This window comes from Leucobacter sp. G161 (assembly GCF_001482305.1).
Lineage (GTDB): Bacteria > Actinomycetota > Actinomycetes > Actinomycetales > Microbacteriaceae > Leucobacter.
Map to the genome: position 1 here is coordinate 1 of NZ_LOHP01000052.1, position 54,702 is coordinate 54,702.

Annotated in this window: 56 protein-coding genes and 1 pseudogene (1 of these 57 only partly in view); 41 read left to right on the forward strand and 16 right to left on the reverse strand. The window is 67.2% G+C overall.

All coding sequences use genetic code 11. The features are described 5' to 3' along the window. The first annotated feature begins 10 nt into the window (after positions 1-10). From AUL38_RS05460 to AUL38_RS05495, 8 genes are all read left to right on the forward strand, one after another. Positions 11-532, forward strand: a complete 522-nt coding sequence (locus AUL38_RS05460) for a flavin reductase family protein (RefSeq protein ID WP_059059989.1) — start codon at positions 11-13, stop codon at positions 530-532. 43 nt (positions 533-575) lie between these two features. After that, a complete protein-coding gene (locus AUL38_RS05465) occupies positions 576-1,175 on the forward strand; it encodes a superoxide dismutase (protein WP_059059874.1) in 600 nt (199 codons plus the stop codon). A 96-nt stretch (positions 1,176-1,271) separates the two neighbouring features. After that, a complete protein-coding gene (locus AUL38_RS05470) occupies positions 1,272-1,988 on the forward strand; it encodes an SDR family oxidoreductase (protein ID WP_059059876.1) in 717 nt (238 codons plus the stop codon). A gap of 164 nt (positions 1,989-2,152) precedes the next feature. Beyond that, the gene (locus AUL38_RS05475) at positions 2,153-2,821 is read left to right on the forward strand and encodes a M15 family metallopeptidase (protein WP_153006482.1); all 669 of its coding nucleotides are present in this window, start codon (positions 2,153-2,155) and stop codon (positions 2,819-2,821) included. Next, a complete protein-coding gene (alr, locus tag AUL38_RS05480) occupies positions 2,818-3,948 on the forward strand; it encodes an alanine racemase (protein ID WP_083506626.1) in 1,131 nt (376 codons plus the stop codon). The genes AUL38_RS05475 and alr overlap by 4 nt, the downstream gene beginning before the upstream one ends. Continuing rightward, positions 3,945-4,919 (forward strand): D-alanine--D-alanine ligase, encoded by a 975-nt coding sequence (locus tag AUL38_RS05485; protein WP_059059880.1) that lies wholly within the window; start codon positions 3,945-3,947, stop codon positions 4,917-4,919. The genes alr and AUL38_RS05485 overlap by 4 nt, the downstream gene beginning before the upstream one ends. Before the next feature lie 8 nt (positions 4,920-4,927). Further along, on the forward strand, positions 4,928-5,611 hold the full coding sequence (locus AUL38_RS05490) for a response regulator transcription factor (protein WP_059059882.1): 684 nt from the start codon (positions 4,928-4,930) through the stop codon (positions 5,609-5,611). Beyond that, on the forward strand, positions 5,608-6,990 hold the full coding sequence (locus AUL38_RS05495) for a sensor histidine kinase KdpD (RefSeq protein ID WP_059059899.1): 1,383 nt from the start codon (positions 5,608-5,610) through the stop codon (positions 6,988-6,990). Before AUL38_RS05490 ends, AUL38_RS05495 begins: the two co-directional genes overlap by 4 nt. A gap of 3 nt (positions 6,991-6,993) precedes the next feature. Here the strand turns inward: AUL38_RS05495 and AUL38_RS05500 are convergent, their stop codons facing one another. Continuing rightward, positions 6,994-7,731 (reverse strand): AraC family transcriptional regulator, encoded by a 738-nt coding sequence (locus tag AUL38_RS05500; protein ID WP_161937410.1) that lies wholly within the window; start codon positions 7,729-7,731, stop codon positions 6,994-6,996. 99 nt (positions 7,732-7,830) lie between these two features. On the opposite strand from AUL38_RS05500, the gene AUL38_RS05505 reads away from it, so the two are divergent. From AUL38_RS05505 to AUL38_RS05535, 7 genes are read left to right on the forward strand one after another with little or no spacing between them, the layout of a single operon-like run. Continuing rightward, positions 7,831-8,880: an iron ABC transporter permease gene (locus AUL38_RS05505; RefSeq protein ID WP_059059903.1), complete on the forward strand. Its 1,050-nt coding sequence runs from the start codon at positions 7,831-7,833 to the stop codon at positions 8,878-8,880. Further along, positions 8,877-9,950, forward strand: coding sequence for an iron chelate uptake ABC transporter family permease subunit (locus AUL38_RS05510; protein ID WP_201023689.1), 1,074 nt, complete (start codon positions 8,877-8,879; stop codon positions 9,948-9,950). Before AUL38_RS05505 ends, AUL38_RS05510 begins: the two co-directional genes overlap by 4 nt. Continuing rightward, positions 9,947-10,777 carry an ABC transporter ATP-binding protein gene (locus tag AUL38_RS05515; RefSeq protein WP_059059905.1) on the forward strand — a complete coding sequence of 277 codons (831 nt, stop codon included), beginning with the start codon at positions 9,947-9,949 and terminating at the stop codon, positions 10,775-10,777. Before AUL38_RS05510 ends, AUL38_RS05515 begins: the two co-directional genes overlap by 4 nt. A 13-nt stretch (positions 10,778-10,790) precedes the next feature. Then, a complete protein-coding gene (locus AUL38_RS05520) occupies positions 10,791-11,792 on the forward strand; it encodes an ABC transporter substrate-binding protein (protein ID WP_059059907.1) in 1,002 nt (333 codons plus the stop codon). Between the two features lie 18 nt (positions 11,793-11,810). Then, on the forward strand, positions 11,811-13,604 hold the full coding sequence (locus tag AUL38_RS05525) for an SIP domain-containing protein (protein ID WP_059059909.1): 1,794 nt from the start codon (positions 11,811-11,813) through the stop codon (positions 13,602-13,604). Then, positions 13,601-15,208 (forward strand): ABC transporter ATP-binding protein, encoded by a 1,608-nt coding sequence (locus tag AUL38_RS05530; RefSeq protein WP_059059911.1) that lies wholly within the window; start codon positions 13,601-13,603, stop codon positions 15,206-15,208. The genes AUL38_RS05525 and AUL38_RS05530 overlap by 4 nt, the downstream gene beginning before the upstream one ends. Next, positions 15,205-16,971, forward strand: a complete 1,767-nt coding sequence (locus tag AUL38_RS05535; RefSeq protein ID WP_059059913.1) for an ABC transporter ATP-binding protein — start codon at positions 15,205-15,207, stop codon at positions 16,969-16,971. Before AUL38_RS05530 ends, AUL38_RS05535 begins: the two co-directional genes overlap by 4 nt. Here AUL38_RS05535 and AUL38_RS05540 read toward each other — a convergent pair. Continuing rightward, a complete protein-coding gene (locus AUL38_RS05540) occupies positions 16,968-18,137 on the reverse strand; it encodes an acetyl-CoA C-acyltransferase (protein ID WP_059059995.1) in 1,170 nt (389 codons plus the stop codon). The genes AUL38_RS05535 and AUL38_RS05540 overlap by 4 nt on opposite strands. Before the next feature lie 36 nt (positions 18,138-18,173). After that, positions 18,174-19,028, reverse strand: coding sequence for an acyl-CoA thioesterase domain-containing protein (locus AUL38_RS05545; RefSeq protein WP_059059915.1), 855 nt, complete (start codon positions 19,026-19,028; stop codon positions 18,174-18,176). A gap of 56 nt (positions 19,029-19,084) precedes the next feature. Here AUL38_RS05545 and AUL38_RS05550 point away from each other — a divergent pair, with 56 nt between their 5' ends. Next, positions 19,085-19,585: a helix-turn-helix domain-containing protein gene (locus AUL38_RS05550; RefSeq protein WP_059059917.1), complete on the forward strand. Its 501-nt coding sequence runs from the start codon at positions 19,085-19,087 to the stop codon at positions 19,583-19,585. On the opposite strand, the gene AUL38_RS05555 is transcribed toward AUL38_RS05550, so the two are convergent. Then, positions 19,582-20,040, reverse strand: a complete 459-nt coding sequence (locus AUL38_RS05555; RefSeq protein WP_153006484.1) for a hypothetical protein — start codon at positions 20,038-20,040, stop codon at positions 19,582-19,584. The genes AUL38_RS05550 and AUL38_RS05555 overlap by 4 nt on opposite strands. A gap of 168 nt (positions 20,041-20,208) precedes the next feature. On the opposite strand from AUL38_RS05555, the gene AUL38_RS05560 reads away from it, so the two are divergent. After that, positions 20,209-20,628: a hypothetical protein gene (locus tag AUL38_RS05560; protein WP_059059922.1), complete on the forward strand. Its 420-nt coding sequence runs from the start codon at positions 20,209-20,211 to the stop codon at positions 20,626-20,628. Positions 20,629-20,714: 86 nt separating this feature from the next. Here the strand turns inward: AUL38_RS05560 and AUL38_RS05565 are convergent, their stop codons facing one another. Both AUL38_RS05565 and AUL38_RS05570 read right to left on the reverse strand, forming a co-directional pair. Further along, complete coding sequence (locus AUL38_RS05565; protein WP_059059924.1) at positions 20,715-21,116, reverse strand: SHOCT domain-containing protein; 402 nt, start codon at positions 21,114-21,116, stop codon at positions 20,715-20,717. 73 nt (positions 21,117-21,189) lie between these two features. Continuing rightward, a complete protein-coding gene (locus tag AUL38_RS05570; RefSeq protein WP_083506628.1) occupies positions 21,190-22,899 on the reverse strand; it encodes a SulP family inorganic anion transporter in 1,710 nt (569 codons plus the stop codon). A gap of 264 nt (positions 22,900-23,163) precedes the next feature. Between AUL38_RS05570 and AUL38_RS05575 the strand changes: the two are divergent. Both AUL38_RS05575 and AUL38_RS05580 read left to right on the forward strand, forming a co-directional pair. After that, positions 23,164-24,019: pseudogene (locus tag AUL38_RS05575) on the forward strand (SUMF1/EgtB/PvdO family nonheme iron enzyme). A gap of 53 nt (positions 24,020-24,072) precedes the next feature. Then, on the forward strand, positions 24,073-26,673 hold the full coding sequence (locus AUL38_RS05580) for a LuxR C-terminal-related transcriptional regulator (RefSeq protein WP_059059926.1): 2,601 nt from the start codon (positions 24,073-24,075) through the stop codon (positions 26,671-26,673). Here AUL38_RS05580 and AUL38_RS05585 read toward each other — a convergent pair. Then, the gene (locus AUL38_RS05585) at positions 26,657-27,826 is read right to left on the reverse strand and encodes an ATP-binding protein (protein ID WP_059059929.1); all 1,170 of its coding nucleotides are present in this window, start codon (positions 27,824-27,826) and stop codon (positions 26,657-26,659) included. The two genes, AUL38_RS05580 and AUL38_RS05585, sit on opposite strands and share 17 nt — an antisense overlap. Further along, on the reverse strand, positions 27,819-29,183 hold the full coding sequence (locus tag AUL38_RS05590; RefSeq protein ID WP_059059930.1) for a DUF1254 domain-containing protein: 1,365 nt from the start codon (positions 29,181-29,183) through the stop codon (positions 27,819-27,821). Before AUL38_RS05590 ends, AUL38_RS05585 begins: the two co-directional genes overlap by 8 nt. Positions 29,184-29,419: 236 nt before the next feature. On the opposite strand from AUL38_RS05590, the gene AUL38_RS05595 reads away from it, so the two are divergent. From AUL38_RS05595 to ribB, 8 genes are all read left to right on the forward strand, one after another. Then, entirely contained in the window at positions 29,420-30,373 is a 954-nt protein-coding gene (locus AUL38_RS05595) for a DUF1214 domain-containing protein (protein ID WP_059060000.1), read from the forward strand. Beyond that, entirely contained in the window at positions 30,370-30,837 is a 468-nt protein-coding gene (locus AUL38_RS05600; RefSeq protein ID WP_059059932.1) for a DUF6325 family protein, read from the forward strand. The genes AUL38_RS05595 and AUL38_RS05600 overlap by 4 nt, the downstream gene beginning before the upstream one ends. Positions 30,838-30,846: 9 nt before the next feature. Continuing rightward, positions 30,847-31,197, forward strand: coding sequence for an SHOCT domain-containing protein (locus tag AUL38_RS05605; RefSeq protein WP_059059935.1), 351 nt, complete (start codon positions 30,847-30,849; stop codon positions 31,195-31,197). 35 nt (positions 31,198-31,232) lie between these two features. After that, a complete protein-coding gene (locus tag AUL38_RS05610; protein WP_059059937.1) occupies positions 31,233-31,904 on the forward strand; it encodes a GAP family protein in 672 nt (223 codons plus the stop codon). A gap of 75 nt (positions 31,905-31,979) precedes the next feature. Next, on the forward strand, positions 31,980-32,408 hold the full coding sequence (locus AUL38_RS05615; RefSeq protein WP_059059939.1) for a hypothetical protein: 429 nt from the start codon (positions 31,980-31,982) through the stop codon (positions 32,406-32,408). Between the two features lie 154 nt (positions 32,409-32,562). Continuing rightward, positions 32,563-33,522: a cytochrome c oxidase assembly protein gene (locus tag AUL38_RS05620; RefSeq protein WP_235590622.1), complete on the forward strand. Its 960-nt coding sequence runs from the start codon at positions 32,563-32,565 to the stop codon at positions 33,520-33,522. Then, the gene (locus AUL38_RS05625; RefSeq protein ID WP_083506630.1) at positions 33,519-34,229 is read left to right on the forward strand and encodes a thioredoxin domain-containing protein; all 711 of its coding nucleotides are present in this window, start codon (positions 33,519-33,521) and stop codon (positions 34,227-34,229) included. Before AUL38_RS05620 ends, AUL38_RS05625 begins: the two co-directional genes overlap by 4 nt. A 137-nt stretch (positions 34,230-34,366) precedes the next feature. After that, on the forward strand, positions 34,367-34,987 hold the full coding sequence (gene ribB, locus AUL38_RS05630) for a 3,4-dihydroxy-2-butanone-4-phosphate synthase (protein ID WP_059059941.1): 621 nt from the start codon (positions 34,367-34,369) through the stop codon (positions 34,985-34,987). Here ribB and AUL38_RS05635 read toward each other — a convergent pair. Beyond that, the gene (locus AUL38_RS05635; RefSeq protein ID WP_059059943.1) at positions 34,975-35,709 is read right to left on the reverse strand and encodes a siderophore-interacting protein; all 735 of its coding nucleotides are present in this window, start codon (positions 35,707-35,709) and stop codon (positions 34,975-34,977) included. The two genes, ribB and AUL38_RS05635, sit on opposite strands and share 13 nt — an antisense overlap. 88 nt (positions 35,710-35,797) lie before the next feature. Here AUL38_RS05635 and AUL38_RS05640 point away from each other — a divergent pair, with 88 nt between their 5' ends. From AUL38_RS05640 to AUL38_RS05665, 6 genes are all read left to right on the forward strand, one after another. Then, on the forward strand, positions 35,798-36,376 hold the full coding sequence (locus tag AUL38_RS05640; protein ID WP_059059945.1) for a TetR/AcrR family transcriptional regulator: 579 nt from the start codon (positions 35,798-35,800) through the stop codon (positions 36,374-36,376). Between the two features lie 48 nt (positions 36,377-36,424). After that, positions 36,425-37,267 (forward strand): AraC family transcriptional regulator, encoded by an 843-nt coding sequence (locus AUL38_RS05645; RefSeq protein ID WP_059059947.1) that lies wholly within the window; start codon positions 36,425-36,427, stop codon positions 37,265-37,267. Between the two features lie 149 nt (positions 37,268-37,416). Next, positions 37,417-38,475 (forward strand): ABC transporter substrate-binding protein, encoded by a 1,059-nt coding sequence (locus tag AUL38_RS05650; protein ID WP_059059949.1) that lies wholly within the window; start codon positions 37,417-37,419, stop codon positions 38,473-38,475. Continuing rightward, positions 38,472-39,545 (forward strand): iron ABC transporter permease, encoded by a 1,074-nt coding sequence (locus AUL38_RS05655; RefSeq protein WP_059059951.1) that lies wholly within the window; start codon positions 38,472-38,474, stop codon positions 39,543-39,545. Before AUL38_RS05650 ends, AUL38_RS05655 begins: the two co-directional genes overlap by 4 nt. Then, the gene (locus AUL38_RS05660) at positions 39,542-40,600 is read left to right on the forward strand and encodes an iron chelate uptake ABC transporter family permease subunit (RefSeq protein WP_059059952.1); all 1,059 of its coding nucleotides are present in this window, start codon (positions 39,542-39,544) and stop codon (positions 40,598-40,600) included. Before AUL38_RS05655 ends, AUL38_RS05660 begins: the two co-directional genes overlap by 4 nt. Positions 40,601-40,611: 11 nt before the next feature. Beyond that, entirely contained in the window at positions 40,612-41,397 is a 786-nt protein-coding gene (locus AUL38_RS05665) for an ABC transporter ATP-binding protein (protein ID WP_083506631.1), read from the forward strand. A 54-nt stretch (positions 41,398-41,451) separates the two neighbouring features. Here the strand turns inward: AUL38_RS05665 and AUL38_RS05670 are convergent, their stop codons facing one another. Beyond that, a complete protein-coding gene (locus tag AUL38_RS05670) occupies positions 41,452-42,897 on the reverse strand; it encodes an MFS transporter (RefSeq protein ID WP_059059956.1) in 1,446 nt (481 codons plus the stop codon). 101 nt (positions 42,898-42,998) lie between these two features. Here AUL38_RS05670 and AUL38_RS05675 point away from each other — a divergent pair, with 101 nt between their 5' ends. Beyond that, positions 42,999-43,673, forward strand: coding sequence for a TetR/AcrR family transcriptional regulator (locus AUL38_RS05675; protein WP_059059957.1), 675 nt, complete (start codon positions 42,999-43,001; stop codon positions 43,671-43,673). Positions 43,674-43,691: 18 nt separating this feature from the next. On the opposite strand, the gene AUL38_RS05680 is transcribed toward AUL38_RS05675, so the two are convergent. Further along, the gene (locus AUL38_RS05680) at positions 43,692-44,966 is read right to left on the reverse strand and encodes an FAD-dependent oxidoreductase (RefSeq protein WP_059059959.1); all 1,275 of its coding nucleotides are present in this window, start codon (positions 44,964-44,966) and stop codon (positions 43,692-43,694) included. 111 nt (positions 44,967-45,077) lie between these two features. On the opposite strand from AUL38_RS05680, the gene AUL38_RS05685 reads away from it, so the two are divergent. Next, complete coding sequence (locus AUL38_RS05685) at positions 45,078-45,395, forward strand: metalloregulator ArsR/SmtB family transcription factor (RefSeq protein ID WP_083506632.1); 318 nt, start codon at positions 45,078-45,080, stop codon at positions 45,393-45,395. Continuing rightward, positions 45,392-45,802, forward strand: a complete 411-nt coding sequence (locus AUL38_RS05690; RefSeq protein ID WP_083506633.1) for a low molecular weight phosphatase family protein — start codon at positions 45,392-45,394, stop codon at positions 45,800-45,802. The genes AUL38_RS05685 and AUL38_RS05690 overlap by 4 nt, the downstream gene beginning before the upstream one ends. 190 nt (positions 45,803-45,992) lie before the next feature. Here the strand turns inward: AUL38_RS05690 and AUL38_RS05695 are convergent, their stop codons facing one another. After that, the gene (locus tag AUL38_RS05695) at positions 45,993-46,499 is read right to left on the reverse strand and encodes a flavin reductase family protein (RefSeq protein WP_059059961.1); all 507 of its coding nucleotides are present in this window, start codon (positions 46,497-46,499) and stop codon (positions 45,993-45,995) included. Between the two features lie 8 nt (positions 46,500-46,507). Further along, entirely contained in the window at positions 46,508-47,542 is a 1,035-nt protein-coding gene (locus AUL38_RS05700; RefSeq protein WP_059059963.1) for an LLM class oxidoreductase, read from the reverse strand. Between the two features lie 94 nt (positions 47,543-47,636). Here AUL38_RS05700 and AUL38_RS05705 point away from each other — a divergent pair, with 94 nt between their 5' ends. The 5 genes from AUL38_RS05705 (at position 47,637) to AUL38_RS05725 (ending at position 52,836) form a co-directional block, all read left to right on the forward strand. Next, positions 47,637-48,233 (forward strand): TetR/AcrR family transcriptional regulator, encoded by a 597-nt coding sequence (locus AUL38_RS05705; RefSeq protein ID WP_059059966.1) that lies wholly within the window; start codon positions 47,637-47,639, stop codon positions 48,231-48,233. Between the two features lie 244 nt (positions 48,234-48,477). Next, positions 48,478-49,641 carry a thiamine pyrophosphate-dependent enzyme gene (locus tag AUL38_RS05710; RefSeq protein WP_059059968.1) on the forward strand — a complete coding sequence of 388 codons (1,164 nt, stop codon included), beginning with the start codon at positions 48,478-48,480 and terminating at the stop codon, positions 49,639-49,641. Then, complete coding sequence (locus AUL38_RS05715) at positions 49,638-50,630, forward strand: alpha-ketoacid dehydrogenase subunit beta (protein WP_059059970.1); 993 nt, start codon at positions 49,638-49,640, stop codon at positions 50,628-50,630. Before AUL38_RS05710 ends, AUL38_RS05715 begins: the two co-directional genes overlap by 4 nt. Positions 50,631-50,657: 27 nt before the next feature. Continuing rightward, the gene (locus tag AUL38_RS05720) at positions 50,658-52,007 is read left to right on the forward strand and encodes a dihydrolipoamide acetyltransferase family protein (RefSeq protein ID WP_059059972.1); all 1,350 of its coding nucleotides are present in this window, start codon (positions 50,658-50,660) and stop codon (positions 52,005-52,007) included. A gap of 73 nt (positions 52,008-52,080) precedes the next feature. Next, positions 52,081-52,836 carry an enoyl-CoA hydratase/isomerase family protein gene (locus AUL38_RS05725; RefSeq protein WP_059059974.1) on the forward strand — a complete coding sequence of 252 codons (756 nt, stop codon included), beginning with the start codon at positions 52,081-52,083 and terminating at the stop codon, positions 52,834-52,836. Positions 52,837-52,923: 87 nt separating this feature from the next. Here AUL38_RS05725 and AUL38_RS05730 read toward each other — a convergent pair whose 3' ends face one another. The 3 genes in view from AUL38_RS05730 to AUL38_RS05740 are tightly spaced (at most 42 nt apart) and all read right to left on the reverse strand, a layout consistent with a single transcriptional unit that may run on beyond the window. Next, positions 52,924-53,463 carry a YaeQ family protein gene (locus tag AUL38_RS05730; RefSeq protein ID WP_059059975.1) on the reverse strand — a complete coding sequence of 180 codons (540 nt, stop codon included), beginning with the start codon at positions 53,461-53,463 and terminating at the stop codon, positions 52,924-52,926. A 36-nt stretch (positions 53,464-53,499) separates the two neighbouring features. After that, positions 53,500-54,171, reverse strand: coding sequence for an HAD family phosphatase (locus AUL38_RS05735; protein ID WP_059059977.1), 672 nt, complete (start codon positions 54,169-54,171; stop codon positions 53,500-53,502). Between the two features lie 42 nt (positions 54,172-54,213). Beyond that, positions 54,214-54,702 carry the 3' portion of a dihydrodipicolinate synthase family protein gene (locus tag AUL38_RS05740; RefSeq protein ID WP_059059979.1) on the reverse strand. The gene runs 420 nt beyond the window's last position, so the window shows 489 of its 909 coding nt (coding positions 421-909); its start codon lies off the right edge, out of view; its stop codon occupies positions 54,214-54,216.

Sequence of the window (54,702 nt, forward strand, 5' to 3'; positions counted from 1 at the left end):
GACCCAGGTGATGACCGACGCGGCGGCGAAGCACGCTGCCGAACTCGCGAACGACTTCAAAGCGGCGTTCCGCTTCCACCCGGCCGGGGTCGCGCTCATCACCGCAGCGACGCCGGAGGGCCCGGTCGGGCTGACCGCGTCGAGCGTCGCCTCGGTCGCGGTGGATCCGGCCGCCCTCGTATTCTCGGTCACCCGCACGACGGGCAGCGCCGGGCTCATCCTCGCGGCTGACTCCTTCCTTGTACACCTGCTCGATGCACGACACGCTGCCATCGCGCAGGAGTTCGCCGTTTCCGGCGGCGAACGCTTCACCCCGGAGCAGGGGTGGACGACGCTCCCCACCGGTGAGCCGCACCTCGTCGGCGTGAACTCCGCGCTTCGGGCACGGTCGATGCAGCAGATTTCGGTCGGCGGATCGATGCTCGTCGTCGCTGAGGTGCTCGAGATCCACGCGGCTCCAGGCGAACCGGATGCGGCAGCGGCAATGGCGTACCGCGACCGGGCCTTCACGAGACTCGGCGAACGCCTGTAGCGCAGCGACCACCACCCACAGTCCCAACGAAAGGAACACTCACATGTCCGTCTACACTCTTCCCGATCTGCCATACGACTACTCGGCGCTCGCGCCGCACATCTCGGGCCGCATCATGGAGCTGCACCACTCGAAGCACCACCAGGCCTACGTGACCGGCGCGAACACCGCGCTCGAGCAGCTCGCCGAGGCCCGCGACTCGGGGAACCTCGCGAACGTCAACAAGCTCGAGAAGGATCTTGCCTTCAACCTCGGCGGCCACATCAACCACTCGATCTTCTGGGAGAACCTCTCGCCGAACGGTGGCGGCGACCCCACGGGCGAACTGCTCGAATCGCTCGGGTCGAACTTTGGCTCGCTCGAGCAGTTCCGTGCACACTTCACCGCGACCGCGATGGGCGTGCAGGGCTCGGGCTGGTCGGTGCTCGCGTGGGACGAGCTGGGCAAGCGCCCCGTCATCTTCCAGCTGTTCGACCAGCAGGGCAACGCCCCGCTCGGCGTCACGCCGCTGCTGCAGCTCGACGTCTGGGAGCACGCCTACTACCTCGACTACGAGAACGTGCGCGCCGACTACGTGAAGGCGTTCTGGAACCTCGTGAACTGGGACGACGTCGCTCGCCGCTTCGCAGCGGTCCAGAAGTAAGCAGCGGGGTCCAGCGACCCCGCCTCGACCGAGCGCGGCTGCCCCAGCGGTGGCCGCGTTTGGCTGTTTCCCGGGCGGCGCCCTGAGAGGACTCCCATGACGATCTTGATTATCGGTGCGAGCCGAGGCCTCGGGCGTGCACTTGCTGACGGCCTGGCGACCGCGGGGCACGACGTCGTTGGGGTCGCGCGCACGATTCCGGACGGTAGGCCAGGCTGGATCGCTGCTGACCTGTCGCGGCCGGCCGAGGCGGCGCGCGGGATCGCGGCGGCGATCCCGGCAGGCCTCGACACCGTCATCTGGAACGTGGGCATCTGGGAGCAGGCGGCGTTCTCAGAAGCGTACGCATTCGCGGGCGGCGCAGCGCGTGCGGGTGCTGATGCTGACGCCGAGATCGAGGCGCTGATCCAGACCAACGTCACCGCGGCGATCCTCGTGTTGCGGCGGCTCCTCCCCGGGCTGCTCACACACACGCAGCCGCGAGTCATCATCACCGGATCCACCTCGGGGCTGCGGGGGAGCGGCCGGCCCGAGGTGGCATTCGGAGCATCGAAGTTCGCGATCCACGGCATCGCTGACGCGCTGCGCGAGGGCTACCGAGAAGACCGGCTCGCGGTCACGACGCTGCAGCTCGGCTACCTGAACACCGACGACGGCCTCGACGTGCCTGTCGCGGACGCTGCCGAGCGCGGCGCAGGTCAGCTCGTTCCCGTGCACGACGTCGTGCGGATCGTGCAGACCCTGCTCGAGCTGTCGCCCGCCGCGTTCGTGCGCGATCTCACGCTCCCAGCGATCCTCGACGACCGCTTTTAGCCGGAGGCAAGACGCGCCTGTTCGACTGCCAGCAAACTCTCAGGCGACCGTAGCCGAACCGAACCGACCCGTGTCGGACGGCTGGACCGGGCCGGGAAGAGTGTGTGTATCGCGGCCCAGAGCGGGCCCACCGCCAGCTTGGCTGAGCGAGAGGAGCACACACCGTGTCGAGACTTCCCCGGGAAACGTACGTTTCCCCGCAGCGCAATGGCTACCCGAACCACCCGACCGCAGTCATGCGGCGGCGTCGCATGGTCGCAATCGTCATCGCGACGTTCGTCGCCGCGGCCATTGCTGCTGGTGTCACGCTGTCGCTGATGGCGGGCGCGTCGAAGATCCCAGGGGTCGCGGGGATCGCAGGCGTGCCGGGAGCCAGTGCCGCGCACGATGACGGCGAAACCGGCGCCATCGACATGAACGACCCAATCTCGCCATTCGACACCGAGCACCCGGCCGTGAGTCGGCTCGACCCTGCGGTGCGCGAGGCAATTCAGGCCGCAGCCACGGATGCGGAGGCGGATGGCATCGAGATCCTGCTCACCTCCGGCTGGCGCAGCGCGGACTATCAGGCCGGCCTGCTGCAGGACGCGATCGCCGACTACGGCAGCGAGAGCGCGGCGCGCGAGTTCGTGAGCACACCGGAGGGCTCGAAGCACGTCACCGGCGAGGCCGTTGACATTGCGCGCGTCGACCCAGCGCTGTGGCTCGAACAGTACGGGGCGAGCTACGGGCTCTGCCGGGCCTTCGTCAACGAAAGCTGGCACTTCGAACTACTCACCGAGCCCGGCGGCGAATGCCCGGTCATGCTCGCCGATGCGAGCGAAGCCGCATGAGCGTCAGCGAGGCGCGGCTCGCCGAACTCTACGTTGACCGGCAGGCGGTCGCGCGCAACGTGCAGCACTTCCGACGCATCACCGGCACGTCGGTGATGGCGGTCGTGAAAGCCGACGCGTTCGGGCACGGCGACGTCGCACAGATCGCGCTCGAGAACGGGGCGACGTGGATCGGCGTCGCGAGCATCCCCGAGGCGCTCGCGCTTCGCGCCGACGGCATTGCCGCGCCGATCCTCAGCTGGCTCAACCCGGTGAACGCCGCGTGGGCCGACGCGATCGCCGCCAGCATCGACGTGGCGGTCACGAGCATCGAACAGCTGTACGCGATCGCCGCCGCGGCGGAGCGCTACGGCACGGCCGCCCGCGTCCACCTGCACCTCGATGTCGGGATGAGCCGGGACGGTGCCCCGAGCGAGATCTGGTCGGTGCTCTGTATCGCCGCGCGCGAGCTCGAAAAAGCCGACCGGATCGACGTCGTCGGCATCATGGGGCATCTCTCGAACGCGGACGACCCCGGCCACGCGCAGAATGACACCGAGCGGCTGCGGTTTACGAACGGTGTGCGCGCGGCGAGGCGGCGCGGGCTCACGCCGCGCGAGCTGCACCTTGCCGCGTCAGCGGCAGCACTGCACCGCCCTGACCTGCGGTTCTCGATGAGCCGCGTCGGCGCGGGCCTGTACGGCATCGATCCGGCGGCGCGGGCGGACCTCGCGCCGGCGTTGACGCTCACCGTGCCCGTCGCGCAACTGCGGGCAGTGCACGCGCAGCAGGGGGTCGGTTATGGCCACGACCACGTGACCGGCGAGGCGACAACGCTGGCCGTACTGCCCATCGGGTACGGCGACGGGCTGCCCAGGGCCGCCCAGGGCCGCGCTGAGGTGAGCATCCGCGGGCAGCGGCTGCCCATCGTCGGGCGGATCTCGATGGACCAGATCGTCGTCGACGTCGGGCAGCATCCTGTCGAACTCGGCGACGTCGCGCTCGTGTTGGGCCCCGGCGACCGGGGCGAGCCGACGGCGCGCGACTGGGCCGCATGGGCGGGCACGATCGAACACGAGATTGTCACGCGAATTGGAGTACGGCGCAGTAGGGTGCTGCGAACCGCAGATGAAAGGTGGGCACGATGAGTGCACCAACACAGGTCTTGGTCATTGGCGGGGGCGCGAACGCGGAACACTTCGTCTCCCTCGGATCGGCAGCGGCGGTGCGCGAGGCGCTCAGCGAGAGCGGGCACCGGGTGACCGGTCTCACGATCCGCCGCGACGGCGAGTGGGAAACGCTCGCGGGGGAGCAGATCGGGATCGCGGAGGCGATCGGGCGCCTGCGCGACAGCGATGTCGTGTTCCCGGCGCTGCACGGCGAAAGCACCGAGGACGGCACGTTTGCCGGATTTCTCGAGTGTGTCGGCGTCCCGTACGTCGGCTCGGGGGTGCGGGCCGGCGCGCTCGCGATGGACAAGTGGGCCTCGAAGCTCATCGCCGAACATCTCGGCGTCGCGACCGCACGCGGTGTGCTCCTCGACCGCGACAGCATCTACGGCGATCCGGCGCAGATGCCGCTACCGCTCGTCGTGAAGCCCGTCGCCTCCGGCTCGAGCTACGGTGCCGCACGCGTCGAAGACAATGACGCGTTGGCGGTCGCGATCGCCGAGGCGCGCACGATTGATAGCCGCGTGCTCATCGAAGAGTTCGTTGTCGGCCGCGAGATCGATGTCGCCGTGCTGCGCCTGGCGAGCGGCGAGATCCACATTCCGCCGCCGCTCGAGATCGGCAAGGGGACGGAAGAGATGTTCGACACCGCGCTCAAATACGATGCCGAACCCAATTTCTTGCTCCCGGCGCAGGTCACCCCCGCGGTGGGCGAGGCGCTCAGGCGCGCGGCCCGCGCAATCTACGAGGCGCTCGGGTGCGAGGGCGTCGCGCGCGTCGATTTCTTCGTGCGCGGCACCGAACTCGTGTTCAATGAGATCAACACGATGCCCGGAATGACGGCGCACTCGCAAGTGCCGCGTATGTTTGCAGAAGACGGCGTAACGTTTGCTCAGCTCACCGCGATGCTCGTCGAGTCCGCGTATGCGCGAGGCGCCCGCACAACCTAGGGAGTGGCATGCTGAAGATTCTCGTCGTCGAGGACAACCCCGAGCTCGCACAGGCATACCGGCTTGCGCTGAGCCAGCGCGGCCACGACGTGCAGATTGAGGGCACCGGCGCCGGCGGCGCACGGGCGGCGATCGCCGACGAGCCGGACGTCGTGCTGCTCGATCTCATGCTGCCCGACATCGATGGGTTCAGTGTGTGCCGGCACATTCGCCAGGACTCGGACGTGCCGATCATCATGCTCACCGCGCGCGACGACGACGGTGACGTGATCGGCGGACTCGACTCGGGTGCCGATGACTACGTGGTGAAACCCGTGTCTCCCGGGGTGCTTGAGGCACGCATCCGTGCGGTGATGCGGAGCCGCCGGCCAGCGACCGCCGACCCGGAAGCCGCGACCGCGCTCGAGTATGGCGGGCTGCGGGTCGACCTCGCATCGCCCGTGGTCACCCGCGACGGCGTCGAGCTCGAACTCTCGCCGAACGAACTCCGACTGCTCATGGCCCTGCTCGAGCATCAGGGGCAGGTGCTCAGTCGTGAGCAGCTACTCGAGCAGGCGTGGGGGTCAGCTGACGTCCCGGATCTCCGGCTCGTGAACGCGGCGGTGCAGCGCCTGCGGTTAAAGATTGAAGAAGACCCGGCGGATCCGCAGTTGCTCCACACGGTTCGCGGCTTCGGATACCGACTCGGATGATGCGCAGCACGTGGCGCCCGAACCTGCGCACCCGCATCACCATCGCGGTCGTCGCTGTCGCCGTCGGAGTTGCGGCGACGACCGCGGGAGCGCTCGTCTGGAACGCACGATCCATCATCCTGGAGTCGAAGCAGGAAGCAATCTATGATGTGCTGCGGTTCGAGACGAAGGTGGCCGTTGAATCGCTGCCTGACTCCCCGGACCCTACGGATCTCATGCTCGCTGCTGAACAATTCTCAGTGCCGGCCGTGCTCATCAACCTGCGCACGGGGGAAAGCGGCGGGCCGCTTCCCATCGGAGAGGTCCCGCAGTATCTCAGGGACGCCTTGGGCGACGGCTTGGGGGTTTCCGCATACGAACGTTCCAGCCGCTACGGCTATCTCGAGTTCACTGCGGGCCTCGCCGTGTACGACCGCGAAGGCAATGACCCGATTGCGGCATTTGGCGTGTTCAACATGCAGGGCCAGCAGGATGAGATCGATCGGCTCGTCAACCTGGGGGCCCTGATCGGCGCGGCGTTTGTCGTGGCCGCTGCGCTCATCGGGTTGCTCGTCGGTCGGCAGCTCGGACGGCCGCTGCAGCAGCTCGTCGAGGTCGCAGATGGCTTAGGGGATCGGGAACGACCCCCGGTGAAAGACACCGACTATCCAGACGTGAACGCGGTGCTCGACGCCATGCGGCACTCGGCTGAGCGGCTCGACACGACCATCGAACAACTCGAGCAGAGCGAGGCAACCGCGCGGCAGCTCGTTGCTGACGTTGCGCACGAGCTGCGCACCCCGCTTGCGAGCCTCGTTGCGGTCTCCGAGATTCCCGCCGACACTGAGGCGGCGACGGTGCAAGACCGACAGGCGGCTGGGGGGATTGCCGCGCGCAGCGCCACGCATCTCGCTGCCCTCACCAACGACATCCTCGAGATGTCGCGGTTCGATTCGGGCAAGAGCGAGGTCTCGGCGCGTTGGATTGACCTCGAAGAGCTCTGGCGGGAGATCATCGAGTTGCGGCAGTGGGAAGGCGTGACGTTTACCCTCAGTGGCGAGCCGATCGTCAAGACTGACATCGTTCGCGTGAAACTCATCCTCACGAACCTCGTCACGAACGCGCTTCGGCACGGCGCAGCTCCCGTCGATGTGACGGTTGACGTCACCGACGCAGGGATGGCCATCGCGGTCGCCGACGCTGGCCCCGGTGTAGCGCCCGAACACGTCGAGCAGGTGTTCAACCGCTTCTACAAGGCGAGCGCCGCACGCGCGAACAGCGAGAGCAGCGGGCTGGGGCTGGCAATCGTCCGCGAGAACGCGCGCGTGCTCGGCGGCGACGCCTGGTTGTCGCAGGAGAGCGGCACTGTCTTCCAGGTGACGCTGCCGGCGCAACGCTAGCGATTACGCGGCCCGGTGGGCCATCGGTGTGTGTCCAATGGTGCGTCGGAACGCGTTGGTAAACCCGTTATGGGTCATCCCAACTCGTGCCGCGACGGTACTCACCTGTGTGCCGCGTTCGAGGAGCGGGATCGACAGCTCGATACGAAATCTCGTGCGCCACTCGGTGAAGCTGAGCCCAGTTTCGGCGAGGAATGCCCTGCGGAGTGAAGTCACGCTGCAATGCAGGGTTGCCGCCCAGTCATCGAGCGTGCTGTCGTGCGAGGGGTCCGCTTCGAACGCCGCGACGACGGGACCTGTCAGGGTTCCTCGGGGGAGGGGCACGGTGCGAGTGAGTGCGCTGGTTCTGGGTGCTTCGCGCAGGCGTGCCCCGAGCTGCCCAAGTGCGGCGAACTCGTCGGTGCGGGCGTAGCGCAGCAGCAGGGTGCGCAGCGCTGGACTGACGAGGAGGGCGTGAGTGTTGCCGGGACCCGGTCGGGGCGGAGCGGGAAGGATGCTGACCGGGACGAATTCGTCGTCGAAGCGTGCGCTGTGCTCGGCACCGGCGGCGATCCACACCGCCGTGCGCTGGTCGACAGTGAACGGGGTGCCGGCGACATCCAGAGCGCACGTCCCGCTGGCGGCGTACAAGAGCTGCGCTTCGTCGTGTCGATGTGGGGCATGGCCCCACCAGTCCAACTCATCGTCGGAAGCTGGAGGGAGGGCGTCGGCGGAGGCCGGGGAGAGGGTTGGGCGCTGCATGTGAGACCTTGAACGTTGAGTGGGAAACATCAGACTTAGGTAAACCTAAGCTTATCTCGAAGGTAGATTTCCGCGCAGTTCAACAGAAAGGGGCGCCGAGTGACGACGTCCCTCACCCGGGAAAAGCAGCGAGCCCACGTTCCCCGGGCACCGGCATCACGGCGCACGGTGGGCTTCATCGTTCTTGCGGCGCTGCTCGGAGCATCGGTCCTTGCTGGCCTCGCGCTCGGTGCACGCGAGATATCGACCCTCACCGTCGTCGAAGCGTTGCTCGGGAGGCTACCCGCAGAGGACTACAACGGACTTGTCGTGCTCACGGAACGCCTGCCGCGTGTGATGCTCGGGATCTTGGTCGGCGCATGTCTCGGTGCAGCCGGCGCGATCATGCAAGCAGTGACTCGCAATCCGCTCGCGGACCCCGGGATCCTCGGAGTGGAGGCCGGCGCGGCTGCCGCCGTCGTGGTTGGTATTGTGATGTTTGGGGTCCACGAGCCGCGGGGCTATTTCTGGTTTGCGCTCGTTGGTGCGGCGGTCGCAGCCGTCGCGGTTGGGTTTATCAGCCGCGCGACTACCACTGCGTCACGCGAAATCGCTCTCGTGATTGCGGGAGCTGCGGTGGCGGCGCTCCTCATGAGCATCGTCACGTTACTGACCGTCCGAGACGAGGCAGTGTATTCGAGCCTGCGTTCCTGGTCTGTCGGATCGCTCGTCGGGCGCGGTCAGATGATTGGTGAACTCCTGCCCTTTGCCGTGATCGCGCTGCTCCTTGTCCTCACACTCGGGAAGTCGCTCGATGCGCTCGCGCTCGGGGACGAAGTCGCGGCCGGACTCGGAGTCCGTGTTGGACCGGTTCGTCTCTGGGCAGCGGGGGTTGGCGTGCTGCTGGCGGCTGTCGCGACCGCCGCTGTGGGGCCGGTGGCATTCGTCGGTCTCGTTGCCGCGCACGTTGCTCGGCTCCTCGTCGGAACCGAGCACCGCTGGCTGCTGCCCTATTCGATCCTCACCGGTGCAGTGCTTCTGACGGCCGCCGACGTCGCGGCTCGGCTGGTTCCTGGCCGAGGCGAGCTGGAGGTCGGCATCATGACCGCCGTTGTCGGTACGCCCTTCTTTGTGTACCTTGCCCGCCGACGAGTGAGGACTGGATCGTGAGCCAAGATGTTCGGAGCCGGGCCGAGCGGTCGCGCGAACTGCAGGTGCAGGCGACCGCTGCGCACATTCGTGCGAAGCAGCGCGCAGTGGGACTGCGGCACGCCATCGTCATCTGCGGCTTTGTGTTCGCCGCCAGTGCCCTGCTTGTCGTGCAGCTCTTCCTGACCGGGGACGCGCACATTCCAGCCAACAATGTGATTCCGGCGGCACTCGGGCAGAGCGATGGGCTTGCGGATTATGTGGTTCGCCGGACAAATCTGCCGCGCGCGCTGGGGGCACTCCTCGGCGGTGCACTATTTGGGCTCTCGGGCGCGCTCGCCCAGCGACTCTTCGGAAACCCGCTCGCCACGCCCGACATCATTGGAATCTCCTCCGGTGCCGGTGCCGGCGCGATGATCGTCATCGCAGGATTCGGGGCTACTGGCATCGGTGTGCAGGCGGGCGCGCTCGCAGGTGCCCTGGTCGTCGCGCTCGTCGTGTACGCACTGAGCTGGAGCGGCGGGGTACAGAGCTACCGGCTGATTCTTATCGGAATCGGAGTGGGGGCGTGTGCGAGCGCGATCGTTACGTTCATCGTCACCCGTCTCGACGAAGTGAGCACGCAGCGAGCGATGCGATGGCTGATCGGATCGCTCAATGGGGCCGACGCACGCGCGGCAGCGTTGCTCACGGTAGCACTCGGCGTCGGCCTCGTGCTGGTGCTGCTGATTCGGCGCGCCCTGAGCGACCTTGCCCTTGGTGACGAGTTGGCGGCGGGACTGGGAATACGAGTGTCGGCGGTGCGATTCGCTGCACTATTGCTTGCGACGTTACTGGCAGCACTTGTCACCTCGGTGACCGGACCGATCGCGTTCGTTGCGCTCGTTGCGGGGCCCATAGCCACGAGGGCGCTGCGCGTCCCCGACGCTCCAATCGTTGCCGCGCTGGTTGGTGCCGTGCTGCTGTGCGCGACCGATATCGCAGCGCAAACATTGCCACTCATTAGCCCGGTGCCGACCGGGGCAATCACCGCGTTGTTCGGCGCACCGGTGCTCATCGCACTGCTCGTCCGGAGAAAGGCATCCGTATGACCGAATATCCGCCGGCGCTCCGTGCCGAGAATGTCAGCGTTGGCTACTCGAAGCATGAGGTGATCTCGGGGCTCGAGGTTTCCGTGTCCCGCGGACACATCACTACTCTCATCGGGCCAAACGGCAGCGGGAAGTCGACGCTGCTCAAGGCGCTGGCCAGAATTCAACCACTCGCCCGGGGCTCGGTCTACCTCGATGGCACAGATATTCACCACATGCCGACGAAAGTGGTCGCTCGCAAGCTCGGGCTCCTGCCGCAGTCACCGCTCGCTCCCGAGGGGATCACGGTCGCGGGTCTTGTGCGGCGCGGCAGACACCCGCATGGTAGGTCGCTCGGACGTGGAACGATTGGTGACACTGAAGCGGTAGCCGAGGCACTCGAACTCACCGGCACCGCGAGCTTCGCAATGCGGACCGTTGACTCGCTCTCAGGTGGTCAACGCCAGCGAGCCTGGATTGCCATGGTGCTTGCACAGTCGACTCCGATTCTCTTGCTCGACGAGCCGACGACCTTTTTAGATATTGCGCACCAGATCGAGGTGCTGGAGCTCCTCTCGCGCCTGCGGCACGAACACGGGAAGACCGTATTGCTCGTGCTCCACGATCTCGAACAGGCGGCCGCATATTCGGACCAGATCATTGCGCTCAAAGCAGGGAAGATCGCGGCAGTCGGCCCTCCGAAGAAAGTGGCGACTGAAGCGTTCGTCGCCGATGTTTTTGGCCTCGCCTCCCGGGTCATCCAAGACCCCGATACCGGGTCGCCGCTGATTCTTCCTCGGGGGCGAATCACTCGCGACGACTCGACGGAATCGAACACCCTTGACTGAAAGAAGGAACACGATGAATACGATCATGCGACGCGCGACGGTAGTGACGGCGGCGATCATGGCGGCGGGACTCCTCGCAGGGTGCGGGGCGGCTGGGCCGTCGGAGGGGGACGCAGCAGACACTGCAGGATCCGCTGGGTATCCCCTCACACTGGATACTCCGTGGGGCGACACCACAATCGAATCGCAGCCGAAGAAAGTCGCGGTCGTCTCGTCGGTAGACCTGGACATCGCGCTCGCGCTGGGCGTTGAACCTATTCTCGCCCCACAGTACGCCGGGAACGACTTCGAAGCGTGGACAGAGACCGCACTTGAGGATCGCGGCTTTGAGCTAGAGACCTACGATTCAACTGATGGCACTGACTACATTGCGATTGCGGCAGCCGAACCCGACGTGATTCTCGCGACGAGCGGCTGGACCCTTGACGACGACTACGAGAAGCTTGCCGACATCGCCCCAGTCGTCACGTGGGGTGAAGGACAGGAACTCACCGACCTGACATGGGCGGACCGAACCATGCTCGCCGGGAAGGCACTCGGACTCGAACACGCAGCACAGCAGATTGTCGGCGATGTTGATGCAGCATTCGCCGAAGCTGCTGCAACCCATCCAGAGTGGCAGGGGCAGACGCTCACCTACGCGGTGATGCACCCGTCACAGATCAGCTATGTCACCTATGACGGCAGCGACGTGAGCTTCTTCACTGATCTCGGGTTCGTGCTTCCGGCGGCCGCGAGTGACTTCAGCGACGCGAGCAACTCGGTGAGCATCGAGAACATTGATGTGCTCGACTCTGACGTATTGCTCGTTGGGTACCCCTTCGGAGACGAAGGCATCCTCACGCAGACCGCCCTAGAAAGCAACGCGCTGTTCCAGCAGCTGAGCGCAGTTCAAGAAGGCCGCTACGGGATCCTTGGCGACGACGTAGCCTCGCCTCTGGCCTACCCGACACCGCTGAGCCAGCCGTGGGTGCTCGACCGAATGGTCACGCAGCTTGAAGACACCATCAAGTAACGAGACGAGAACCTGACGATGGCGAAGAGTATCCGACCCCAACTCACCTACCCGATCAGCCTCCGTAGGCTCACGGTCCGCCGCGCGTACGATGTGAGCGAAGGCATGCGCCGCGTCGAACTCGAGGGCCATGAACTGTGCGGCGGCGAACGAAACGGGTTCACGCTGCCCGAGTTTGCCTCTGACGGCTTCGACGACGAGTTGAAGATTTTCTACCCCGACCCAGAGACCGGCAAGCTGAGCTTGCCCGAGCAGCGCGACCGCTTCATCGACTGGCCCCGCGACCCGCGTCCAGAATCACGCACCTACACGGTCCGTGACTTCGACGCCGACGCCGGTGTGCTCGTATTGGATTTTGCGCGGCACGCGCGTGGAGTCGCAACGGACTGGGCCGAGACTGCGGTCGTAGGGTCCGAGATCCACATCGCCGGCCCGAAAATGGCCTGGTTGCACCCCGTGGGTGCGGACTGGTTGTTCATCGGCGGTGACGACACCGCGCTGCCGGCAATCGCCCGTTGGCGCGAAACAATGCCTCGTGACAGCACTGGCGTCGCACTCCTCGAGGTCGATAATGCAGCCAGTGAATTCGCGATAGATCATCCCGTCGGGGTCGAAGTGCGCTGGCTGCACCGGGACGGCGTGCCCGCCGCACGCTCCACTGCACTCATTGACGCAACGCTCGCCGAGCCCTGGCGTGACGGCAAACCATTCTGCTGGTTTGCGGGGGAGACGGGCGTGCTCCGGCCGATCCGCACCTACCTCCGCACCACACGCGAGCTGCCACGAGAGCGGGTCGAAGTCACCGGCTACTGGCGTGCCCCGGTCGGAGATGACCTCGACGTGGATCTCGATGAGGACGGCGCGGATTTGCATCATCTCGGTGACCTGGTGCCGCCGTTCGCTCTGCGAGCAGCCGTGAGCCTGGGTATCGGGCCTGCACTGCGGAATGGCGCGCGCACAACCGCGCAACTGGCGAACGAAGTGGGTGCACACGCTCCTTCACTCGCGCGCCTCCTGCGGTACCTTGGCACGCTCGAACTTCTCGAAGAACGAGACGGCGGATGGGCGCTGACGCGCGCCGGGAGTGCCCTCGATGACGATTCCGAAACCGAGGGGCTTGACCTCACCGACCCGTTGGCACAGGAACAGCTCGCGCTCACGGGGATGCTCGACGTGATCCGAACGGGTGTTCCTGTTGGAACGGGCCGCGAGGCCGCCCGGGAGCTCGACCCCGCGCTCGACGCCGCACTGATCGCGGCGGAGGCAGACGACCTCAGTTATGTCGCGACCTCATTCGGCAGCGCGGAAGTGCCGTTCGCGCGGGGTGAGCATCTCGTCGTAGCCGGCGACGGGGTGCTGAGCGTACTAGCTACCGCGCTGACCGGCGACGAAGAACTGCGCGTAACGCTCCTCGAACGCCCCTCGCGCGTCGCCGCGCAGCTGGCGGTGCTCCCTGCCCGGCATCGTGACCGAGTCACAGTCGTGCACGGCACAGGCCTCGACAGTTGGCCAGTGACCGACGGAACCGTGCTGCTTGTCGGAGCCTTGCGCGACCTGCCAGACGCGGACGCCGCGCACCTGCTGCGACTCGCAGCGGGTGCCGGCGGCCGAGTGCTCGTGTTCGAGACGCTCCTCGGTATCGATGAAATCGACGATCACGACGCGGGCGATGACCTGCGCGCGCTCTGCACCACAGGGGTCGGGACGCGCACCCTCACGGAACTCGAAGCGGTTGTCGCCGCCGCAGGACTCAGCGCGACAGCCAGGTCAATCGGGTGGGGTGAACTGCTGCTCACGCTGGCACGGGTATGACCGCACACAGGTTGAGTCTCGCCGGCATCCGAAGCCCGCGTGCGCTCGTGTTCCGCACCGTCGGAGCCGCCCCCGGCTTGGCCGGGGGCGCTGCCGCCCTGATGGTAGTCCAACAGGTCGCCGAGTTTACGGTGCCAGTGCTCATCGGCGTTGCCATCGACGAAAGCATCGCTGCGGGCAACCTCGGGAATGTTGTCTGGTGGGCGGCCATGCTGGTGCTGAACTTTCTGGTGCTTGTGTTCGCCTACCAGTATGGCTCCCGCCTCGGGCTGCGCGCGGTAGAGAGCGTGCAGCACAGCCTCAGGGCTGCGCTGACTGAGCGCTTGATTGCACCGACCGGCATCGCCGGTCACCGGCCGGTTGGGGAGATGCTCGCAATTGCTGGCTCCGACGTCACTCGGCTCTCGCAAGCGGTACTGATCGTGATCTTCCCCGCTGCAGAGTTCGCTGCGCTCACGTACGCCGGCGTTGCGCTCACGCTCATCTGGTGGCCGCTCGGCCTCGCGGTCTTTGGCGGCGGAATCGTGTTCGTGCTCACCATGGAAGTCATTGGCCGGCCATTCCGCGAACGTACGGAGCGCGAGCAGGAACATATAGGGGACGTCGGCGCGGTCACAGCAGACATGCTGATGGGCACCCGCACACTGCGGGGCTTCGGCGCGGCGGCATGGGCCATCGATCAGCACGCGGCAGCAAACATCTCGGCGCTCGCGGCGACGAAACGCGCGCGGGCAGCGGAGCAGCGCTTCATCGCGCTCTCCAGGAGCATGTCTGCTGTCCTCGTCGTCGCGATCGCTGTGACGGCAGGATTTCTTGCGCTCAACGGCGCGATTACCGTGGGCCAGCTTGTGATCGTCGTCGGGCTCGTTCAACTGGTGATCGGTCCGCTCGAGGCACTCGCGATTAACCTGGCGACAGTGTGGCTTGCGGCGCTAGCGTCAGCCAAGCGCGTGCTGGCGCTGTTCGCTGAAGACGAGGACCGACCCGAGCCTCTCGGCATGCAGCACCCGCCACGCTCTCACGAGGATCCACCCGTTCTCGAGGTGCACGCTTTCGGGCAGCGGATTCGCGTCTCCGGGGGACAGATTGTCGGCGTGGCAGCCCCCTCAGCTCCCGCGAATGCGCTCGGGGCCCAGCTGCGGCGCTGCGGGCAGCAAGAAGCAGGCCTGATGTGGCTGAACGGGGACGACAGCTCAGTGCTCGTTGCGCGGGAACTCGCTGCCCGGCTGCTCGTCGCGACCCAGCGGGTTGCGGGTGCGGCACTGCCAGCGGTGCCGACGCAGTTGCGCGAGGCGGCGCAGGCGGTGGACCCTGCACTGTCAGGCGGGGAGCTGCAGCGAGAGGCCCTCGCGCACGCCTACGCTTCTGCCTCACCGGCGCTTGTGCTTCACGATCCTACGTCTGCCGTCGACCCAGCGACCGAACAGCTCATTGCAGAGCGTCTGAGGTCTGCGGTCCGTGGCCGAGCAGTGCTCCTCATCACGACGTCGCCAGCGCTCCTCGCAGTCACCGACACCGTGGTGGCCTGCGGAACCGCAGGGTACACGCGGGGGCGACATCACGATCTCCTAGCAGACCCCGGCTACCGGGAGCTCCTCGGATGAGCGCGACGATACCACTTGCCTCCTTCGCACGCGCTCGCCGCTGGCTGTTCGCGGAATTGCGGCCGTGGCGTGCACGCATCCTCGCGTCGATGCTGCTGTTCGCGCTCGCCGCCGCTGCCGGGCTCGTGCTGCCGTTTGCGCTCGGCAGGCTCGTCGACGCTGTTCAAGCAGGCGACCGCAGCGCGGTATTTCCGATCGGCGCTGTCGCGCTCGGTGGTCTTATCGGGGCGGCGGTCGTCTCCGCGGGGGCTGCCGTACTGCTCACCTTCAGTCTCGAAGTCGTCCTCGCTGGTGTCCGGAGCCGTGTGACCGCCGCCGCGCTCGGACTGCCAGGGGACATTGCGGATGCCGTTCCGGCCGGAGAGTTGACCTCTCGTGGGAGCGACGATGTGGACGCGCTGCGAGAAGCGATTTCCGGGCCTATCCCAACGCTGGCAAGTTCAGCGGCGGCGGTTGGGATGACGCTCATGGGCCTACTCGCGCTCCACCCCGGCTTTCTCGCGGCAATAGTCGTTGTGATTCCAGTGCACGTGCTCGCAGTGCGGGCCTACCTGCGGCGGGCGCCAAGATTGTACGAGCAAGAACGCACAATCGTTGCCCGCCGATCCAGGGGCCTGTATGAGGCGCTCCAGGGGAGAGAAGCGATCCGGGCATACGGTTCCATGGGCGGCGTACGGGAGCTGGCGGTCAGGAGGTCCTGGGCTGTGGTGCGCGCAGCCATGAGTATCCGAGTGGTGCAAAGCCGGTTCTTCCTGCGGCTCGGTTTCGCAGAGATGCTGGGCACGGTCACGCTCTTGCTCGTTGGCTTTGCGCTCGTCGCTGCACAGCTCGTGACGGTCGGGCAAGCCACCACCGCACTGCTGGTGCTGCTTGCGCTCTTCGCCCCCATGAATGGTCTGCTGCTCGTGATCGATGACTTGCTGGCGGCGAGTGCCGCGCTGCGCAGAGTCGTCGGTGTCGTTGACGCGGCGGAGCCTGAGTATCGTGTTGAACGGTCTGGGGGTATCGCCGCCTGTCCAGGCCCCCGCAATGTTGCAGGCCCAAGCGCAGCGATTGCGTTGGAACGGGTGTCCGTAGAACTTGGCGGCAGGCGGGTGCTGCGCGATGTCAGCATACGTGTCCCTGCCGGGCAGGTCGTCGCACTCGTCGGGGCCTCCGGCGCGGGGAAGACAACGCTTGCTCGCGTGCTCGCCGGCGATCTTGCCGTGAGCGCTGGTATCGTGCGCGTGCACGATACCGACCCCGTGTTGACGAATGCTAGCGGCATCGCGCGTCTCGTCACGGTGGTTGACCAGTACCCGCACGTTTTCGGAGTGACGCTTGCAGAGAATTTGCTACTCGCTGACCCGCGCGCCACGGATGAAACGATACGTGCGGCTGCCGGGCGTGATGGGTGGGGAACAGGCCTCGACACAGACCTCGGGGCGACGGACATCGACAGTGAGCTGCGGCAGCGTCTGGCAGTCGGACGAGCGTTGCTCGGGAAGTCGCCCGTCGTGATATTTGACGAAGCGACCGCCGGGTCGGATGGAGTGGGGGCTCAGGAACTCGACGGTCTCATCCGGGCGGCCTGCGTTGGGCGGACGGTCATTATGATTGCGCATCGACTGTCGCAGGCTGAGAAGTGTGATCGGGTGATTGTGATGGAGCGCGGGGGCATCGTCGAAGACGGTGCCCCCGCTGAGCTCCGACCAGCTGGTGGGACATATGCCAGACTCTGGGAAGCCTGGGCGGCTGGGGGGAACCGTGGCGCTACCGCTTAGAGCCGCTCGAGAATGGTCGCGTTCGCCATCCCGCCGCCCTCGCACATCGTCTGCAGGGCGTAGCGGCCGCCACTGTCCTGCAGCGCGTGCACGAGCGTCGTCATGAGGCGGGCGCCGCTCGCTCCGAGTGGGTGGCCGAGTGCGATCGCGCCACCGCGCACGTTCACCTTCGACAGGTCGGCCCCGGTCTCCTTCGCCCAGGCGAGAACGACGGGCGCGAACGCCTCGCTCACCTCGAACAGGTCGATGTCGTCGATTGTGAGGCCCGCTCGCTCGAGCACCTTCTGCGTCGCGGGGATGACCGCGGTGAGCATGTAGACCGGATCCGCGCCGGCAACCGCGAAGCTGTGCACGCGCGCGAGTGGCTTCAACCCGAGCTCTGCGGCCTTCTCGCTGGTCATCACCATGATCGCGGCGCTGCCGTCGCTGATCTGGCTTGCCGATGCCGCGGTGACGCTCCAGTTGATCTGCGGGAACCGCGCAGCCATCTTCTCGTTCACGAACGCGGGCTGGAGCGTGGCGAGTTTTTCGAGGGTGCCCCCTGCGCGAATGCCCTCGTCGTGGGTGAGCCCTGCGATCGGGGCGAGCTCCGCATCGAACGCGCCCGAGCGAGTCGCCGCGTCGGCCTTCTCGTGCGAGCTGAGCGCGAAGCTGTCCATGTCTTCGCGGGAGATGCCCCACTTGGCGGCGATGAGCTCCGCGGAGTATCCCTGGTCGATGAGGCCGTCGGGGTAGCGCTCGGCGAGACCTTCGCCATCGATGTCGGCTGTGCCCGCGACGGACATGCCCATGGGGACGCGGCTCATCGACTCGACGCCTGCGGCGATCGCGATGTCGTATGCGCCGGAGATGACGCCCTGCGCGGCGAAATGGAGCGCCTGCTGGCTGCTGCCGCACTGCCTGTCGATCGAGGTCGCCGGCACCGAGTCAGGGAAGCCAGCCGCGAGCACCGCGCGGCGCGTGATATTGCCACCCTGTTCGCCGACCTGGCTGACCACACCGCCGATGACGTCGTCGACGAGCGCCGGATCGATGCCGGTTCGCTCGATGAGCGCGCTCAGTGAGTGGGCGAGGAGATCGACCGGGTGAACGTCCGCGAGGGCGCCGCCCTGGCGGCCCTTCCCGACCGGTGTGCGTACTGCCTCTACGATGACTGCGTCTCTCAACATGCTGTCCTTTCAGCTTCTTTGCTTGGTTTGAGCTTACGAGGTTCGTGCGGGGCGCACGAGCCTGAGTTGTCTGGCTTCCACGAGGTGTGCGGAGTCTTCGCCCCACACGTTGATGGTTTCCGTCACCCAGCCGCCCGCGGTAACCGCGGTGGTGTGAGCTTCCACGAGTACCCAGGGTGACACTGCTGCGCCCCCGCTGAAGTGCGCTGAGAGTTCGACAGTCGGAACACCGGCTGGCCGGGAGAGAGTTGCCGCGTACGACGGGGCGAGGGCGTCGACGAGGAAGAGGAGCCGGAGTTCGTCGGGCGGAAGATCATCTTCGACCATCCGGATCCACGCGGTGAGCGTCGGATCTGCTCCGCCTGCGAACGGCCGGTTGGGGCCGAGCGCTCGGATCTCGGTGTGCCCGCCGACGGGAACAAACGCGGGCGGGGGCCGGAACAGTTCACCCTCGCGCCACTCGGGAACGAGCGGGGCACGAGGGGAGAACGCCGCGACGGGAGTGTCGGCGTCGCTGCCGAAGAGCGCGGTGGCGCTCGCGAGTGCTGCGTCGGAGGCGGCGGGCGATGCTGCCGGGAGGATCCGGGAGCTGTAGGACGCCGTACTGCGGGTCGTGACGTCCGGGGTGACCGAGACGGCAAACGGATCGCGCACGGAACGGTGCAGGCGCCCGGAGATGCTGCGCAATGGGAGTGTGGGCTCGGCGACGCGCAGCCCAGCCGCCATCGCCGCGACAACGAGGCCGCCGTGCAGGCCGCCGAAACCCCAGAGTTGGCGCGGTACCTCGCGGATGCCGTCATGCGGGACGCGGAGGAACTGGTCGATGGGCGCGAACTCGACGGCTGTGTCAGGCTGCGCAGCCCCGAGCTGCTGCGTGAAAAGGTCCATGGCTCGACAGTACGGTCTGGCTATGGTTAACGCAAGTCAGCTGCTACGATTACCGTATGTCCGTCACGCTCGCAGGCCCCCTCGCCGACCGATCCGCCTGGAACACCGAGGCATGCTCGATCGGCAAAGCGATGGAGGTCGTGGGCTCGCGCACTGCGATGCTCCTGCTCCGCGAGGCTTTCTACGGCACAACACGGTTTGATGATTTCGCCGAGCGCGTCGGTGTCACCGACGCTGTCGCCGCGGCCCGGCTGAAGAAACTCGTGGCGCTCGGGATCTTCGCGAAACGCCCCTACCGTGAGCCTGGGCAGCGCACCCGCCACGAATACCTGCTCACGCAGATGGGGCGCGACCTGTTCCCAGCGGTTGCCGCGCTCATGCAGTGGGGAAACACGTATCTGCAGCACAGCGGCGGCCCACTCGCACTCGTCGACCGGGGGACCGGCACCCCGGTCACCATCGACGCACGCAGCGAGTCCGGAGAGGCGCTCGCCGTCGAGGACATCGCCGTGCGCATCAACCTTGACTGGCTGCAGCGCGAGCCTGGCGGATCCTAGAGTAAAGCGTTGACGGCATCACGGTCAGATGGAACGGACCCTCGCCTGATCTGCGCACCGAGCATCGCGACGCCCACAAGCGAGGAGAGTGCCGCCGCGAGCGGCCAACCCCAATCGCCGGTGAAGACGGCGGCGGACAGCGCCGCGACGTACAGACACGCCATCCCGGCGTGACCGACAGCCTCCCAACGGGTGAATCCGCGCACGCCCTCGGACTGGGCCGCAGTGGAGTCGCGGGCTGCCGCGGGCCTCATGCGCATCGCACGGCGGGGCCCCGCCCAGAACGCCACGAGTGCGACGCCGACGAGGGTGCCGGCGCAGATTGCTGTGTTGATCCAGTCCGCCCTGGCGGCGAAGATGACGCCGAAGACGAGGAACAACAGGCCGAAGCCCGTGACAACCACAGTGGGCGTGGCCGCGGAAGCTTTCCGTCGATTCAGATCGGCTGTCGGCATACGGGAAGGATAGCGCGCGGACAGCCGTCGCGCACCCCGCCGATGCTCAGCGCCGCGAGGCACCGCCTCATGCGGTACTGGTGATTTCAGTGAGCGGAAGTGGCGCTCGCCCGCGCGAGCGGGTGAGGATCGAAGCTGCATCCTCCCCTCTCGAGAGAAAGACCTCCCATGCGCACACATCACACACTTATCGGCTCGCTGCTCGTGCTCGGCGCCGCATCGCTGAGCCTCACGGCGTGCAGCTCAGACCCCGTCGCGAATGAAGCTGCTGCGTGCGACGCCTACGCCGGATTCGCCGACTCGGTCGCCGCCGCAAAGGCGACCCTCGCGAACGAGCCGACGGTGGGCGAGATCGCCGACGCGCGCGATAGCGTCCAGAGCGCATACGCGGATCTCGGCGCATCGCTCGAGTCAGTTGCTGCCGACCGCAAGACCGCGTTGGAAGACGCAGTTGCTGCGTTCAACTCTGCCGTCGAGAACGTCGACTCCGACATGACGGTGCCAGAGGCCGTGCAGTCGCTGTCGGGCGAGTTCCAAGCCCTCGAGCAGGCAGACACGCACATCACTGAGGCGCTGAACTGCGGCTAACGTGAAGCCCCGAACACACACGTGTGCCCTCGTGATCCGCCCGCTGAGCAGGGAGATCACGAGGGCACACGTGCGCGAGCCGCAGGTCACACAGGCTGCACGCTTCCGAGGGCATGCTGCTTCAGCGCGGTGAACTCCTCGACGGAGATGGCCCCCGAATCGAGCAGGGCCTGGGCCTTCGCGATTTCATCGGCCGGGCTGCTTCCCGCCACCGAGCGGATGTACTCCTCGGCCGCCTGCTGGCCCTCAGCGACGCTCTTCGCCCCACGCTCGGACATACCCTCGCCGCGAGCGATGATGTACACGAGCGACGTCAGCAGGGGAACGAACACGAGGAAGACGAGCCAGAGCGCCTTCCACCAGCCGTTGAGGTGCTTGTCACGGAACAGGTCGGTGATGATCGCAATGAGCGCGTAGAGCGCTGCGATAAAGACGAATGCCCAAAAGAACACGGTGATGATGTTCCAGAGCGAATCCCAAAAACTCATGGGTGATCTCCTAATCGTTGAATGAAATGCAGGGTTGGTGGATCGGGGTGCGGCCGGTCATGCGCAGGCTCGGTTATCCGCGTGCCGCCCAGCGCTCGGCAGCGGTGACAGCTCGGGTCAGTGAGTCGCCGACCGCGGGTGTCGCGAGGAAGACACGTTCGGCGCCAATCCGGGTGAGAACTCCGGTGACGGCGAGCTGCTCTCGCACCTTGTCTGAGACGCCGACGAGCATGAGTGCACCGCCGGCGGTCGCGAGCTGACCCGCGTACTGGTCGATGATCTTGATGAAGGTGCTGCCGAGCTCTTCTTTGCCACGGAGCCGGATGATGACGACCGACCGCTCGGAGTGGGCCGGCACGTGAGGCAGCTGTGCCTCGAACACGGGAGCGGCCGCAAAGAACAGGCTGCCGTATGGCGCGAGGATGAGGAGTTCCCCCGGAGTGAGGGTCGCGGGGGGCGCGGTCTCGCGCGGCAGGGGGCTGTCGCCATCGAACACCCAGCGGCGGATCGTGATTCGATTCGACTGCCGAGCGATGTGCAGAATCACGGCGAGCCCGACCCCGGTGAGCACGGCGTACTGCAGCGGGATGATGAGCGTGAGCACGAACGTGACGGTGAAGACGGCCGCCTGGATCGGGCCCGTCCGCCACACCATGACGATGTCGTGCGGTTTGAACGTGCGGAACCCGACGAGGATGAGCAGGCCTGCGAGGGCCGGCATGGCGATGAAGCCGATCACCGGCCCGAGGGCGAGGATCGTCACGGCCATGACGGCGCCTGCGATGAGGTTCGCGAGCGCGCTTTTCGCCCCGGCCGCCTTCACGAGCGCCGTCGCCGACATAGACCCGCCAACGGGCATGCCCTGGAAAAACCCAGCGGCGGGGTTCGCGATGCCCTGGCCGCGGAAGTCGGCGGAGGGATCGGGGTAGCGCCCGTCGGGGTTCGGGATCGAGCCGGTCACGGCCGCGCCCTGCACGAGGCCGACGAGTGCGAGTGACAGCGCCGGAACAATGAGCGGCAGCACGAGGCTGAAATCGGGGAGCGCGAGCCCGGGGAGAGCATTCGGCACCTCGGCGATGCTCGCGACGAGCTGCACGGGATTCCCGGGGGCAATCACGCCGAGGAATGCGGCGAGCCCTGAGGCGCATACGATCGCAACGACCATTGCGAGCGCCCCGAGCCGGGTGCGTTCGAGCAGCAGGATCAGGGCGACGGTGGTCACCCCGACGAGTAGGGAGGGCCACGAGAACTCGAAGACGTGCAGCACGGTGTCGAAGGCTTTGAGGATGCGGTTGGATCCGCTGCTCTCGTACCCGGTGAAGTTGTCGAGCTGGCCGAGCACGATGCTGATTGCGACCGCGTTGATGAAGCCCACGAGTACGGCCGTCGGAATGAACCTGACGAGCGATCCGAGCTTCGCGATCCCGAGCGCGAGCATGATGACGCCGGTGAGCAGCGCGAGCGTGGCGAGCGCGCGCCCGGCGTCCGCGCCCGACTGGGTCTGTGGGACGTCGGAGATGACGACCGCCATCGCGCCGGTGGCCTGCACTGTCATGAACGCTGATCCGGTGGCGAGTGCTCCGCCGACGGTTCCCGCGAGGTAGCCGTATAGGCCGTGTAGCGGATTCACGCCGGCGAGCAGCCCCGCCGCGAGGCCGTCTGGGACGCTCTCGACGCCGAGCACGAGGCCCGCCTTGAGATCGCTGCCGAGGGTTTGCTTGCTGCCGAAGCGGCGCAGATACGATCTGCCCGAACGCTGCAACGACTCGAACCTCGGACTCATGGGGTGGCACCAAGCTTTCTTGACTCAACATTTCCGCGCCCCCGCGATACGGGGTCAGGGTTTAGCGTGCCGGATCGATTCGCGAACCCGATAGTGAAGTGGGTGCTTTTCATCAACTGCGGATGATCCGCACACGCGCCGCGCGGGGGAGGATGGGAAGGGTCGTGATCGCGGATCTGGGAGGAGGGAACAGTGTTGGGGACTTCCCGTGCCACACGTGTCCACACACCGAGCTGGGTGCGTATTCCCGGTGGGCGCTTTCACATGGGCTCCCACGATTTTTATGCGGAGGAGGCCCCCCCAGCACGAACGGGTCGTGCGCGCGTTCGACATGGCCGCAGCGCCGACGACCAACGATGAGTTCGCCGCGTTTGTTGCCGCGACCGGGTATGTGACCGTCGCCGAACGTCCATTGAGTGCGATCGACTTTCCTCACCTGAGCGCGGCGCGGCGCGCCCCGGGCTCCTTGGTGTTCACACCGACGGGTGGCCCGGTTGACCTGCGAGACTGGCAACAGTGGTGGACATGGACGCCGGGTGCGCAGTGGCGCCACCCGCTCGGCCCGAGCAGTAACCTGACCGGGAGAGGCAGTCATCCGGTAGTGCAAGTGGCGTTCGCCGATGCACAGGCCTACGCCGCTTGGGCCGGTGTCCGCCTACCGAGTGAGGCCGAGCACGAGTTCGCAGCCTCGGGCGGAGCCACGCTGGGGCCGTACGCGTGGGGGCGGGACCGAGACCCTGACGGCCAGATCATGGCGAACACCTGGCACGGCAGGTTCCCGTATTTGAATACCGGCGCAAACGGATGGGTGGGGACGTCGCCGGTGGGCGCGTTCGCCGCGAATGGCTACGGACTGTTCGACATCATCGGCAATGTGTGGGAGTGGACCAGTGACTACTTCATCGGGTCGCACGCCAATCAGCTCAACGGTACGGCCGCGCAGCGCGCGGCAGACAGCGCCGAGCCCGGGTCGCAGGTGCCCCGTCGAGTGCTCAAGGGCGGCTCGCACCTGTGCGCGCCGGAGTACTGCCTGAAGTACCGGCCAGCTGCTCGCTCGCCCCAGCCGGAGGACTCCGCCACGAGCCATATTGGCTTTCGCTGCGTGCGCTCCACTGAATGACCAGATGCCCGGGGCTCGGAGCATCAGTATGCTGGTCTCCGAAGGGGGCAACTATGGCTACGCAATGGACTCCCTCTGCATGGTTTCTCGTCACCCCTCCGCAGCCCAAGCCCGGCACAATCCACCGCCACCGGGTCGACTCCGCGATTGCAGAGGTCCGCGCCCGCGGGCAAATCGCCGTGCTCATGGCGCCCTCCGGGTTCGGTAAGACGACGGCGTTGGCCGCGTGGGCAGCGAGCGTCGCAGGCCCGGTTGCGTGGCTCACCCTCACCAGGCACGACAACACTGCGCAACAGGTGCTTGCGGGCGTGTTCAACGCACTGCAGCGGATGGCACGCGAGACGTCTGGGCTCGAAGCGATCCTGGATATTGTCCCTGATCCGCCAGACGCGAACCTCATGCTCGAACGGCTGAGTCGCGCGCTCGCCGGCCTCTCGCAGCAGGTCACCATCATCATTGACGACGCGCACCTCGCGGCCGCTGCGCTCGTTGACGACATCATTACTGTGCTGAACGAGCACTCCGGCGGCAACGTGTTCTTCGTTGTTGCGGGCACACACCAGCTCGACTCCTGGTTCAACGAACACCTTGCAACGGGCGCCGCCAGCTTGATTGGGCACGATGCCTTCGCGATGACCGGCACCGAGATCGCAGATCTGGCAGCGTTGGCCCCCATCCCGACCACCCCCGAGCGCACGCAAGCGATCATCGAAGCGTCTCACGGTTGGCCGGTGGCCATCAGGCTCATGCTCAGCGCGGCCGGCCCCGACACGGAACACGACGGGTTCTCGCTGGTCGACGGTGATCTCCTCGCCGAGTACATCACTCGGACCGTACTGCAGGATATGCGGCCCGAGCTCGTCGATTTCATCCTCACCGTCACCACCTGTTCCCGCGTCACGGCCGACCTCGCGGAGGCACTATCGGGCCGCAGCGACGCCGCCGCGCTGCTTGACGAATGCGTTCGTCAGGGCCTGTTCATCGACCGCTTCGTCGACGGTGAGCGGGATCCCGTGTACCGCTGGCACGAGGTGTTCGCGCGTCACTGCCGCATTGCGGCGATCGGGGCCGGTCAGCAGCGGGTGCGAGAGCTGAACCGCACCGCGGCGCGCTGGCTCACCCCGTCCTTCCCGATCGAGGCCACTGTGCACGCGATGCTGGCAGGGGCGCCCGAACTCGCCGCGTCGATCCTGCGTGACAATTGGGTGCCGCTCCTCATCGAGTCCGGTGCTGAGACGGTGAACGCACGGTGCCTCGCGCTGCCGGAGGCGTGGGCGCGTGATCCCGAAATTCTCCTGATCCGCGCGTGCTGCCTCGACATGCAGGGAGACGCGACCGCCGCGGGAATACTGCTGTCCCGCGCGCATGCCACGATCGATGCGGCAGAGACCGCGCCCGGGGAACAGCTACTGCACACCCGGTCGTTTGCCGAACTGTTCCTCGCCCACGACCATCCATCGCTCGTTGCTGCGGCAGACCAGGTACGCGCGGTGCTCCACAGCGCAAGCCTCGACCAGAAGACTCAGGCGCACGCCCTCTTCCTGCTCGGTTGGGTTGAGCTGCGACTGCGGCGCGATCCAGTTGGCGCGGTGCAACTGCTCGCTTCAGCGCATCGCGCTGCGACCACGGCCGGCTACCGAAAACTTGCGCGCCGAGCGGTGCAGAACCTGCTGTTCGCCTATGCGAACGCCGGTGCATTTACCACAGCGCGAGAGCTCATCGCCGAGGCCGAGGCGGCCCGCGAGGAGAGCCTGGAGTGGCAGCACTACGATGCTGGAATCGAATACGTCGCGCGTGGTCTCATCGCCTACTGGCAAGACGACCTGACCGCCGCCGAATCACAGTTCCGTGCGCTCATTACGCAGGGCGGGCACGACACCTCGTACACCGCGCTCGCGCGCGTGTTCTTTGCGCTCACCGCGGCCGCGACCGGAGACGCACGGCTCATCGCCGAGGCGGCCCCCCACCTCTCCGGCGTTGGATCGGCGGAAGTGCACGGCGTGCCCTGGCCCGTGTACCGGGCGATCGGGGGAGCGATGCTGGCTGCCGCGACCGGTGACTATGCGCGTGCGCTCACCATCATCGAGCCGCTGAGTGAGGCATCTACGGTGCCTGTCACGAGCGTGCTCATGGCGGAGCTGTATCGGCGCGCGGGCCAGCCGAGCGCGGCGATGCAGGTGCTCAGCAAGATCCCCCGCCGCGTGCAGGTCTCGTTTGTACGGACGAGCGTGCTCGTCACCAGCGCGGTCATCAGCCGGCAATCCGGTGACCGCGCCCGCGCGCACCGCTATCTCGAGCAGGCGCTCGACCTCGCAAGCCCTGAGGGGATCGCCCGGCCGTTCAACGCGAGCTGTGACGACGATGCGCTGCGCGAGCTGCTCACCGAGCACGCCGCCTGGGGCACCGCACACGAGGGCTTCTTAGCGGGGCAGCTCGCCGGAACCGTCGAAGGAGTGTCGCGGAATCAGGTGCTGGGGGCAGCACTGTCACGCCGCGAGCGCGAGATTTTTGGCTACCTCACCACGACGATGACCGCCGAGGAAATCGCCGGCGCGCTCCACGTCTCCGTGAACACCGTCCGCACCCACCAGCGCGCGATCTACCGCAAGCTTGGCGTGAACAACCGGCGCGAGGCCATCAAGAGTCGGATCTGACCCGCTCGCCTTTCAGCGGCACCCGCACGTCGGACCCGCCCTCGGCGGTGAGCCGCGCACCCATCTGGGTGATTGTTGGCTGCCCGACGAAGCCGCCGGCGACGAGCGCCTGGCCCTGCGCGAACTCGGGGGAGCGCGCGAGGAGCTCCTCAGGAACGAACCCGAAGACCTCGGCGAGCTCCGAGAGATCGCGCGGCGAGTTCATGCGCATGAGGCACAGGTTGTCGCACTGCGAGATGACGTTCGGGTGCACCTTCGTCGGACGCTGGGTCGAGAGCAGCAGCCACAGGCCAAACTTGCGCCCCTCCGCCGCGATCTGCACGAGCTTGTCGGTGAGCGCCCGCTCGACGGCGGTCACCGGGTTCGGCTGGCACAGGTTGTGAGCCTCGTCGATGACGATGAGCACCGGGCGGCGCTCCTCCCGCTTCGCCCAGAGGTGCTCGAGCACGGCGAGCGCCGCGACCTTCGGCTCAGCGGGGTGCGAGAAACCACCGAGGTCCATGACGGTCGCGCGTGGCCGCTCATCGATCACGTCGGTGATTGATGCTTGGCCGAGCGCCCAGAGATCCCAGTCAAGGGTCTGAAGATTCTCGATGCGGGTTCCGAGCGCTCGCTCGCCCGGGTGCTCCGATGCGCGAAGCCGCGCAAGATAGTCATCGCCCCTGAACGTGCGGCCGTCGCCCTCCGAGCGGATGAGCACGTTGTATTCGTCGGCGTCGCGAATCGGGTCGAGTTGCAGCACCGCGGCCTTGGACGCTGCCGAGAGATCTGCGAAGCGCGCGTGGAGGCGTCCGTCGGCGCGCGCGGGCGTGCTGCCTGCCGCGCTCTCGGGGCCGTGCCCATTCCCTGACCGCAGCACCCGAATGTCAAGCTCGGCGATTGCATCCGACTCCGGGCCCGCTGAATCAGGGTGTGGCGTGGTGATGCGCGTGAAGTCGGCGTTGGGATCGAGGATCAACAGCGGCAGCTCGGTCTCGAGCAGCAGTTGTTCGAGCACGACGCCGAGCGCGTAGGTCTTGCCCGAGCCGCTCTGCCCGCACCAGAACGTGTGCCGGTTGAACTTGGCGGCGTTGAGCGAGACGTCGGCGGCAGGGGAGCCAGCGGCTGCGTCGGGTGCCGTGTCGACGCTCGTGCCGATGCGCAGCTCAGTCATTGCTCGGCTCCTGGCCGGCCTGGGCGGCTACCCGGGTGATCGCGGGGATCACGTAGCTGCCGTCGATGATCTCGGTGCTCGGCTCGTACATGCGCAGCAGCGGCCGGAAGGGGCCAGCGGGTGCGGGCAGCCAGTTCGCGAGCTTGGCGGGATCGGCCGGCCGGGTCGCGCTCATGCAGATGGTGAGCGAGCCGTCGTCGTTGTAACTGAGCCCGGGTGTGCGATCCCCGATGGAGTAGCGCTTGATCTCGTTCTCCACGAGGAAGAAATCGGGCAGCGAGTACATCGTGAGCGACCAGAAGGCGCGCGCCGGCGGCGTCGGATCGAGCCGTAGCTCGTAGCTGTTCGCGCCGTCGAGCTGCTCGCCGTCCGCGTCTGTGTAGATCGGTGCGTAGGCGGCCTCGTAGGCGTGGTTCCCCCAGAGCCCACCGAGGGCGGCCGCGGCGCGCAGTTGATACTTCTGCTCGGGCGGAACCGAGGTGAACAGCGGGGTGTCCAGCGTGCCGACCTCGAAGAAATCGGAGTTGTAGTCGAAGGAGTGGTAGGTGAGCTGCCAGCCGTTGACCATCGGCACGTCGCCGGTGCGGAGGTAGTCGATGAGGGCGGCCTGGGAAGCGGCGAGCGCCCCGCCAAGCTCGGCGATGGTCTCGGCACTCGCTGCGAGGTACGGGCTCGCGCCGGTCTCGGTGATGCCGGTGGGCGCGAGCGCGTCGAGCACCGCGCGGTCGCTTACGGCGGGTGGGAACGCCTGCGACCAGACGCGCAGCTTCTCGAGCAGCTGCACCTCTGCCGGCACCGCTGCGTCGATCGCGGGGATCCCCGCAGGGGTGGCGGCGGGGTCGAGCGGGGTGAGGGAGGCCGCATCCTGCAGCCGGTGGACGGCGGGGAGATCGGCTTCGCCATCGCACGCCCAGCGGCCGACGATCGAGGCGACCGTTGTGGGGCTCACGATCACCGTGGCGTCCGCGGGGGCAACACCCTCCCAGCCCGGGGGAACGATGAGGAAGCTGCCAGCCTCCGTGCCCGTGGCGCGGTGCCCGACGTAGGCGAAATTGTTCGTCCACGCATCAACGAACTGAAGCACGTAGTAGCGCCCCGCGGTGTCCGGTACTTCCAGCATGACGGGGCCGACGCTGAGGTCGAGCTGCGCCATCGAGTAGACCGTGTCGTTGTTGATCGAGACGAAGTTGTCGGCGGGCCCGGCGAGCGCCCGCGCATGGCTGAAGGAGTTGAAGGGGGCAGCTGGGTTCGCGCCAACACCCGTTTCGACGTAGCGCCCGACCTGGTCGAGGTTGAAGACGAGGGGGAAGCCGAAGATGCACGCCTGCCCCACCTGTGACTTGTCTGCCGTGATCATCACTAGCCCTGCTTTCCTGAATGCTGTTGCGAAACGGTGTGCGGGGTGCCACACAGTGTGCGCGGGATCCTCACGCACGTACCCCAGCTGTCCCCTCAGCGTTGCACAGCAGCCACCTGTGGTCGAGGGCTTCGCGCGAGAACGGCAGCAACGTCACCGGAATTCACCAATTGGTGGTGATGCGGCCCGAGCCGATCCGCTCGAAGATTGGAGCACAACAGAAAGAGGAGTTCACAATGGTGAGTCGCAAAGTGTCAGTCGACAACTTCGTGCGCGCGGAGAGCGACCGCATGTTTGCCGCGATCGTGGCGCAGGTGGGCGGAACCGGCATCTGGAGCCACGGCTTCGTGCCGACCGCGATCGACGAGCAGCCGAGCATCCGGAGGAACCGCGACACCCTCTACAGCGCGAGCGTCGTCGACATCACCCAGGGCGCGACGCTCACCATTCCCGACGCGGGGGAGCGCTACGTCTCGGTGATGATCGTGAACCAGGATCACTTCATCAACCGCATCTTCCACACGGCCGGCGAGTACACGCTCACGCGCGAGGAGTTCGACACGGACTTCGTGATGGTCGCCGCGCGCATCCTCGTGAACCCGGAAGACTCAGACGACGTCGCCGCGGTGAACGCGCTGCAGCGCCAGCTCAGCATCGCCTCGACCTCGGGCAACGCCTTCGAGCTGCCCGACTACGACGAGGCATCGCACACCGCCACCCGTACCGCGCTTCTCGAACTCGCGAAGGGCCTGTCGGGCCTTGAGCGCTGCTTCGGCACGAAGGAGGAGGTCGACCCGGTGCGCCACCTCATCGGCGCAGCGGTCGGCTGGGGCGGACTGCCCGAGCACGAGGCCTCCTACATCAACGTCGCGCCCGGCCTCCCCGCCGCGGAGTACTCGCTCACCATCGGCGAGGTGCCGGTCGACGGCTTCTGGTCGATCTCGCTGTACAACGCCGAGGGGTACTTCGAGGAGAACCCGCTCGGGGCGTACAGCCTGAACAGCATCACGAGCGTGCCGAACGCCGACGGCTCGATCACGGTGCACTTCGGCGGATCTGCCGACGTCCCGAACCTGCTCCCGATCATGGAGGGCTGGAACTACCTCGTGCGCATGTATCGGCCGCGCCAGGAGATCCTCGACGGCCGCTGGAGCTTCCCGGAGATCGACGTCACAGGGGCCGGGCGATGAGCTCAGCGACCTCGTTCGACTACGGCCCGGTCGAGGTCTTCGTCATCGAGTTCGAGGGCGACAGGCCTGACCCGGGAGTACTCGACGCGCTCCGGGCACTGTCGAACGACGGCACGATTCGCCTGCTGGATCTCGTCATCGCGAGCCGCGGAGCCGACGGCTCCGTCGTCCTCTCCGAGATCGCGGAGCTTGCCGGCGGCGGCATCGAGCACGTGGAACTCGGTCTCCAGGGGCTCGTGAGCGAATCCGATGTCGCCGAGAGCCTCGAGGCGGCTCGGCCCGGCCTGAGCGTTGCCATTGCCGCATTTGAACACTGCTGGGCGACGACGCTCGCCGAGCGCGTGGCGGCCGCCCGCGGCACCGTCGTGCACGCTGAGCGGATCCCAGCTCCCGCCGTCAACCAGTTGCTGCACGACGTCGTCTTCGTTGACGCCGGTACCGCAGACCCCGCAGCCGAAGCCTAGGAGACCCCCATGCCATTCATGAGACGAGTTGGACGCCCCGGACTGCTCGGCACCGCTGTGCGCACGGCAGTTGTCGCCGGCACCGCGACCGCAGTGAGCGGCGCGGTCGGGGGCGCGGTCGCGCAGCGGCAACGCGAGCGTGCTGCCGAGGAGCAGCAGGCTGCCATGCTGCAGCAGCAGGACATGGAGGCTGCCGCGAGCGCCGCCACTGCCGCGAGCGCCGCCACTGCCGCGAGCGCCGCCCCTGCCGCGGCCCCCGACCTCGTGCAGCAGTTGCAGCAGCTCGGCGCGCTCCGGCAGCAGGGCATCCTCACCGACGCCGAGTTCGAGCAGGCCAAACGGCAGCTGCTCGGCGGCTGAGCGCCTCCACGAGACACCCACACGAGAGAAGCACCATGAACACCGCTATCGGCGACATCCTCCCCTTTGCCGTCGCCATCGCGATCAGCCCGATCCCGATCATCGCGACGATCCTCATGCTGATGTCGCCCCGCCCCCGGCCGCTCAGCCTGGGCTTTCTCACGGGCTGGCTGCTCGGCATCGCGGTCGCGGTGGTCGCGTTCACGCTGCTCGCAGGGGTCATCCCCGACCGCGAGGAGGGTGCCTCGCAGCCGATCCTCGGCGTTGTTCAGCTGCTCATCGGAGCTGCGCTCCTGCTGCTCGCGGTGAAGCAGTGGCGGTCGCGGCCGAAGGCAGGCGAGACCGCCGAGCTGCCGAAATGGATGGCCGCGATCGACACCATGAAGCCCGGCGCAGCCCTCGCGCTCGGCTTCGCGCTCGCCGCAGTGAACCCGAAGAACCTGCTCATGGCGGTCGCCGCGGGCGCAAGCATCGGCCACACCGCCCTCGGCGCTGGCGCGAACGCCGTCGTGATCGTCGTGTTCGTGGTGCTCGCGGCCCTGAGCGTTGCGCTTCCCGTCGTCGCCTACCTTGTCGCTCCTGAGCGGGCGAGCCACGCGCTCGACGCGATCCGCGCCTGGCTCACCGCGAACAACGCCGCGATCATGGCGGTCGTGCTCGTGCTGCTCGGCGCGCAGCTGCTCGGCAAGGGGATCGGCAGCTTCTAGCGGCGCCTGCAATCTCAGCGCTTCCTCACCGTCGTAGTGCTACCTTGAGTGCGAGTTCAGGGCGGTGATCATTCGATGGGAACGTTCAGCGCCGGCGTGCGGCCGGTGTCAGTCCGCGGTCTGCTGTTTCTGCTCGGATTCGTCTCCTTCCTTGCGCTGACGCTCATCGGCCCACACGTCCACGGTGCCGCTGTCGCTCCGAGCCCGGTGTCGGCGACTACTGTCGCAGCCCCGTCACTTGGCGATGCTTCGCAGCCCGCGCAGGCGATGCAGCCGGTGGGGCGAGACGCTGCGGTCGCACCCCAGCCCGGCGACGAAGCGCTCGGCGTTGCTGCTGCCTGCGTGCTTGTGTTGCTCGTGACACTCGTGTGGTTGGCGACGCGGCTGGCCCCAGAGCTTGCGCCAGCGAGGCCGAGCGAAACGCCGCCCCTGCGGCGATGGGAATCGGCAACCCGCGGCCTGTCGCTGCCGCTGTTCCGCCTGCTCTCCATCAGTCGAACCTGAACGGACTGTGCTCGACGACTCCTGGGCGCGGCGCGCACCCAGGGATGCTCCCGAGCACCGCTGGCCTCGGTCGATCCAGTGATCGATGGTGGCTTCGCGCCCATTTCAGCTCGACCGCGGCACGCCGCGATGATTGAGAAAGGCGCTTCGTACTGTGATCTTCACGAGCCGCGCACTCACGAACACTCTCCAACTCTCTGACCTCTTCGCCTTCGATCTCGCGAGCGTCTCACTGCTCGGATGGCTCGCCATCGCGAGCGCCCTCGCCTATCTCGCCGGGGCGATCTCGCTGTGGGTACGCGGCCGCAGCTGGACGGTTCCAGGAACGATCTCATTCGTGCTCGGCTGCGCCGCCTGGTTTATCGCGACGGGCCTCGGCCTGAACGCGCACGCGGACGAACTCATTACCGCCCTCATTTTTCAGCAGCTCACTCTGCTCGTTGCGGCCCCGCCCCTGTTGCTCATGGGCTCGCCTGGCACGTTGCTGCTGCGTACCGTGCCGCATCGCGGGCCGGGTCGCCTGATCCTTCGGGCAGCGATCGGGGCGCAACGCTCACGTGCCGCCCGAGTGTTGCTGCACCCCTCGGTCGCCATTATTGTCGCCATCGCTGCGTTCCCCGGCCTGTACTTCACTGATGCGGTCAGCTCGGTGCTCGCCATACCCGGCGGGCACCAGATGCTGCTCGCCCTGCTGCTCGTGTTCGGCGTGATCGGGGGCGCGCCGCTCTGGGCGCTCGACCCGCTGCCGCGGAAGCCGTCGTTCTCGGTGCGACTGGTCGGGGCGTTTCTGGAGCTCCAAGTCCATGCGCTCTTCGGCCTCGTCCTGCTGCGGAGCGCCAGCGGCATGCTCAGCTGGTACGCACAGGAGCCGGAAGGCTGGGGGATCAGTCGTGCACTTGACCAGTCGCTGAGCGGGAGCCTGGTGTGGACCTACGGACAACTGCCCCTGCTCATCGTGCTCATCGTGACGCTCTCGAAATGGCGAAAGAGCGACATGCGCTTCGCGCGGCATCGCCGGCCGGCGGAGGACGCAGCGCTCGACGAATACAACGCTTACCTGGCTGAGGTTGCTGCTCAGGACAGTCGCCAGCCCCATACGAAAGGATCGGTATGACCGACAATCTCCGAACACCGCCGCGCAAGCGCCTGAGCACCTCTGCGAAGGCTGCGCTCATTACCATTCCGACGGTGCTCCTTGCCGTGCTCATTGCGATCCTCGTGTTCGCTTCCGCGAAGAACAGTGAGAAGCCCGAAGGAGAGGGCCCCGGGGCAACCGCGCCGGCTGTCCCGCTCGTGGAAGAGAACTCGCACCGGCTGGATGACGCGGGCGAGGATGCTCCGACGCTCGTCGAGTTCCTCGACTTCGAATGCGAGGCGTGCGGCGAGGTGTACCCCGTGATGGAGGAGGTTCGTGCGCAGTACGCGGGCGAGGTGAACTTCGTGGTCCGATACTTCCCGATTCCCGGGCACCTCAACTCGATGCATGCTGCGGTTGCGGTTGAGGCTGCCGCGCAGCAGGGCAAGTTCGAGGAGATGTATCAGCGGATGTACGAGACGCTCCCGGAGTGGGGTGAAGGGCGTGAGTCGGAGGCGCCCAGGTTCCGCAGCTATGCGGAGGATCTGGGGCTCGATCTTGCCGCCTTTGACCGTGCGGTGGCAGACCCCGCGACGCAGGAGCGGGTGGAGTTCGATTTCGAAGCGGGCCAGGCGCTCGGTGTGCAGGGTACTCCGACGTTCTTCCTTGAGGGGGAGCAGTTCCAGCCACAGTACGTCGACGACATCACGGAGGCGCTTGACGCCGCCATCGCGGCGCGCAAGTAGGCCGCCGCGGCGGGGCCCGCGGCTGTCACTCGGCTAGCGAGCCATTGTGTCCCGAAATGGTAGCATTATTCAAGACATAGTGTCTCGTTAATGTGAAGCTGGGAGTGATAGTTGTGAATACGCAAGAGTTGACGCCAATGCCCGAGGTGCTAGACCACCTCCGAGCGGGGCGCGTGGTGCTCGTCGCTGATGATGCATCGCGCGAAAACGAAGTCGATGCGATCGTGTCGGCGGAGCTCGCGACCGCGTCATCCATTGGGTGGATGGTGCGCCACACCTCCGGCCTGCTGTGCGCGCCGCTCACCGCGGAGCGCGCGGACGCGCTCGAGCTTCCGCCGCTCGTTGCGGAGAATCAGGATCCGCGCGGGACTGCCTACACCGTGACTGTCGATGCGCGCGATGTCACGACGACGGGTATTTCTGCGACCGACCGTGCGCGCACGGTGAATGTGCTTGCCGATCCCGCCACCGGGCCGGCTGATCTCATCAGGCCCGGCCACATTCTGCCCCTCCGCGCGCACCCACGTGGCACGCTCGGTCGCGGTGGGCACACGGCGGCGACGGTCGATCTCTTGCGGCTGGCTGGCCTGCTGCCGGTCGGTGTGCTTGCGGAGCTTGTGGATGATGCCGGGGAAATGCGGCGGGCCAGCGACGTGCACGCGAACGCGTTGTTTGCGTGCATGGCGTTCACGACGGTCACCGAAGTGGCTGCGGCGGTCGCGGCAGCCACTTCGGGGGCCGGCGGCTACTCGCGGTAGTCGCCGACCCCGCTGCGCCAGTATCCCTGTACGTGGAGTTCTGCGAGCGTGAGGGGGCGGAGCTTTCGCCTGAACCAGTGGGCGGAAGCCGCCTCTCCCGCGAACCACACGCCGGTGTCTGCCGTGAATTCAGTCTGTGTGGCTGCCGCCAGGAGCTGGGAGCCCGGAGCCTCGCCGCGGCGCCTGGTGAGCCAGGTCGTCGTCGCGCTTCCCGGGGCCTCCAGCTCTTGGCGGTCGCGCTCGTCTGCGACCTCGATGAATGCCGCAACGGGGCGGTGGGAGTGTTCACGCTCGAGGATGGCTGCGATGGCTGGAAGTGAGGTCTCGTCGCCAAACAGCACCATCCGTTTCGCAGACCTGCTCGGGGCGCCGCTCGGTCGGGGGCCGCCGATGCGGGCGCGTGTGCCGATGGCGCACTCCGATGCCCAGCGTGGCATCGTGCCGAGGCCGTGGAGGAATATGTCGATGGATATCTCGTCGCGCACGGGGTCGAAGCCGCGCACGGTGTAGGCGCGGCCGTGCTCTCCGAAGCCATCGGGCTCGTCGACGAAGAGTTTGACCCAGGCTCCGGGGCTGTCGTGGACAGCGGCGATGAGGTCGGTGCCCCCGAGGGTGAGTCTGAGCATGTGCTCACTGATGGTGGTGCGTGAGGTGACGACGACATCGCGCGAGACCGCGGGGCGGCGGTCGCCGCGGGGTGGGCGAGTGGCTGGTGTAATCATGAAGTCCTTCTTTATCGAGACAGGGTGCACCGTAATGGTATCCGTGTAGTTTCGGGGCAGCAAGTCTCGAAACTGCTAGGGTGAGTGCATGGACGAGCGCACGAAGCCACTGGGTCGACCGCGGAGCGAGGATGCCCGCCTCGCCGTGCTGCGGGCGGTGGATGACATGCTCGTCGACGAGGGCTACGCGGCCATGACAATGAAGGGGATCGCCGAGCGCGCCAAGGTGGGGCGGCAAACCGTGTACCGCTGGTGGTCCTCGAAGGCGGAGATCCTGCTCGAAGCGAGTGCGACCGACGCGGTGCGCGAGCTCACCGTCGCGTCGGCGGGGAGCGCCGAAGACGACGTCGTTGCGTTCCTGACGGCACTCTCTGGGTTTCTCACCACCTCCGACGCGGGCCTTGCCTATCGGGCACTCCTCGGCGAGGCGCAGCACGACCGCAAGGTCGCCGAGCTGCTGCGAGGCACTGATGTGCTCGGCGACGCCGCGCGCGCAGTGGTCGGGGGCGAGCACGTGCATGAGGCCCTCGGGGCACCTCCGGTGACCGAGTTCGCTGCGCTCGCCGCAGAGCTGGTTGGGCCGACGCTGTTCCGCACCCTGGCGGCTGGCTGGAGCGGGGACCCCGCTGAGATTCGCGAGATGGCCCGGAGGTTCCTCGCGCGCTAACCCTCCGTACAGCCAGCGGCACCCGGGCCCTGCTACGCTAATCATCTGATGAATTGGATGGGGCCGGTGGACTGGGGAGCGAGCGCGCTGCGCGACTCCTCGATGACGGCTCCCTTCCTTATGTCGACGGGCGTGATCACCGGCGAGGACTACGGGGAGCGACCCGTGGCCCCGCCCCACAGTCACCCTGACCCGATGCTCGCCTGGTGCTACCGCGGCACCGTGTGGGTGTATCTCGAAGACTCGATGTGGCGGCTGGCGCCGGGGCAAGGGATTTGGATCCCCGCGCACACGCCGCACACCGCGAGGCACGAGCGAGACTCCGTGGGGTGCTACACCTATATTCCAGACTCCGGGCTCCACGAACCGGTGACCGCCGTGAACCGGGTGCTCGTGCACCGCGCGGTGCAGGAGATGATGTTGCACCTGGGGAGTGACGACATGGACCCTGAACTGCGCGTGCGCATTCAGGGTGTCATTATCGAGATGCTCCAGCAGCCCTCGGCTGACCCGCTCGGGGACGCCGGTGAGATTCCTGTTCCCGGCGATGAGCGCGTGCGCCCGTTGGTTGAGACCGTGCTCGCGCACCCCGGCGACGTGCGCACCGCGCGTGAGCTCTTCGCGCAGCATGGGCTGCACGAGCGCACCGTGCTGCGCGTGTTCAGTAGTGACATCGGTATGAGCTTTGGTCAGTGGCGCACCGGTGTGCGGATGACCGCGGCGGCGCGCCTCATTGTTGGCGGCACCCCGGTTGGCGCCGCGGGAAATAAGTGCGGTTACGACTCGACGAGCGCCTTCTCCGCCGCGTTCAAGGGTCGGTTCGGAATGACGCCCAGGCAGTACGCGGCGCGGGCGCAGTCTGACGACGCACACCGCTCGTATTGGCGGTAAATCCGATGTTTGGCGGTTTTGCGGTAAAAGTCGTCTGCTCCGCAACACACCGCGGGTTGCCTGGCTCCTAGCATCGATGTGTTAGGTAAGGCTTGCCTAACTTTCGCCGCAGTTCGCGGCCCAGACCACCGCTTCCCGCAAGGAGAACAATGTTGCACGCTTCCGCGCGTTCAAAAACCCGGCGCCTCTCAGGGGTCGCCGCGCTCGTCGCCGCCGCCGCAATCGCCCTCACCGGCTGCTCGGCCCCCGCAGACACTGCACCCGAGAAGGGTGCCGAAACCGGTGTGACGATCGAGCATGCGCACGGCTCCACGAACATCCCAGAGAAGCCGAAGCGAATCGTCGCCCTCGGCTGGATGACCCCCGACATCGTCGCCGCCCTCGGCGAGAACCCGGTCGGCGTCGAGGAGGTCTGGGGAGCCGACGAGAGCGGCTACCAGCCCTGGTTCAAGGACTTCGTTATGGAAGAGTACGGCGAGACCCCCGAGATCATCCCGTACGCAAAGGAAGGCCCGAACTACGAGGGCATCAAGGAGCTGGGGCCCGACCTCATCCTCAGCCTGTACTCGGGAATCACCGACGTCGAGTACGAGCGGTTGAGCGAGATCGCCCCGACCGTGCCCTACATCAAGGGCCCGTGGGATCCGAGCACCTGGGAAGAAATGACCCGCACCGTTGGCAAGGCGATGTGGGAAGACGAGAAGGCAGAGGAGCTCGTCGCCGAGACCGATGAGCTCGTCACCTCGCTCGCTGCGAAGCACCCCGAGTTCGAAGACAAGACCTTCGTGTGGGGCCTCACCCTCACCGAGGGCGGCACGGACCTCGGCGTGTACCTTGAGTACGATCCCCGCGTGCGCATCACCGAGTCGCTCGGATTCAAGTCCACGAGCGCGATGGAGAGCTTCCTCGCGACCGCAGAGGGCGACAACTGGTACACGGGCGTGAGTCTTGAGAACCTCTACGACGTCGAGGCCGACCTGTTCGCGGCCTGGGGCGGTAGCAAGGCCGAGGGCACCGCCACCGTCGAGAACAAGATCATCTCCCGCTGGAACCCGATCGAGAAGAACGCGTACGTCATCTACAGCGACCAGGCGGAGGCGTCGGCAATCAGCGCCCCGACCGTGCTCTCACTGCAGTACATCCTCCCGAAGTACGTCGACGATCTCGCAGCAGCGCTGCAGGGCAAGCCGACCAACACCGGCGAATGACCCAGCACCTCTCTGAGCGGGGCCGCGCGGCGGCCCCGCTCTCGGCGGTTCGCCGTCCTGTCATCCGCCGCCGCGCCTGGGTACTCACACTCGGGCTTATTGTCGCGCTCGGTGTGCTCGTGCTCACGGCGATCGCCTCGCTCGCGGTCGGCAGCCGGGCGATCGACCCGGGCACGGTGCTCACCGCACTCACTGCCTACGACGACGAGAACCCCCTGCACCTCATGGTGCGTGAGCTGCGTGTGCCCCGCACGGTCTACGCGATCCTCATCGGCTCCGCGCTCGCGGTCTGCGGCGGGCTCATCCAAGCATTCACCCGAAACCCGCTCGCCGACCCGGGCATCCTCGGCGTGAACGCCGGCGCCTCATTCGCGGTCACCTTTGCCGTCGGCGTGCTCGGGTTCACCGCTCCCGGATCCTACGTGCCCTTCGCCCTCGGCGGCGCGTTCGTGCTCACCGTGCTCGTGTACCTACTCGGCTCCGTCGGGCCAACGGGGGCGACACCCATGAAGCTCACGCTCGCGGGCGTCGCGCTCGGCGCAGCGTTTACCGGCTTCACGACCGCAATCGTGTTGCAGAACAACTCCACCCTGCAGATCATGCGCTTCTGGGGCGTCGGCTCCGTCGCTGGTCGCGAACTCGATCAGCTCGCCTGGGCCGCCCCGCTCATCATCGCCGGGCTCGTGCTCGGCCTGCTCAGCGCCCGCTCACTCAACGCGCTCGCCCTCGGCGACGATCTTGCTCAGGCCCTCGGCGCCAGAATCCGCGTCACCCGGGTGGTCGTCATCGTCGCCGTCACCCTGCTCGCGGGCACCGCCGTCGCGGCGGCAGGCCCCATCGGCTTTGTCGGCATCATGATCCCGCACGCCGTGCGCTGGTTCACCGGTCCCGACCAGCGCTGGGTGCTCAGCTACTCGCTCGTCGTTGGCGCAATCTTCCTGCTCCTCGCAGACATCCTCGGCCGAGTTGTGCTCCCCAACGGGGAACTCCGGGTCGGCATCGTCACGGGACTGCTCGGCGCCCCCGTGCTCATCGCGCTCGTGCGCCGCAGGCAGGTGAGTGGACTATGACCAACCCCCAGCAGACCGTCGACTTCGGTCGGCGCGAGTATCGCGTCGAGAACCGCTCCGTCGCCTGGGCAATCCCCGTACGCTCCGTGATCGTGAGCATCGCCCTCGTCGTCGTCATCATTGTCGCGGGCGTCGCCTCGATGACGATTGGAGCATACGATGTGAGCTTCGGTGACGTGCTGCGCGCCCTCGTTGACCCCAACGTCGACCCCGACACCCGGCAGGTCGTGTTCGAGTGGCGCTTCCCGCGAGTGCTCTTCGCGGTGCTATGCGGGGCGGCGCTCGCGCTCTCCGGCGGCATCTTCCAGTCGCTGACGCGCAACCCGCTCGGTTCGCCCGACATCATCGGCTTTGGCGTCGGGGCGCAGTTCGGCGTGACCCTGATGATGGTTGGCCTCGGGCTGAACACCTACATGTACAAGGCCGCGGGCGCGCTCGTCGGCGGGCTCATCACGGCACTCCTCGTGTACGCGCTCGCCATGAAGCGCACCGTGTCATCGTTCCGACTCATCATCGTCGGCATCGGGGTCTCCGCCGGCCTCGGATCGCTCACCTCCTGGATCCTCATCTCGGTGAGCGTTGAGAAGGCGATGATGGCTGCGACCTGGGGTGCTGGCTCGATTGCCTCCCTCGGCTTCGATCAGCTGCTGCCAGCCACGGCCGTGTTCGTGCTCGTGGCGGTCGCGGCGCTGCCGTTGAACCGCACGCTGCCCGTGCTCGAAATGGGTGACGACGCTGCGACAGCGCTCGGCGTCCACCCCGGCCGCACCCGCTTCGCCGCAATGGTGCTCGGTGTCGCGCTCGTCGCACTCGTGACCGCGGCAGCTGGCCCCATCTCGTTCATCGCGCTCGCCGCCCCGCAGATCTCCCAGCGGCTCACCCGCACGAACACCCCGATGGGGACGGTGCCACTCATGCTCACCGGCGCTGCGCTCGTCGTCGTTTCTGACACCGTCGCACAGCTCCTCCGGGTGCCTGTCGGCGTGATCACTGTCTCGGTCGGTGGCCTCTACCTCGCCTGGCTGCTCGCAGCCCAGTACGCGCGCCGCGCGTGAAAGGACGTCCTATGCCCACCTCGCTCATCGCGCGCGATGTCGCCCTTGGCTACGGTGACGACCCCGTCATCTCAGACCTCACGCTCGAGGTGCCAGACGGCTCGTTTACGATCATCATTGGCCCCAACGCGTGCGGTAAGTCGACGCTGCTGCGCGGACTCGCCAGGCTGCTCAAGCCCTCCGCGGGCAGCGTGCTGCTTGATGGCACCGCGATCCACTCGCAGAAGTCGAAGGAGGTCGCAAAAAGGCTCGGGCTGCTGCCGCAGTCTTCGCTCGCGCCCGACGGTATCACCGTCGCCGATCTCGTGTCCCGCGGCCGCTTCCCGCATCAGAACGCGATGCGCACCTGGAGCCAGGCTGACGAGGCCGCCGTCGCGCAGGCGATGGACGCGACGAACGTCACCGAGCTGTCGCGGCGACTCGTCGACGAGCTCTCGGGCGGGCAGCGACAGCGAGTGTGGGTGGCGATGGCGCTCGCGCAGCAGACCGGGCACTTGCTGCTCGACGAACCGACGACGTTCCTCGATATCGCGCACCAGATCGACCTCATGGAGCTGTTCGCAGAACTGCACCGCGATGGCGCGACGCTTGTCGCGGTGTTGCACGACCTCAACCACGCCGCGAGGTATGCGTCGCATCTGGTTGCGATGCGGGACGGCCAGATCGTCGCGCAGGGGAACCCGCGTGAAATCATCACCGAGCAGCTCGTCGAGGCCGTGTACGACCTGCCGTGCAAGGTGATCGAGGATCCCGTCTCGGGGGCGCCGCTCGTGCTGCCGCTTGGTGGGCGCCGGTAACCCGTAGTGAGCCTGCCCAGCGGGGCGCTCTCGCGCACCCGCTGGGCAGGTTCACTAGCGCTGTGCGGGGAGCGTCAGCGCAAGTACTGCGCCAAGGGTACTCACGACCGCTCCAACGGTGAACAGTGCGGTGAATGAGACGAGCGTGCTGCCCCCTGCAGCGGCAACCGCGACCCCGGTGAGTACGGCGGTTGCGATGGGGGCGCCCAGCGCGGACCCGACGGTGCGCAGCACGCCGTTGACGCCGAGAGCCGCCGCGATACTGTCGCGCGGGGCGAGGCTGGCCACGAGGTCGGAGACCACGGCGAACCCGATGCCGTTGCCCAGCCCAACGAGCGAGAAGAACAGCACGATTGCCGCGAGTGAGTCCGGCATGACCGCGACGCCGAGGCTTCCGAGACCCATCACGATGAGGGCGATGAGGGCGGAGAGCTTGGAGCTGGTGCGCCCGATGAGCCACGGGGCGAAGCGGCCCCCGAGGAAGACGAGGATCGCGCCGGGCAGCAGCGCGATGCCGGTCTGCGTCACTGTGAACCCCTGCCCGAATCCGGCCGCTGGGTCTGCTTGGAGGAGCACGGGCAAACCGACGTAGAAGAGGTACGGAATGAAGCCGAGAAACAGTGTGAGGCCGTTCGTGACGGCCAATGCCGGTCGCGACAGCGTGCGTACGTCAATGAGGGGCGCCGCACTGCGTCGCTCGACGAGCACGAGCGCGGTCAGTGCCGCTGCGGCGAGCGCGAAGAGCCCGAGTACGCTGGCCGATGCCCAGCCCCAGCTGCTGCCCTGCGAGATGCCGAGCAGCAGAGCGAGAAGGCCGATGGTGAGGAGCGTGGTGCCCGGCCAGTCGGTGCGTGCGGCGGCGCCGCGCGTGGATGCTGGAACGCATGCGAGCACGAGTGTGATTGAGAGGAGGCCCATCACTGCCCCCGTGACGAAGAGCCACTGCCAGGAGAGGCCCTCGACGATGACTCCGCCGACGACGAGCGCCGCGCCGGCGCCGAGGCCGAGGGTTCCGCTGAGCCAGCCGGTCGCGCTGCGTTGGGCTGGACCCGTGGTGTGGCGGCGGACGATCGCGAGAGCGAGGGGGAAGGTCGCGGTGCTCACGCCCTGGAGGACGCGGCCAACGAGCAGCACGGGGAGCGAGGGGGCGAGGGCGGTGAGCGCGCCGCCGATGACGAACACGGTGAGTGTGAGCAGCAGGATCTTGCGGTGACCGTAGCGGTCGCCAAGGGAACCGAGGATCGGAGCGGCGACCGCGCCACAGAGCAGGTAGCTGGTGAGGATCCAGCCGGCGAGCGACGCATCGATTCCGAACTCCCGCATGAATATGGGGAGTGCCGGTACGAGCAGTGTCTGCATCATCGAGAAACTCAGTACCGAGATGGCGAGGGCGAAGATGAGTCCGCGGTTGCCGGGGGTTTTGGCTCCGGGACCGCCACTAGCGGTGCTCGCCGTGTGGGCGGGGGTGTTGTCCGGTGTTGGCGGCGTTGTGGATCGCATAGCTGCTCGTCTTCTCTTCACGGGCAGCGTCGCCCTCACTGATCGGAACGGAATAGTTCGTTCCGATAGAAGTGTAAGGCAAGCGGCGGTATCTTGGAAGAGTGAATTCTCCCGAGCCAGATGCCGCGCCGCTCCGTGGCCGCGCGCGCGAGGCGCAGAGCAACGACGGGGCGATCCTCCGCGCGGCCCTCGAAACGTTTAGCGAGTGGGGCTGGGGTGCGCCCATGTCCGAGGTTGCTGCCCGGGCGCACACCGGCGTCGCGAGTATCTATCGCCGATACCCGAGTAAGACGGAGCTCGTGAATGCGATTCGGGTGATGGTGCTCGAGAAAATTTGCGATCTCGCCGAGGACTGCGCGAAGACCGCCGGCACGGCAGGCAACCCTGACTCCGCGATCGAGCACTTCCTGCGTACGCACATCACCGAGGCCTCCGGCCCCCTCATGCCGCTCCTCGGCCGACGGGTCGGCGCCACGGACGAGATTGATGCGCTTGCTGACCGCCTGAGGGTCGCCCTCGAAGCGCTGATCGCTGTGGATCGGGGTCTCGGTCTTGTCCCAGCCGGGTACGGCGCAGGCGACCTCATGCTCACAGTGACCCACCTCAGGCCCGCGCTGCCCGTCGGGCGCGAGCGCGCCAACGAGATTCACCTGCGTGAGCTTGACTATGTGCTCGCGGGCATCCGGGCCTTCGCTGCGAGCGGGCAGACCCCGAGCGGGCAGCCGTCAAGCTGGGACGAATGGTTGCGGCTGAACAACGCTGACGAGCGGGCGTAACCGAGCTGCGCCGCCCAGCTAGCTGGCGGTGCACACTCCTGTCCGGGGAAGCGTGAGCTCAACCGCAGCAGCCTCGGCGTCGTCTCCTGCGAGGGCGGCGACGACGGATCGCACCTGTTCGTAGCCGGTCGCGAGCAGAAACGTCGGTGCGCGGCCGTAGCTCTTCGACCCGACAATGAAGAACCCGGGCTCGGGGTGCGCGAGCTCGCGGGCACCGTGCGCAGACACCGTGCCGCAGCTGTGGAACTCCGGGTCGATGAGTGGGCCGAGGGCATGCGGTGCATCGACCGCGTCGTCGAGCGCGAGGCGCAGCTCGGACAGAATCCCGAGATCGGGCCGAAACCCGGTGGCGGGCACAAGCCTGTCCACCTGGAGTTCTCGGCCATCTGCGAGGGTGACGGTCAGTCGGTTCCCGGCACGGAGCCCCGTCACCGACACGTGCTCGAGCACGGAAGCGCCGCCGCTCTCGACGAGCCGCCGGAGGCTCGCGCCGAGTTGGCCGCGTGCCGGGAGTTCATCGGCGGCGCCGCCCCCGTAGAGGCGATCGGGGGTGGCTTCGCCCCGGATGCCCCAGAGGATGCGTGTGTCGGGCTCCTGCTGGCGGAGTCTGCCGAGCGCGATAAGCGTCGTCGCTGCGGAATGACCTGAACCGAGCACGAGCGTCGTCCGCCTGGCGAATTGCGATCTGTCGGCACCGAGCACGTCAGGCAGTGGGCCCGTAACGAGTCCAGCGTCGCGTGCCCCCGCCTCGCCGATCGCCGGGATGCCCGAGCGTCCAACCGGGTTTGGGGTTGACCATGTGCCGGAGGCATCGATCACCGCACGTGCGGTGAAGTCGGTGGGCCCGGTCGCGGTCTCAGCGCGGACGAGGAACAGTGATGCCGCCCGCCCGGTCGAGCGGGTCTTGTCGACAGTTTCGGCCGCGGAAGTCACCCGGCTGACGTGGGTGACGCGGTGGCCGAGACGGAGGCGCGGGGCGATGGCCGGGTGCGCGGCCAGCGGCGCGAGGTACTCGTCGATGAGCTCGCTCCCCGTTGGGAGGCGCGTCTCGCGGGGCTCCTGCCACTCGCTGCCTGCGCAGCTGGGCGCTGCGAGGAGCCGGCGGGCGGCCGGTGCAATGTTGTAGCGCCAGGTGGAAAAGAGCCTGACGTGCTGCCACGAGGCGACGGCCGCGGCGGCCGTCTGCCCTGCTTCGAGTACGACAAACGGCTCACCGCGTTCGTGGAGCTGCGCTGCAGCTGCGAGGCCGATGGGGCCCGCGCCGATAACGAGGACTGGGTGCTGCTGGGTCACAGAATGCTGCTTTCTTGCGTATCGATGAGTGTCGATGTCTACGGAGTTGAGTATGCTTGTTCATATAGACGGCTGTCAATTTCTTGCGGCTATGTGCGGGAAGGAGCCGAAATGACAACGCAGCGTGACGACGGGGATCGGGCGCGACTTGCGGCGGCTTTCAAGGCGCTCGCCGACCCCAACCGGCTGCAGATCCTCTCGATCGTGGCCACCGCACCCGAGGCCGAGGTGTGCGTCTGCGACCTCCCTGAACCGCTCGGTCTCACTCAGCCCACCGTCTCCCACCATCTCCGAGTGCTCGTCGACGCCGGACTGCTGGCGCGCGAGAAGCGAGGGGTGTGGGCATACTTCTCCCTCGTCCCTGGTGCGGTCGACGCACTCTCGGCCGAGCTGCTCGCCGGAGTGGCTCCGCAGGGAGCTGCGAGGTGAGCGCCGCGCCTGCCGTGCTCTTCGTGTGCGTGAAGAACGGTGGCAAGTCGCAGATGGCGGCCGCGCTCATGGCCCTCGAAGCGGGTGATGCGGTCAAGGTTTCCTCCGCTGGCACTTCGCCGGGGGCTCGCGTGAACGGCCTCGCTGCTGACACGCTCAGCGAACTCGGCATTGACATCTCGGGCGAGACGCCCACGCTCCTCACCGAGTCGGCGATGCGGCAGGCCGGTCGCGTCGTTGTGCTCGGGCGCGAAGCGCAGGTGCCCCCGATCCCCGGCGTCACCATTGACCTGTGGGACACCGACGAGCCGAGTGAGCGGGGGATCGGGGGGCGCGAGCGCATGCTGCTCGTGCGCGACGACATTCACGAGCGAGTGCGGCAGCTCCTCCGGCAGCTGCTCGAATAGCAGCAGTGCCGGGCCTGCGTTGCGCATACGGCCGGAGTGCTCGTCGGAGATGGGCGGCATTTCTTCGTGAACGAGCCGCCAACGCCGTATCTTCGCTGCTCGTTTGGGGCGGCAACGGAGGCGCAGATCGGGCAGGGCGCGCGCGTGCTCGGGAGTGTGTTGCGTGGGGAGCCGAGCATCCCACTGCCTGCTAGCAGGTGACGCCTCGGAAATCGTGGTTGTAATGCACAAGCGGGCCCGCCCGACCGGCGTGCGTGGCGGCAGCCATGACCTCGGCGAGTACGAGGGTGTGGTCGGCGGCCTCGACGCGCTCGCTCACCCGGCAGTCAATGTGGGCCGTCGCCGTCTCGAGCACCGCGGCTCCGGTCGTCTCGGAGATCTGCCATGCTGCTCCGGCGAAAGCTCCATGACCCGGCTTTCTGGCGAAACGCATCGCGATGTCCGCTTGGGTCTCCGCGAGCAGGTTGATGGTGAAGTGCGCATCCAGCTCAAGCAGATCGCGGGTCCGGGATCCGCGCTGCAGGGAGATGAGCAGCGTCGGCGGGTCGAGTGACACCGATGTGAGTGAGCTCGCGGTCATCCCATGCGGGCCATCGGGACCAGCCGTTGTGAGTACCGTGACCGCCGTCGGGAACTGTCTCATTGTCTCGCGGTAGTGAGCGGTGAGCGTCGCGGGTCGGGGCTGCGTCGTGTCCATGTCCGCGCTCACCAGGCTGCCGGCTTCGGGACGACGGCGTGGACCGCCGGGAAGTGCGGCGCGACCTCCTCGATGAGCTGCTGCGCGACTTCCGCCGCGGGGCGCGAGCCGTGTTGGATGCCGAGGGCCGCGTGGTTCACGCCGGCGTCTTGCCACTGTCCGAGCAGGTCGATGACGCCCTGGGTGCCGGTGCGCAGCACGAAGCCGGATCGGAGCGGCGTCGGCCGGGTGGACGGGGATTCGGTGAGGTCGAGCCACTCGTTGGTGACGACCGGTTTGAACGCGCCGCCGGGGATGAGTGCGCGCCAGGCGGTGAGCTTCTCGCCGAGCGCCTGTGGCCCTGCTGCGATGTGCGTGGGGCCTGGGTAGGTGAGCCAGCCGTCGGCATGCTCGGCGATCCACTCGGGTGTCTGCCCTGAGGATCCGGTGACGAGCAGTGGGATGCTGCCTGTGACGGGCTTGGGGAGGAGATCGACGCCGCCGCTGAGCCGCCCCAGGGCCGACTCGAGTTCGGGTCTGAGCTGCTCGGTGAGCGCTCGAACCCAGGCCACCGATTCGCGGTAGCGTGCTCCCCGCTCGGCGTGCTCGAGGCCGTAGGCCGGGAACTCAGATGCCCGGTCACCCGAGGCTGCGCCGAGCACGAGCCTGCCGCCCGAGAGCTGGTCGATCGAGGCCGACTGCTTTGCGACGTCGATGGGGTGGCGGAGGGGAAGCACGGCGCTGCCGGCAGCAAGCGAGAGGCTGCGTGTGCGCGCGGCGAGCCAGGCGAGTGTTGTCCAGGGGTCGAATACCTGCCCAACGTCGCCGAAGCTCGGGTCCGCGAGCGGGACGTCGCGCACCCAGAGAGCAGCGAACTCTGAGCGATCCACCGCGTCGATGATGTCGCCGTGACCGCGAAACTCGGCAATGTCGCCGGTGTACGGCCAGAGCGGGAGGAACAGGCCGACGGTGAGCCGGTCGGGCGCGAACATGCGGGAGTAGCCGGGGTGGCTGGCGAACTCGCGTGTGCCTGTGGTGGGGGACGGCTGCGGGGTGTGGGTCATAGTTTCCTTCACTAGAGTGATCAATCTAGATCGATCGATCTAGAAGAAGCTAGCACACTGGAGTGATCGATCTAGTGGGTGGTATGGTTGCTGCATGACAGCCGCAGCGCCCGCCGAACCAGACACCCGCGCGCGACTCGTGACGGCGACCGCGGCCCTGCTGCAGCGGCAGGGGTATGAGTCGACGAGCGTGAAGGCGATCCTCACGGAGGCCGGCGCCACCTACGGCTCGCTGTACCACTTCTTTCCCGAGGGGAAGGAACAGCTTGCCGCCGAGGCGCTCCGCTTTGGCGCTGAAGACTTCGCCGCGCTGCTGCGCCGCGGCCTCGAATCGAGCGATGACCTCGACACCGCGGTTGCGAACTGCGCGATCGTTCTCGCCGAGTCGCTGCGCGAATCCGAGTGGCTCGACGGTTGCCCGGTCGCCGCGACCGCCCTCGAAATCATTGGCCGCTCGCCGCTCATTCAGCAGGCCTCAGACGAATCCCTGAACGCCTGGCGGGCGCTCATCGCCGAGCGCCTCGTGCGCGGCGGGGTGCCCGCACACGCCGCCGCTGACCTCGCCTGCACGATCCTCTCCACGCTCGAGGGCGCAGAGCTCATCAGCCGGGTTGCCGGCGACGACGAAGCGCTGCGGATCGCTGCGACGCACCTCCGGCTCCTCACAGCGGCCGTCCGTCAGTCCGCCTGACACCCTCATCTCGCGCGTGTCTCGGGCGCAGCTCACCGGGGTTGTGCGTGGCGCCCAAAATCGACACGCAGGTTGGTCGAACGGGTCATGGTCTTTCCCCCTGGCCCGCGATAGTGTGATCGTTGCAAGTGATCCTTGCGTGTGCTTCGACGGCGAAGACAACGACCCTTTGTTGCCGCGGCGCAGAGTACCGACGGGTACTCACAATTCACCAAAGCATTCCAAACAAGGAGCGTGAGCGTAAATGGGGATCAACATCACTGATCCAGAACCCATTCAGTTTCTCGATGCAGACGGCGCGTTTGCGCCGAACGAAAGTGCGGCAGAGTATCTGAGTGAGATAGAAGATCTCACACTCGAGGACATTCAGGGGTGGTACCGGTCGATGGCGCGAAGTCGCGCATTCGACACCGAGTGCACCAACCTCCAACGGCAGGGGCAGCTCGCCCTGTGGGCGCCGAATCTCGGGCAGGAGGGCTGCCAGGCAGGATTCGCGTACGCGACCGAGCCGCAGGATCACCTCTTCCCCACCTACCGCGAGCATCTCGTGGCCGACGTGCGCGGCGTACCGCTGCTCGATCTCGCGGCCCAGTTCCGCGGCCTCAGCCACGGCGGCTGGGACGTGAGCGATCCGAAGCACGGCAACTTCCACCTGTACACGGTTGTACTCGGTGCGCAGGCACAGCACGCCCAGGGCGTCGCGCTCAGCATGGTGCTTGACGCGAAGCGCACGGCCGGGAACACCGCACTCGATCCGAACGAGCCTGGCACCCCGACAGATCGGGCCGTCATGTGCTTCTACGGCGACGGCACCACGAGCCAGGGCGAGGCCAACGAAGCACTCGTCTTCGCGCAGAGCTACCAGTCGCCAGTCGTCTTTGTTGTGCAGAACAACCAGTACGCGATTTCCGTTCCGGTCGCCAGGCAGAGCCGCACGCCGATCTATCGCCGGGCCCTCGGCTTCGGCATCCCGTCGGTGCAGATCGACGGCAACGACGCGCTCGCCGCATACGCGGTCGGACGCAAGTTTATGCGTGATGCCCGCGAGGGGAGGGGCCCGGGCTACATCGAAGCGCTCACCTACCGGATCGGCGCGCACACGACGAGCGACGACCCGACCCGCTACCGCGAGAACGAAGAACTCGAGAGCTGGAAGTTGAAGGATCCGCTCCGCCGCATCGCAGGCTACCTGCGGCAGCGCGGCGTCACCGACGAGACAATCACGCAGATCGACGAAGAAGCCGCGGCTCACGCCCGCACCGTTCGCGAGGAGATCCTCGCGCTGCCCGCCACGCAGCCGGACGAAATGTTCGCACACGTGTACGCCGAACCGCACCCGCGGATCGACGAGCAGCGCGCCTGGCTCGCAGCATACGAAGCATCGTTCGCCGGGGAGGAGACCTCATGAGCCAGACAGCACAGACCACATCGCTCGCCATCGCACGTGCCATCAACGCCGGCCTGCGCGAGGCGCTCGCCGGGGACGACTCGGTCGTGCTCCTCGGGCAAGATATTGCGTCGCTCGGCGGCGTCTTCCGCGTGACGGAGGGACTCGCGAAGGACTTCGGGACTGCTCGCGTACTCGATACTCCGCTCGCCGAAGCTGGGATCCTCGGCTCCTCGATCGGTCTCGCGATGGGCGGCTTCCGCCCCGTCGCAGAAATCCAGTTCGACGGCTTCGTGTTCCCGGCGATCAACCAGATCGTCACCCAGCTCGCGAAGCTGCACAGCCGCTCCGCTGGCACCATGAATCTGCCGGTCGTGCTTCGGCTCCCGTACGGCGGTCACATTGGTGCGGTCGAGCATCACCAGGAGAGCCCCGAGGCATACTTCGCGCACACCTCGGGTCTGCGCGTGGTGAGCCCGGCGAACGCGAACGACGCCTACTGGATGATCCAACAGGCGATCGCCTCCGAGGATCCGGTGATCTTCCTCGAGCCGAAGGCGAAGTACTGGCAGAAGGGCGAGGTGCGGCTCGACCGTGCGAGCGCGGGACTGCACGAGTCGCTCGTCGCACGCGAGGGCACCGATGTCACACTGATCGGCTTCGGCGCGATGGTGACGACGCTGCTGCAGGCGGCTGAGATCGCCGCCGGTGAGGGCGTGAGCGCCGAGGTCATCGACCTGCGGTCGATCTCGCCTGTCGACTTCGGCCCGATCGTCGAATCGGTGCGGAAGACCGGCCGCGTCGTTGTCGCACAGGAGGCGCCGGAAAACGCGAGCGTCGGATCGGAGATCGCGGCGACGCTGAGCGAGCGGTGCTTCTTCTCGCTCGAGGCACCGGTGCTGCGTGTCTCAGGCTATGACACCCCGTTCCCGCCAGCAGGGAACGAGAGCCACTATCTCCCCGACGCCGATCGCGTGCTTGAAGCCGTCGACCGCGCAATGAATTACTAGCAGCGCGCTGCGCTGAGAGGGTGTGACATGAGTAACAACGAATTCGTGCTCCCCGACGTTGGGGAAGGCCTCACCGAGGCCGAGATCGTGACCTGGGCAGTGCAGCCCGGCGACACGGTGCACTTGAACCAGGTCATCTGCGAGATCGAAACCGAGAAATCGCTCGTCGAGATCCCGTCGCCGTTTGAGGGCGAGATCGCAGAACTGCTCGTCGAGACGGGAACGACGGTGCCTGTCGGCACGCCGATTCTGCGCATGCGCGGCGAGGGTGGTGCAGCGGATCCCGCCGCGACGCCTACCGCCGGCGCTGCGCCTGCCGCTGCTGCGCCCGTCGCGGAAGCGCCCGCTGCCGACGCAGCGGCCAGCGAAGCCGCTGACGAGGAGAACTCGGGCGCGGTGCTCGTGGGCTACGGCACCGGCGGCACGGTGAAGAGCCGCAGGAAGGCGGGCGGCCAGCCGCTCGTCGCCCCGCTGCCGCCGGCGACCGACGGGCCGCCGGAGCCCGGCAAGGTGTACGTGAAGCCCCCGGTCCGCAAGCTCGCGAAGGATCTCGGAGTCGCGCTCGCGGGCCTCACCGGCTCGGGCGCGGGCGGCGAGATTCTCCGTGACGATGTGCACGCGGCCGCGGGCCGAGGCACGTCGGGGCAGCCTCAGACAGGGGGCGCGGCCGTGCGCGCGGCGCAGAGCGAGCGTGAGGAACGGATCCCGGTGAAGGGAATCCGCAAGGTCGTCGCCGCTGCGATGGTCGAATCGAAGTTCACGGCCCCACACACCTCCGTGTTCCTCGAGGTCGATGCGACGCGCACGATGAAGCTCGTGAAGCGAATGAAGGCGTCTGACACCTTCGCTGACGTGCGGGTCTCGCCGATGCTCATCATGGCGAAGGCCATCCTCTGGGCGCTCGGGCGAAACCCGGAGGTGAATTCGGCGTGGGCCGGCGACGAGATCATCCGCCGCAACTACGTGAACCTCGGTATCGCAGCGGCGACCCCGCGCGGGCTCGTCGTCCCGAACATCAAGGACGCACAGGCCCTCACGCTCGTCGAACTCGCCGAGGCTATCGGCACGCTCACGCAGCGCGCACGGGACGGTCTCACACAGCCCGCTGAGATGCAGCAGGGCACGATCACGCTCACCAACGTGGGGGTGTTCGGCGTCGACTTCGGTCTGCCGATCCTGAACCGCGGAGAGACCGCGGTTGTCGCGATGGGGTCGATCAAGGAGAAGCCGTGGGTGGTGAAGGGCAAGGTGAAGCCGCGCATGGTGACGACCGTCGGCGGATCCTTCGATCACCGCGTCATCGACGGTGACGTCATTAGCCGTTTCGTCTCCGACGTCGGGGCTGCGCTTGAACGGCCGGAACTACTGATCGGCTAATTTCGGGCAGCGGTCAAGAGGATGTGTACATTCCTGTTGACCGCTGCGCGGGTCGCTCTCGTAGGATCGCAGTATGACTGAAGCAGTGTTGCTAACCATCGACAGCGGGATCGCCCGAATCACCCTGAACCGGCCGGAACGGCTGAACGCGTTCAACGACGAGATGGCGGAGGGGTGGACGGTCGCGGCAGAAGCTGCCGTCCAGTCCGACGACGTGCAGGCGATCCTCATCGATGCCTCGGGTCGTGCGTTCTGCGCTGGCGGCGACGTGCAGGCCATGGCCACGATGGATGACCGCGGTGGGATGATCCAGCAGCTGGCGCATCGCATCAACGTTGGCATCCTGGCCCTCACCGAGTCAGCGAAGCCCGTCGTGGCCGCAGCGCACGGCACCACGGCAGGTGGCGGGCTCGGCATTCTGCTCTGCAGCGACTACGCGGTCGTCGGCGAGTCCTCGCGAGTGGGCAGCGTGTACGGTGGCGTCGGGCTCACGCCCGACCTCTCGGTCTCGGCGCAGCTCGCCGCCGCAGTGGGGCAGAGTCGTGCGCTGCAGCTGCTGCTGCAGGAGCGCCTGCTGTCGGCCGATGAGGCGGTGGCCTGGGGGCTCGCCGCCGAAAAGGTCGCCGATGACGAGGTGCTGACGCGCGCCGAAGCGATCGCGGCGTTCTGGGTGCAGAACGCGCACGCATACGGCGAAGCGAAGCGGCTCATCCGCTCGCGTCCCGAGCGCAGCTTCGCTGAGCAGCTCGCGGAGGAGGCCCGCACCATCGGGGTTGCCTCGCAGAGCCCAGAGGGCGACAAGCGCATCAGGGCGTTCGCCGCGCGCTAACACACACGGAGGGCGCCGGCGGTTCGCTGCCGGTGCCCTCGGCGTTGCTGTGCCGTGTCACGCGGCGCGGGGCCGCCGACCGGGGCGCTACTGGATGCGGTGTTCGAGCACTTCGGTCGCGAGGGAGACGCCGTTGTTGTCGACGTAGAGCTGTCCCTCGGTGAGTGAGACGGTCATCGTGTTCCTGCGTGCGAGCGTCGCGACGAGCGCGTCGATGAACGCGGGATCGAACGAGCGGATCACGATCGTGTCGGCCTCGTGGATCGTCTTCCCTGCCCACGATGCAAGCAGTTTCTCGGGTTCGCGGTGTGTGTAGACGGCCGAGCGGTCGGCGAGCTTGCTGCCGAAGTGCAGCCGGTCCGCGGCGGGCGCCCCGACCTCGATCCACGCGGTGACCGCGCCCGTGAGGTCGCGCACGAGCACCGCCGGCTCGTCGGTCGTTGAGACGCCCGCACTGAACGTGATGCCCTCCTCGTACTCGAGGCAGTAGGCGAGGAGCCGGGTCACCATGAAGCGATCCGTCTCGGAGGGGTGCCTGGCGACGCGGAGCGAGAGCTCGTCGTAGACCCCGCGATCCACATCGGCCAGCTGAATCTCGAACACGTGGATCGTTGCGCCTATTGCCATGAACACTGAGCCTAGCGTGGCACCGCGGTCAGGCCGTTACGGGAAGCGGAGCTGCTCGATGACGCGAGGCAGGTCGCGCATGTCGTCGAGGAAGCGCACGCGTTCGTGCTGCGGGAAGTCGGCGGCGTCGAAGTGCCCGGTGAACGCGAGCACGAGCATGCCAGCGCGTTGCGCTGCGAGCACCCCGGTCGGGCTGTCATCGACCGCGATGCAGCGCGCGGGATCGATCCCGAGCGTGCGCGCTGCCGACAGGTACACGTCGGGCGCCGGTTTGCCGTGCGCCTCGTCTTCGGCGCTGCAGATGCGGCCCTCGAAACGGTCGAGCAGCCTGGTCGTTGAGAGGCTTGAACGGATCCGCGCGTTGCGGCTATTTGAAGCCAGCGCGAAGGGGACGGCGAGGCCGTCGAGCGCCTGCTCGATGCCGGGGATCGGCTGCAGTCGCTCGGCGAAGGCCTCGTCGAGCCAGCCCGCGTACTTGGCATCCCACCCGGGCTCGAGCTTCCGCCCGAGCTGCTGCTCGAGCGTGGCGTAGTAGAACTCGGAAGAGCAGCCGACGAAGAGCTTCCGCAGCGTGTCGGCGTCGGTCTCCCAACCCAGGTCGGTGGCGATGCGCAGCTCGACCTCGATCGCGAGGCGTTCGCTGTCGACAATGACCCCGTCGCAGTCGAACACGACGGCATCGTAGGCGGGAACCCGGTCGCGTGTCATGACGCCCAGCCTAGGCCGCGGACCTGAGCGCCACGGGCCTCCTCAGCGACCGCCCGCGGGCGCGACACCGGCGTGCGAGAGCGCACTCGCGACCGCACCCCGGCCCTCGGCATCGATGCCGCGCACGGGGTGAGGGAGCATGCCGGGCGCGATGATCCCGAGATCCTCGGCGACGGCGGCAGCGACCCGGTAGCTGCCGTAGCGGGCGAACAGCTTCCAGAGCGGGGCGAAGCGATCCGAGATCGCGTTCGCGGTAGCGGCATCGCCCGCGAGCGCCGCGCGGGTGAGCGCGAGGCTCTCCGCGGGGAGCACCCCGGCGATGACGCTGTACCAGGCCTCGCAGCCGGCGAGGAGGCCAGCCGCTGCCGTCCAGTCGCCGCTCACGCCGAGCGTCACCGCCGGGGGCACATGCCTGCGATACTCCGCAAGGCGATCGCGTGCGGCCGTGGCCTCGGTCGGCACCGCCGGGATCTTGATCGAAGCGACCGCGGACAGCTCCGAGATCCGTCCGTGGAGTTCGCCCGTGAACGT

Excerpts from the sequence above, each read along its gene's own strand:
- AUL38_RS05460 (WP_059059989.1), top strand. The coding sequence starts at position 11 with ATGACCGACGCGGCGGCGAAGCACGCTGCCGAACTCGCGAACGACTTC.
- AUL38_RS05465 (WP_059059874.1), top strand. The coding sequence starts at position 576 with ATGTCCGTCTACACTCTTCCCGATCTGCCATACGACTACTCGGCGCTC.
- AUL38_RS05470 (WP_059059876.1), top strand. The coding sequence starts at position 1,272 with ATGACGATCTTGATTATCGGTGCGAGCCGAGGCCTCGGGCGTGCACTT.
- alr (WP_083506626.1), top strand. The coding sequence starts at position 2,818 with ATGAGCGTCAGCGAGGCGCGGCTCGCCGAACTCTACGTTGACCGGCAG.
- AUL38_RS05485 (WP_059059880.1), top strand. The coding sequence starts at position 3,945 with ATGAGTGCACCAACACAGGTCTTGGTCATTGGCGGGGGCGCGAACGCG.
- AUL38_RS05490 (WP_059059882.1), top strand. The coding sequence starts at position 4,928 with ATGCTGAAGATTCTCGTCGTCGAGGACAACCCCGAGCTCGCACAGGCA.
- AUL38_RS05495 (WP_059059899.1), top strand. The coding sequence starts at position 5,608 with ATGATGCGCAGCACGTGGCGCCCGAACCTGCGCACCCGCATCACCATC.
- AUL38_RS05500 (WP_161937410.1), bottom strand. The coding sequence starts at position 7,731 with ATGCAGCGCCCAACCCTCTCCCCGGCCTCCGCCGACGCCCTCCCTCCA.
- AUL38_RS05515 (WP_059059905.1), top strand. The coding sequence starts at position 9,947 with ATGACCGAATATCCGCCGGCGCTCCGTGCCGAGAATGTCAGCGTTGGC.
- AUL38_RS05520 (WP_059059907.1), top strand. The coding sequence starts at position 10,791 with ATGAATACGATCATGCGACGCGCGACGGTAGTGACGGCGGCGATCATG.
- AUL38_RS05525 (WP_059059909.1), top strand. The coding sequence starts at position 11,811 with ATGGCGAAGAGTATCCGACCCCAACTCACCTACCCGATCAGCCTCCGT.
- AUL38_RS05530 (WP_059059911.1), top strand. The coding sequence starts at position 13,601 with ATGACCGCACACAGGTTGAGTCTCGCCGGCATCCGAAGCCCGCGTGCG.
- AUL38_RS05535 (WP_059059913.1), top strand. The coding sequence starts at position 15,205 with ATGAGCGCGACGATACCACTTGCCTCCTTCGCACGCGCTCGCCGCTGG.
- AUL38_RS05545 (WP_059059915.1), bottom strand. The coding sequence starts at position 19,028 with ATGGACCTTTTCACGCAGCAGCTCGGGGCTGCGCAGCCTGACACAGCC.
- AUL38_RS05550 (WP_059059917.1), top strand. The coding sequence starts at position 19,085 with ATGTCCGTCACGCTCGCAGGCCCCCTCGCCGACCGATCCGCCTGGAAC.
- AUL38_RS05555 (WP_153006484.1), bottom strand. The coding sequence starts at position 20,040 with ATGCCGACAGCCGATCTGAATCGACGGAAAGCTTCCGCGGCCACGCCC.
- AUL38_RS05560 (WP_059059922.1), top strand. The coding sequence starts at position 20,209 with ATGCGCACACATCACACACTTATCGGCTCGCTGCTCGTGCTCGGCGCC.
- AUL38_RS05565 (WP_059059924.1), bottom strand. The coding sequence starts at position 21,116 with ATGAGTTTTTGGGATTCGCTCTGGAACATCATCACCGTGTTCTTTTGG.
- AUL38_RS05570 (WP_083506628.1), bottom strand. The coding sequence starts at position 22,899 with ATGAGTCCGAGGTTCGAGTCGTTGCAGCGTTCGGGCAGATCGTATCTG.
- AUL38_RS05580 (WP_059059926.1), top strand. The coding sequence starts at position 24,073 with ATGGCTACGCAATGGACTCCCTCTGCATGGTTTCTCGTCACCCCTCCG.
- AUL38_RS05585 (WP_059059929.1), bottom strand. The coding sequence starts at position 27,826 with ATGACTGAGCTGCGCATCGGCACGAGCGTCGACACGGCACCCGACGCA.
- AUL38_RS05590 (WP_059059930.1), bottom strand. The coding sequence starts at position 29,183 with ATGATCACGGCAGACAAGTCACAGGTGGGGCAGGCGTGCATCTTCGGC.
- AUL38_RS05595 (WP_059060000.1), top strand. The coding sequence starts at position 29,420 with ATGGTGAGTCGCAAAGTGTCAGTCGACAACTTCGTGCGCGCGGAGAGC.
- AUL38_RS05600 (WP_059059932.1), top strand. The coding sequence starts at position 30,370 with ATGAGCTCAGCGACCTCGTTCGACTACGGCCCGGTCGAGGTCTTCGTC.
- AUL38_RS05605 (WP_059059935.1), top strand. The coding sequence starts at position 30,847 with ATGCCATTCATGAGACGAGTTGGACGCCCCGGACTGCTCGGCACCGCT.
- AUL38_RS05610 (WP_059059937.1), top strand. The coding sequence starts at position 31,233 with ATGAACACCGCTATCGGCGACATCCTCCCCTTTGCCGTCGCCATCGCG.
- AUL38_RS05615 (WP_059059939.1), top strand. The coding sequence starts at position 31,980 with ATGGGAACGTTCAGCGCCGGCGTGCGGCCGGTGTCAGTCCGCGGTCTG.
- AUL38_RS05625 (WP_083506630.1), top strand. The coding sequence starts at position 33,519 with ATGACCGACAATCTCCGAACACCGCCGCGCAAGCGCCTGAGCACCTCT.
- ribB (WP_059059941.1), top strand. The coding sequence starts at position 34,367 with ATGCCCGAGGTGCTAGACCACCTCCGAGCGGGGCGCGTGGTGCTCGTC.
- AUL38_RS05635 (WP_059059943.1), bottom strand. The coding sequence starts at position 35,709 with ATGATTACACCAGCCACTCGCCCACCCCGCGGCGACCGCCGCCCCGCG.
- AUL38_RS05640 (WP_059059945.1), top strand. The coding sequence starts at position 35,798 with ATGGACGAGCGCACGAAGCCACTGGGTCGACCGCGGAGCGAGGATGCC.
- AUL38_RS05645 (WP_059059947.1), top strand. The coding sequence starts at position 36,425 with ATGAATTGGATGGGGCCGGTGGACTGGGGAGCGAGCGCGCTGCGCGAC.
- AUL38_RS05650 (WP_059059949.1), top strand. The coding sequence starts at position 37,417 with ATGTTGCACGCTTCCGCGCGTTCAAAAACCCGGCGCCTCTCAGGGGTC.
- AUL38_RS05655 (WP_059059951.1), top strand. The coding sequence starts at position 38,472 with ATGACCCAGCACCTCTCTGAGCGGGGCCGCGCGGCGGCCCCGCTCTCG.
- AUL38_RS05660 (WP_059059952.1), top strand. The coding sequence starts at position 39,542 with ATGACCAACCCCCAGCAGACCGTCGACTTCGGTCGGCGCGAGTATCGC.
- AUL38_RS05665 (WP_083506631.1), top strand. The coding sequence starts at position 40,612 with ATGCCCACCTCGCTCATCGCGCGCGATGTCGCCCTTGGCTACGGTGAC.
- AUL38_RS05670 (WP_059059956.1), bottom strand. The coding sequence starts at position 42,897 with ATGCGATCCACAACGCCGCCAACACCGGACAACACCCCCGCCCACACG.
- AUL38_RS05685 (WP_083506632.1), top strand. The coding sequence starts at position 45,078 with ATGACAACGCAGCGTGACGACGGGGATCGGGCGCGACTTGCGGCGGCT.
- AUL38_RS05695 (WP_059059961.1), bottom strand. The coding sequence starts at position 46,499 with ATGGACACGACGCAGCCCCGACCCGCGACGCTCACCGCTCACTACCGC.
- AUL38_RS05700 (WP_059059963.1), bottom strand. The coding sequence starts at position 47,542 with ATGACCCACACCCCGCAGCCGTCCCCCACCACAGGCACACGCGAGTTC.
- AUL38_RS05705 (WP_059059966.1), top strand. The coding sequence starts at position 47,637 with ATGACAGCCGCAGCGCCCGCCGAACCAGACACCCGCGCGCGACTCGTG.
- AUL38_RS05710 (WP_059059968.1), top strand. The coding sequence starts at position 48,478 with ATGGGGATCAACATCACTGATCCAGAACCCATTCAGTTTCTCGATGCA.
- AUL38_RS05715 (WP_059059970.1), top strand. The coding sequence starts at position 49,638 with ATGAGCCAGACAGCACAGACCACATCGCTCGCCATCGCACGTGCCATC.
- AUL38_RS05720 (WP_059059972.1), top strand. The coding sequence starts at position 50,658 with ATGAGTAACAACGAATTCGTGCTCCCCGACGTTGGGGAAGGCCTCACC.
- AUL38_RS05725 (WP_059059974.1), top strand. The coding sequence starts at position 52,081 with ATGACTGAAGCAGTGTTGCTAACCATCGACAGCGGGATCGCCCGAATC.
- AUL38_RS05730 (WP_059059975.1), bottom strand. The coding sequence starts at position 53,463 with ATGGCAATAGGCGCAACGATCCACGTGTTCGAGATTCAGCTGGCCGAT.
- AUL38_RS05735 (WP_059059977.1), bottom strand. The coding sequence starts at position 54,171 with ATGACACGCGACCGGGTTCCCGCCTACGATGCCGTCGTGTTCGACTGC.